Consider the following 57671-nt stretch of genomic DNA (forward strand, 5'->3'; position numbering starts at 1 on the left):
TATATTTAGAAAGAAAAAGGTGCTAGTGAGTAATTTTAGTGAGCAATCTCTATCTCACTTAAAATCCCTTCACCAACACCAAATATTATACAACCTTTAAAAATAGGGTCATTCAATTTTTCATACAGGCCATTTTTACTTTTCTCATAAAAACGCTCACCACTAGTCGTCTATGATGACTGACAGTGATGAGCGTTATGTGCTTATAATTAAATAAAGGCGGTTATTGTTGGTGAGGCATCCTGTGTAAGGGTATAAATATTGTTGGTACCATACACCCTCACAATAGCTTCTGGATCCTTATTTAAGTGTAATTCAATAATCTCTGCTTTTTCACCTGTTGATAGGGTCACTTGTTGATTTTTTAATGTTTCTTCCAACAGATAAAAGAATTGGTATAAGTATTGATCATCAAATTGATGATTGATCCGTTGACGCATCTCAATGATTGTGTCAAATAACGGTTTCTCTTTTTGATAATATCGTTCAGACATCATCGCATGGTAACTATCACTGATTCCAATCATTTTCGCGTACGAATGAATTTTAGCACGCTTCACGCCCATTGGATAACCAGAACCATCAAGCTTTTCATGGTGCTGAATAATCCCAAGTTTAGCTTGTCTTGATAACGAGGCACACTTTTCCACAAAGCGATAAGAATAGATCGGGTGTTTTTTTATTTGATCATATTCCGGTGGAACAAGTGGTTGTGGTTTCCTTAAAAGACGTTGGCTAATCTTGGACATCCCACTATCTGCTAAAAATCCAGCCAAACAGACTTGAATCCAGTCCGTATCATGACCTGACTGTTTCGCAAGCAGAGACGCAATCAGAGCCATTGCCACACTATGATGCGCTAAGTAGCGATCTTTTGTCACTTCTTTAAATAACAGTAAGACGTCGCGTTTATGTTCATCAATACGCTTGGCTAGTGGTATAATCGTTTCTCTAACTTTATGGATATCTAAGGGTACACCACTTTGCCAAAGTTGATACAGATTTTCGTATTGTTCAACAACGGTATGATAATGTTCCATAAATGGCGTAGATAATACCTTTTCATGTGTATCTTCCTCCGCTTCAAACGGTAGGGGAAAGTACGTCATGCCGTCTTCTAAATAGTCATCTACGTCAACTTCTTGAATCATAAACCGGTCTAGTACTTCTTGAATCAGCGGAGTTACCACTGTATTTTTTGGAATAATAGGCTGCAGGCCTTTACTATAGATGTCCTCAGTAATCACACAGTTTGTCACCAATTGTTTTGGATGGACACGCATATCGTCACCCCTTTTGTATAGAATAAGCGAAAGACCTTAGTCTTTCGCTTATTCATCATTGATTGATTGTTAGATTATTGTTCGTCATCTGATGCTTGTTCAGTTGATTCATCTGTTGAAGTGTCTTCAGAATCTGTTACTTCAGGATCTGTTGGGTCATTTTGAACACCAGTCATTTCTTCTAAAGCTTCATCTTCTTCTGTTTTTTCTACAACCGCAACGGTCGCAACGGTCTCATCATCACCTAAACGAATCAGTTTGACCCCTTGGGTGTTACGTCCCGTTTGTGAAATAGACTCAACCGGCATCCGGATTAAAATACCACTTTCAGTAATGATCATTAAGTCTTCATCGCCACGAACAGCTTTCACAGCGACGACATTACCTGTTTTATCCGTAATATTACAAGTAGACACACCTTTACCCCCACGGTTAATCATGCGGTATTCTGATTGTGGTGTTTGTTTACCGTAACCATTTTCCGTGACGTTTAAGACGTATTGGTCTTCGTCTAAAATCTCCATTGAAACGACATAATCCCCTTTGCGTAAGCTAATACCTTTTACGCCAGCTGCCGTACGTCCCATCGAACGAACCGCATCTTCTTTAAAGTGAATCAATGACCCGTTACGTGTCGCAATCACAATATTCTTTTCACCATCGGTTAAGCGAACAGAAATAAGCTCGTCTTCCTCACGTAAGTTTAAAGCAATCAGTCCACTGCGTCGAATATTCGCAAATTGCGATAACTCAGTACGTTTTGAAATCCCTTGTTTTGTCGTAAAGAATAAGTAATGGTCATCTGCGAATGCTTTGACTGAAATCACCGCATTGATCCACTCACCTGTTTCAATTTCTAATAGGTTAATGATTGGTAACCCTTTAGCCGTCCGACCGAACTCAGGAATTTCATACCCTTTCAGACGATAGACTTTCCCTTTATTACTGAAGAAGAGAATCGTATCATGCGTCGAGGTTGAAATTAAGTGTTCAACAAAGTCATCTTCGCTTGTCTCCATCCCTTGTACCCCGCGACCACCACGACGCTGAGTCCGGTAAGTTGAAGCAGGCAGGCGTTTAATATAACCTTTATGTGTCAAGGTAATTACGACGTCTTCCTCAGGGATTAAATCTTCATCTTCAAAGAAGTCAAATCCGCCAGAAGCAATCTCTGTCATACGTGTATCGTTATATTTAGCTTTAATTTCAAGTAGCTCTTCACGGATAATCTCCATCAATTTTGATTCATCGCTTAAAATAGCTTTCAGTTCTTTAATCAATGTTTGAAGTTCTTCGTATTCGCCTTCAATCTTGTCACGCTCTAATCCAGTTAAACGCTGGAGACGCATATCAAGAATCGCTTGCGCTTGTTTTTCAGACAGACTGAATTTTTCAATGAGGTTAGTACGTGCCTCGTCTGCTGTTTTCGACCCACGAATCAGCGCAATAATTTCATCAATGTGGTCAAGTGCAATCCGTAACCCTTCTAAGATGTGCGCTCTTGCTTCTGCTTTTTCTAATTCATATTCTGTCCGGCGACGAATAATAACTTTTTGGTGCTCTAAATAATATTCAAGCGCTTGTTTTAGTGTCAGCACTTTTGGTTGTCCGTCTACGAGTGCCAACATATTGATACCAAACGACGTCTGTAAGGATGTTTGTTTATATAAATTATTGAGCAACACGTTTGGGTTCGCATCGCGACGAAGTTCAATCACAACCCGCATACCGTTACGGTCAGACTCATCACGTAAATCGGTGATTCCTTCAATTTTTTTATCACGTGCCAGTTCAGCAATTTTCTCAACGAGTTTCGCTTTATTCACTTGATAAGGAAGCTCTGACACGAGTATTCGTGACTTGCCATTTGCTTGTTCCTCAATTTCAGCTTTAGCGCGAATCGTAATCGAGCCTTTTCCTGTTTCGTACGCTTTACGAATACCCGAGCGACCGAGAATCGTCGCACCGGTAGGAAAATCTGGTCCGTGAATGTAATCTTCCATCAACTCTTCAATCGAAATATCTGGATTATCGCTGACCGCTAAAATCGCATCAATCGTTTCACCTAACTGGTGCGGAGGAATATTTGTTGCCATCCCGACCGCAATACCAGAGGCACCATTGACAAGTAAGTTTGGAAAACGTGACGGTAACACAACTGGTTCACGTTCTGAACCGTCATAGTTATCGGCATAATCAATCGTATTTTTATTAATATCTCGCAGTAATTCCATTGAGATTTTTGACATCTTTGCTTCGGTATAACGCATCGCTGCCGCTGGGTCACCATCGACAGAACCGAAGTTACCATGACCATCTACAAGTGGGTAACGGTAGCTAAAATCTTGCGCCATTCTGACCATGGCTTCGTATACAGCTGAATCACCGTGTGGGTGATACTTACCGATGACATCACCGACAATACGCGCGGATTTTTTATAGGCTTTATCTGCGTGCATACCTAAATCATTCATCGCATAGAGAATACGGCGGTGTACCGGTTTTAATCCATCACGTACATCGGGTAAGGCACGTGAGACAATGACACTCATCGCGTAGTCTAAAAATGACGTACGCATTTCTTTACCAATATTTATTTCTTGAACCTGGGGACGCTTTTGATCCACCATTTAATTACCTCCTATCCAACTGAGGACACATTTTTATTGCTTTTTTTCGTCAAACTTTTTAAAACAAGTCTTATACGTCTAGGTTTTTCACGTAGACCGCATTTTCTTGAATAAAGTTACGACGCGGTTCGACTTTATCACCCATCAACATATCAAAGATTTGATCTGCCTCGATCGCATCATCAAGATTGACTTGAAGTAACGTACGATTATCAGGGTCCATCGTTGTCTCCCACAGTTGTGTTGCATTCATTTCACCAAGACCTTTGTAGCGTTGTAAACCTGGACGTGGCGCTTTAGGGATTTCTGCTAAAATGCGGTCAAGTTCTTTTTCGTTATACGCATAGTAGACCGCTTTTCCTTGTTGTATTTTATATAATGGTGGCTGAGCGATATAAATATAGCCATAGTCAATCAGTGGACGCATGTAGCGGTAGAAGAACGTCAGTAATAACGTTCTAATATGAGCCCCATCGACATCGGCATCGGTCATAATGACCACTTTATGGTACCGAGCTTTTGAAATATCAAAGTCTTCACCAATACCTGTCCCCATAGCTGTCACCATTGAACGAATTTCATTGTTTGATAGAATCCGGTCAAGACGTGCTTTTTCAACGTTTAGAATCTTCCCGCGAAGCGGTAAAATCGCTTGGAAGTGACGATCACGCCCTTGTTTAGCTGAACCACCGGCAGAGTCACCCTCTACGATGTACAGTTCACTTTTAGACGCATCACGACTTGAACAGTCCGCTAACTTACCAGGTAAGTTAGAGATTTCTAACGCGCCTTTACGACGGGTTAGTTCTCGGGCTTTTTTCGCAGCCATCCGGGCACGAGAAGCCATCAGTCCTTTATCAACAATGATTCTAGCTGTATTAGGATTTTCAAATAAGAAGCTTGAGAATAAGTCACTAAAAGTTGCGTCCGTGATGGTTCTCACTTCACTGTTACCTAATTTCGTTTTTGTTTGGCCTTCAAATTGTGGATCAGGGTGCTTAATCGATACAATCGCCGTTAACCCTTCACGCACATCATCCCCCGTTAAGTTCGGGTCACTATCTTTAAACATATTATTTTTCCGGGCATAATCATTGATGACCCGTGTCAAACCGGTTTTAAAGCCTGACTCATGCATCCCGCCTTCATATGTGTGGATGTTGTTGGCGAAGGAATAGATATTACTGGCGAAGCCATCGTTATACTGAATCGCGACTTCAACCGCAATACCTTGTTCTTCTTTTTCTGCATAGAATGGTTCGTGTAACACTTCTTTTGAACCATTTAAATATTCAACGTAGGATTTAATCCCACCTTCATAGTAAAATTCTTCATAGACAGACGTATCGCCTTCGACACGTTTATCTTCGATGGAGATCTTAAGTCCTTTATTTAAGAAGGCTAATTCCCGGAGACGTGTTTGTAGCGTTTCATAGCTATAAATCGTTGTTTCTTCAAATACTTCTTTATCGGGCATAAAGTGAATCTTTGTCCCGGTGATCTCGGTTTCACCAATCACTTCAAGTTCAGTCGTTAATTTCCCACGACTAAAGTCAAGGTAATAAATCTTACCATCACGGTGGACGAATACTTCAAGTGACGTTGATAAGGCGTTAACAACCGATGCCCCAACACCATGTAGGCCACCAGACACTTTATAACCGCCGCCACCAAATTTACCCCCAGCATGAAGGACCGTCATAATGACTTCTACCGCTGGACGATTAGATTTTTCGTGAATCCCAACTGGAATACCACGACCGTTATCAATGACGGTAATACTATTATCCTTTTCAATAATGACTTGAATATGATCACAGTGTCCCGCGAGGGCCTCATCGATACTGTTGTCGACAATTTCCCATACGAGGTGATGTAAGCCTTTTTCACCGGTTGAACCGATATACATACCTGGACGTTTTCTTACCGCTTCAAGACCTTCTAAAACCTGTATCTGACTTTCATCATAAGCTTGTTCGAAATTTTCTTCCATTGCCACTACGTTCACCTACATTTCTTTAATTTCATAGCACTTATCTGACGTTGACACGTCGTGTGTATTTCAAGGATTAGTACGATTCTTGTTGCGAGAGAATCGCTTTAATGCTGGTCCGCTTCTTGAGTGTTGGAATGGCGAGCGGACTATAATAGACTCCATCATTGGTAAAGATAATTGTCTTCACGACATCTTCATCATAGTCGAGTTCATCATCTTCTTGTTCAGCATAATCAATCATCTCTTCGTTAATCGAGGAGACTTCAATATCTTGTTGATTAATCATCACGATAATATCACTCGTTTGAATGACTTGATCATTCCCAATATGCATAAACATTACTCATCCCCTCTTTCTTCACGCACAATATCTCCATTCTCCACGTGGAAGATGGTTGCTGACTGCACTGTTTCATGTTCAATATCGTTTACACTGGTTGTCGTCACAAAGGTTTGAACTTTATCTTTAATCGTATTAAGCAAATGACTCTGTCTGTATCGGTCGAGCTCACTTAACACATCATCCAGTAGTAAGACGGGATACTCGCCGACTTCATTTTTAATCAACTCTATTTCTGCTAACTTTAAAGACAAGGCCGTCGTTCGTTGCTGGCCTTGTGAACCGTAAGTTTGTACGTTACGGTCGTTCACATAGAAAATGAGGTCATCACGATGTGGACCGTAGAGTGTCGTCCCTCGGTCAATCTCTTGTTGTCTATGTCGTTTAAAGGTTGCCTCATATTGCACTCTGATTTCATCAAGTGACGCTTGTTTATCGATATCAATCGAGGCATCATAATCAATCGTTAATATCTCTTTCTCTTGAGTGATGCCAGAATGAATCGGGCGTGCCCACGTTAATAATATCTCCAAAAACGACAAGCGCCGGAGTAAGATCTCACTCGCATGTGTGATCAGTTGCTCCGTTAGTACTTCAAGCATGGTTATATCAGTCGTCTTACGACGTTGAAGATCTTTTAATAAATAATTGCGTTGTTTTAATATCTTTTGGTATTGCCCAAGGTGATGCATATAAACGGGCTTAACTTGGCCTATCTCCATATCAATAAACCGACGACGTACTTGTGGACTACCTTTGACTAAATTTAAGTCTTCAGGTGCAAACATCACCACGTTTAAAGCACCGACATAATGACTCAGACGCTTTTGTTCTAGATGATTGAGTTTCGCTTTTTTACCTTTTGCTTGGAACTGCATTTCCATCGGAACATGATAATTCCGTTTAAAAACCGTACCCTCTATTTTAGCATAAGATTCATCCCACATCATAAGTTCTTTATCTTTTGATGTTCGATAAGATTTCGTGAACGCTAATACATAAATAGCCTCCATGAGATTCGTTTTACCTTGTGCATTCTGACCGATAATCACATTGACTTTAGGGTCAAAGCTCAATGTAAGGCTGGGATAGTTGCGATAATTGGTAAGTGTTATATTTTCAATATACATCCGAATTCCTAACTTTCATCATGTCATTTTACACGTTCTTTTTTATTACGGTATATGTACCGACCTCTGGTATCGAGATTGAATCTCCTGGGTAGAGTTTTTTTCCGCGACGTTGATCTTGTGTCTCATTCACAAAAACGGGGGACTCACTTAAAAAGAGTTTGACCATACCTCCTGATTCAACCACATTAGCCAATTTTAAAAACTGACCGAGTGTAATATAGTCTGTTCGAATTTCGATTTCTTCTGACGCCATTAAATGTTACCTCCCTTAACGTATTTAAGCCATAAACCGCTCACTATTTATTCTTCTTTCTATTTTACTAAAAAGTACGCTTGATGCAAATCCGTCTCTATTCGCTTTTATTTTGCTTATTATCTATTTTACCTTAAATCGGACCGAAAAGGGGGAAAAACACTTAAAAACATGAAAAAGAAGCGTGGAATCTTATTGTCACGCTTCTTTTTTGCTGATATTAAAATTATTATCCAATAAAGGATAGGTTATACATCGAATGTATTTTACGTACTGTCTTTATCCACATGTTAATAAGTGCGGACAGGGAGAATAAGTTGTAAAATATCGTGATTGTTTTCAGGATAGAGGACAAATGGACGCATCGCACCAGTAAAGTGCACCATCACATATTCTTCTTCTACAATCCGTAAAGCATCAATCATATATTTCGCACTAAAGGAAATTTTTAAGCTTTCCCCATTAATTTCTTCTGTTACGACTTCTTCTGTTACTTGACCAACTTCAGGTGTATTTGAGCTGATCTGCAAGAAGTTATCTTTTGTTTCTAATTTTACGACATTGTTTCTGTTTTCTTTCGCGAGTAACGATGCACGGTCAATCGCTTGTAGTAAAGTCTTAGTCTTTACTTTAACTGATGTTTTACTTTCTGCTGGAATTAACCGATTCGTTTCAGGATATTTACCATCGAGTAAGCGTGATAGGAAGTAAAGGTTTTTTGTCTGGAATAAAATTTGATTATCAGCCACGCTAATTGTGACGGCGTCGTCTGTATCATCAATGATTTTATTTAACTCCGCTAAACTCTTACCTGGAATAACAATATTATCAAATTGAATATGAACAAAGTCTGAATCGAGTTTGATTGAGCGAGAAGCGAGTCGGTGTGAGTCTGTCGCAACAAACGCCATCTCACCGTTATCAATCTTCATGTTGACGCCTGTTAAAATCGGACGTGTTTCTACAGTTGAGACCGCAAAGACGGTTTGTTTAATCATTTCTTTAAAAATATCATGTTTAACCTCAAAACTATTATCCGTATGTAGGACCGGGAGCTGAGGGTATTCCATCGCATCTTGACCGTTTAAGTGAAACTCAGATCCACCTGAGACAATCGTCATTTGATATTGATCATCAGTTGAAATTTCAACGGTTTTTAGTGGTAATTTACGAATGATTTCAGGAAAATATTTAGCTTGAACAACGATGCTGCCTGTTTCAATGTTTTCGACATGGACTAAACCATCTTCTTCTTTAGGTATAAATGATTCAATGGAAATATCTGAATCACTACCTGTTAATTTAATGCCTGTTGGTAGAGCTTCGATTTTAATCCCAGTTAAAATCGGGACAGCGACACGCGGTGAAACAGCTTTCATGACATGTTGTAAACTCTCTAATAGTAAGTCACGTTGTATAACGAATTTCATAACGAAAAATTCCTCCTAGTGGAAGTCTATATATTAATTATTATTATAAAAAAATAGTAGTAATAGTAATAGGGACTGTAGATATGTGGATAACTCAGTTAAACCCCTATTCTATTATAGTTATCCACGTGTGGACAGTTTGTTTATAACTTTGTTTTGTTATACACACTGTTCACAACGCTTTTCTTAAAAACTCTTTAACTTTTCTTTTAAGTCTTCAATATCTCGTTGAAGTAATTGATCAGCATCAATCATCTTAGAAATTTTCTCATGAGCATGAATGACGGTTGTGTGGTCACGACCACCAAATTCTTCACCGATTTTAGGTAATGAGAAATCAGTCAACTCTCGTGATAAATACATCGCAATTTGACGAGGAAAAGCAATCGATTTTGTTCGCTTTTTAGCAGCGAATTCAGCTAATTTTATTTGATAACGTTCACCAACAAGTTCTTTAATCTGTTGAATGGTGACGACTTTTGGTCGTGTATTTGGAATAATATCTTTAAGTGCTTCAGCTGCGAGTGACGGGTCAATGTCTTGATTCGTCAGTGATGAATAAGCGACCACACGGATTAAAGCCCCTTCAAGTTCACGAATGTTTGTATCGATTTGATTGGCAATATAAAGCATCACATCGTTAGAAATTTCTAAGCCTTCTGCTTTGGCTTTTTTACGCAAAATCGCAATGCGCGTTTCCAAGTCAGGTGGGGTGATATCAGTAATGAGTCCCCATTCAAAGCGTGAACGTAACCGATCTTCAAGTGTTGGAATTTCTTTTGGTGGTCGGTCACTTGAGATAATGATTTGTTTACTTTCTTCATGTAGCGTATTAAATGTATGGAAAAATTCCTCTTGCGTCTGTTCTTTACCTGCTAAAAATTGAATATCATCAATCAGTAATACGTCGACATTTCGGTACTTACTTCTAAAGTTTTCGGCTTTGTTGTCACGAATAGAATTAATAAATTCATTCGTGAACTTTTCAGATGAAAGATAAACGACTTTGGCATCTGGATTATGATCGAGGACGTAATGTCCAATCGCATGCATTAAGTGGGTTTTACCAAGACCAACCCCTCCGTAAATAAATAATGGGTTGTAAGCTTTTGCTGGTGCTTCAGCGACGGCAAGGGAGGCCGCATGCGCAAATCGGTTACCAGAACCAATAACGAATGTATCAAATGTATATTTATCATTCAACATCGTTTTTGGATGCTCCTGATTATCAGACGCGGTTTTTGGCTTTTTAATAGGTGCCTTCATTTGCTCCTCAATAGCTGCCTCATGTTCTGGAATCACAAACTTTGTGTTTAGTTTAGCGCCTGTTACTTCAAAAATAGCTTCTGATACAAGACTTGTATAACGGTTTTCAAGCCAGTCTCGTGCAAATTCATTAGGAGCTGACACAATTAATGTATCATCTGTTAGTTGATCAGCTTTTGTGTTTTTTAGCCACGTATCATAACTGGGCTTGCTGACTTTTTCTTTAATCGCCTCTAAGGTGTTATCCCAGAGCTCTTCAATATTCTCCATTTAAACGCTCCTTTCTTTCAGTAGTTTCCGCCAACCCTTATAAGTTAGCGGTTTTTAAGATTTAAAAATGTGGCTTTCAGTATAAAAAACCTCTCGCCATCTCATAAAAAGATCGAAAGGTTTTAGAAACAGGCCTGTGGATAATGAAAGACTTGTATCATGGTATATCAGACCAGTTGTTCGTTTTATACACATTTTTGTTGATAAGTTTATACAGGTGATGTGAATAAATGTCCACAGGTTATCCACTGACTGTGGATAATTATTTAGATAGTGATATATTTTTTTCAGTTAAACACAGTTATAATATCAAAAAACGAGCGATTTTGCAAGGTATTTCGATGGTTATCCACATAACGACAGACATGTGGGGATTTTTCATCCACAAGGTGTGAAAGTGTGCTTAACCTGTCGATAATTGTTGTGGATAATAAAAAAAGGAAAAAGCATGCTGGGGAAAGCATGTGGATAATGTTGAAAATAAGAGAAAGGAGTCCTTGTGGATAAATATGTGTCAATGACGTCTAGTAAGTAGAAAACGATAAGACAGTAGGTAATGAAAGCGTGCTAATAGAAGGTAATCAGTATCATGTTTGAGTGGATCAAAAACATTGGGGGGAAATATCATCATTGAAAATGTGGCCTACTGATCAAAGTAATTATCGAGTTTCAGTAAAGATTGACAGTGATGAAATGAAAAATATTATCCTTAGTATGGGACAAAAAAACCTCAATGCATCATATTATTTTGGATTTTTACTATGTTAGAGTCGCCTCTTAATTAAGAGGATTTTTTATTTTTTTTTAAAAATACGTGACAACCAGAAAAATTTAAGCTATTATAGTACATTGTAGAGTAAACACTAGGAATAATAATTGACAGGCATGTCTCGTATTATTTATAATATATAAGGCTGTCTAATAGATGAAAGTTAGAAATTCCTCAGGGAGGTGTAGTATAAATGAAACGCACATTTCAACCAAACAATCGTAAGCGTAAAAAAGTTCACGGCTTCCGTAAGCGTATGAGCACGAAAAATGGACGTCTTGTACTTAAGCGTCGTCGTAGCAAAGGTAGAAAAGTATTATCAGCATAGGCCACTGACTAACGACAGTGGTCTTTTTTTCACGTTAAGTGGAGAAAAGATATTGGGATGAGCGCTCTCGTGACTCTGTTAAACAGAAACATGAGTGAATCATCCCATTTTTAATAGATAGAAAATAAAGCGGTTAAATTCGATTTTTAGAATAAAGCACGTGCGTATGACTTAATAGATACACAAATGGTAAGTAGGTAGGGGGAGAAACAGATGAAGAAAGCATATCGACTGAAATCAAATGATGATTTTCAACAAGTATTTAAACGAGGGACGTCGTTTGCCAATCGTCAGCTCGTTCTCTATTACTTACCGAAACAAAATCAAACCCATTTCCGTATTGGGTTATCTGTCTCAAAAAAAGTCGGCAATGCCGTTGTGAGAAATCGCATCAAACGTTATCTAAGACAAGCGTTTCATGAGCTTGATCCTGAGATAAAACAAGCTTATGATTTTGTGATTATTGCGCGAGTGCCAACGAAAGATTTAGATTTTCATGAGATAAAGAAAAGTCTGACGCATGTGTTGTTTAAATCAAAACTTTTAAAACAAGGACAGAAAAATAAAGTTCAAGACTCATGATGGTTGATGAATTAAAATCAATAAAGATGATTAATGCCATAAGTAGATACTTTTCTATGTTTATGAGGAAGTTTGTTAAAAGGTAAGGCTTTTTCTAGTATTCCCGTAAAGATAATGATAAAATAACTTATGAGTTTCACATATATGGATAAATATATGTTAAGGAGGAAGATCATGCGTAAAAAGGTCTTATTGTTAGCGGCCTTAATTGGTTTAGTTTTATTATTGTCAGGGTGTGGAGATATTAACGCACCAATTACCGCAGAAAGTAATGGCATTTGGGATGAATACTTTGTGTATCCATTATCTTGGCTCATCACGTCAGCGGCAGATTTATTTGGAGGTAGTTTTGGTTGGGCCATCGTTGTTGTGACCCTTGTGATTCGTTCGGTTCTTGTTCCACTTAACGTGAAACAATTAAAGAGTTCAAAAGCGATGCAAGAGGTACAACCTGAGTTAAATAAAATAAAAGAAAAATACAGCTCAAAAGATGCACAGACACAACAAAAATTACAAGAAGAAACAATGAAGTTATTCAAAGAATACAATGTGAATCCAATGGCAGGGTGTTTACCGATGATTGTTCAAATGCCAATTTTAATTGGGTTATATCACGCAATTATGCGGACACCAGGATTACAAGATGGTAATTTCTTATGGTTTGAGTTATCAAACCCTGATCCATTTTATATTTTGCCGATTGTTGCAGCCGGTGCCACGTTCTTACAACAGAAGTTAACAATGGCCGGCACAAACATGACACAAAATGCAGGGAATCCACAAATGACGATGATGCTTTATATGATGCCGATCATGATTGGTGTCATGTCGATGTTCTTCCCAGCTGCCCTTGCGTTATACTGGGTTGTAGGTAACGTCTTTATGGTACTGCAAACGATCTTTATTCGTAAGCCATTCAAATTCCAGCAAACTTCGGGAGGAAATAACTAGTGAAACAGGTAACTGCTTCTGGACAAACAGTCAAAGATGCGGTCCAATCAGCGTTAGTGCAACTTAACACCACAGAGGACCACGTTGATATTGAAGTTATTGAAGAAGGTAAAAAAGGGATGTTAGGCTTGTTTGGATCAAAACGGGCGATTGTTAAAGTCACCGTTAAAGAAGATCCAGTTGAACAAGCGGCGATGTATTTAAAAGTGATGGCAGAAGCTTTCTCTAGTGATGTTGTCGTTTCAACGAAAGTCGATAATCATTCTGTCACATTTGAGTTATCAGGCGAGAAAATTGCGATGATTATTGGTAAACGCGGTCAAACGTTAAATGCTTTGCAGCATATTGTGCAAGTTATGTTAAATCGTCAATCAGAGACACGCTTCCGTGTGGTTGTTGATGCGGAAGATTATCGCTCACGACGTGCGGCAACCCTTGAACAATTAGCCCATCGTTTAGCTGATAAAGCATTAAAAACGAAAAAGCTCGTGACATTAGAACCGATGCCATCATATGAACGTAAAGTCATTCATAGTGCACTGCAACACCAATCAGGTGTTGAAACATTCTCAGATGGACAAGAACCTAACCGTCACGTTGTGATTAAACCATTGAAAAAGTAAGCGAAATAAAGTTAGAGATATAAAGATATAAAAAAGAAGCCGAAGTGGCTTCTTTTTTTGTTATTTTTGATTGATAGGCCTTTGACTTCTTGCATAGCTTTTGTATTATTGACCTAAAAACCGTGTTGTTGTCCCTTAAAAGGCGGCGCGTCTCCACGATTAAACTCGTCGACACTCGGTCCTTCTAATTTTTTTAATGTCTTTACTCCAACGACATAACTACCAATCAACATCACAATCGTCATTGGTAGGCCGAGTAATGTATTAAAGAAGAAGTAGTTTGAAAATTGATCCATAAAGTAGAAATAGCTTTGAACGACAAGCCGAAATAAGAAATAACTTCCCCAGATGATGGTTGCATAACGATAAGCTGGGGTGACATCTGAACGTTTATACCAATCAAGTGGCCAACCGCGGGTTAAATGACTGAGTAGTGCGGCAATCGGTCGATGAATCAACAGTGACCCGAAACAGATCAGCACAATCCCGCCGGTTGTAATTAAGTCAGGTAAATAAAAATTAATCGCTTCTCCTGATAATAAGCTAAGGCCAATAGATAGTATGACGCCAACAACGCCAACATACGCATACTTGCCTGGGTCTTGTTTCACTTTCCGGTAGATAATTAAACCAATTAAATAAATAAAGGTGACGAGACTAGCGATTTCTAATGATAACCATTGGTTAACAAGGAAGAATAAGACCGGTGGAATAAGAGCATCACTTGTTTTCTTTTCAAATACAAGCTGGAGTTGTTCCTGCCATTCTTTTAGCCGTATCATACGATTTTATCCTTGTGGCCGTGAAAGACTATATCCCAGTCCCCATTAGACTCATAAAGTGCCTTTAAGATATAAATACAGCCGGTGAAAAAGCCGAGAATCATCATCGCAACAACCCACAGGACGATGCTAATTTTTGATGATTCACGGTATACGATCCATAACGAAAAGAGTACAAATCCCACATATAAATCAATGAGTGACATGACCCCCCACGGGTTTTCAAATAAAGCTCCTCCATCAACAAAAAAGTCACCATGAATAAAGCCATTCAATAAACCAGCCGTCATGGCTAGTAGGCTTAACCACGTAATTATTTTTGCATAGCGCATATCAGAATCCTCCTCTAGTCAAATCTATACCTTCTGTATACCCCAAAAGCATATGACTTGCACGTCATTTTAAAAAAAGTCTCTCAACCATAGTAATAGTTGAGAGATAGTTGCTTACTTTGCGATTTCTTTTAGTGTGTCGGTCTGAAAGAGAGCTTTTAATTCAACGATATCTTCTCGTAAACCTTTCAGTGAAGCTATCTCTTGATCAAGAGATGTTTTCGTTGAGACTATATGAGTCGTTGCTTCTTCTGACTTATACGTCGCGTCATTCATTGCAGAGGTAATCTCTTCACTGGATGCTTGTACATTTGTTGCTTTATCAGCCACATTATTTATCGTTGTGACGGTTTTTTTAATGTGGTCGGTAAAGAAAGCAAAGTCTTCATTGATGCGTAATATCTTTTCAGACTCATCATCAATGGTACTCGCTTGTTGATCGGTTTGTTCAGTGAAGGCGGTCACGTTCGTTAAGATTTGTTGAACGGTATCATTGACACTTGATGTTGCGTCAACTGAACGTTCAGCCAGCTTTCTCACTTCATCTGCTACAATCGTAAAGCCTTTTCCATGTTCACCAGCACGTGCTGCTTCAATCGATGCGTTTAAGGCAAGTAAATTCGTTTGTTCGGCAATATCATTAATTAAGGTGACGATATCTTGAATACGTTCAATCTCTGTCGTTAAGCTATGAACGAGTGTCTTTGTTTCACTGGCTTCTGTCGCAATCTTTCGCATCGCTTTTGAAGAAGCCGTTACTTGTTTGGTCCCTGTTGTTGTTTTTGCTTCCATCGCATTAAAATCAGCCGTTAATTCAAGCAAAGTTTGAGTAATCTCGTTAAAATGTTGTTTCATTTCATCTGTTAAGGCGGTTGTTTCTTCAAATGTTGACAGTTGGTCTGTCGTTGTCTCAGATACTTGATCAAATGATTGTCCGAGTAATTCAATATCGGCTGTTAATGTATCAAGTTTACTGGCTAAATGTGTTGTCTTTGTTTCAATTTGTTCGATTTCCGTTTGTTTATTTTGTTCATTTTGATCGATTTCATGAAATAAATGATTTAAACGATCAGCTAGGCGACCAATCTCATTAAAGTTTTTCGAACGAATCCGAATATCACGTTCACCCTGTTCAAATTGATAAATTTTCTTCTCCATATGACGAATGGGGCGGATGATGTAATAGTTTAAAAAAACCGCAATAAGAATAGTGGCTAGAATGATGTTCATAAAGTTGGTTAAGAACGTTCCGACAATCCCTAAATTGATGCCAGTCATTTCAATTAAATAAAGCACGAAGCTCGATAGCGTCGCATTAATTAGTAAGACGGTAATGAGTATCAGTACCGCATGTGTTTTCACGCTTTTCCATAAGGCTATTTTTTTGTAAGACATAAGTGGTTCCTCCGGTATGTATAATTTTTGTACAAGCTTAATCCTGCCCGATTATAACACAAAAATCAAGTTATATAGCCTAAGGCATATAAAATCATTGATTGTTTAATCGTATAGTCATCGTAGAGGAAAGAATGAACTTTCTTTTAGCACTCTTTTTGATTTTTCACATCGAAATGTTGTGAACGTTACGATATAAGTCCCCTTAATCAAGTCAAGGTTTAGTATGATTAACATAAATGACTGTTACATTTTGTTTGGGCTGGGGTGAATGAAAGGAGTGAGTGGATGAAACATGCGCAGCAATTAACACATTTTTTTGTTTCTATTGGTGGTTTTCATGAAGGTTTTTTCGAATTAACGCTAGATTTTAATACAAGGGAATTATCATATAGTCATCAGCGAAAGATGGAAGAACCTTGTCTCAGTATACTAGAAGAAACGACAATCACAAAGCTGTTAGAGGACTTAGAACATCTTCGGATTAAGCTGTGGGACACTAACTATAATGCACCGAATGTATTAGATGGGACGAGTTGGGAAGTTATCTTAACGTTTGAGACATATAAACGTAAAAAAAATGGCCATCAAGAATTTCCTGAAGAGTGGACTGATTTTACTAAGTGCCTCATTGAATTAATCAATGATGACAGAATAACAACACTATAAAGATGCATCATTAGTCACCCGGCTAGTCGTATGTATCGGCAACCATTTAGCAAGATCAAGTGCATAATTTGGATGCGTGATGTATAATAATTCCGTAGTTAAATTTTCATTATATTTTGTGTTTTTCAGGTTATTAAGTGTCATAGGTCATAAATGATTTGTTAAATGGGGACTTTAGTATGATGCGTTTAAAAAACAAACATAACTATCTGTGGATAAGTATAGTGCTGACAGCACTGTATTTAGTGTGGAATCTGATGTTTAGTAATAGTGATAACATGAGAACGACTGGAGGAAATATTTTATCGCTTGTTAGTATGATGCTAGCGTTTATCTGGCTATGGCCGGCTGTTAAACTTCGCAGTGACGATCGAGGCTTATGGTGTTGGTTATTATTTGGAACCGGTAGCATATTACTTGCCGAAGTAATTTGGTTTACTTATGAAACAATCTTAGGACAAGCAGTGCCGTACCCCGGTTTACCAGATGTCTTTTACTTACTGCAACTGTTTGGGTATTTAATGGCAGTAGGCTATAAAGTCGTTCATCCGGAACGGAAGTATAGTTTTGTGAAGTTTATGTTGGATTTGTTAATTATTATGGTTGTGACCATCAGTCTTTCGTGGTATTACATCATTGAACCGCTCGTGATTGACGGGGACATGCGACTATTTGAAATTGTTGTCTCTGTCATCTATCCCGTTGGAGATTTGTTGCTTCTTTTTGGTTTAGTAATGATTTTTTATATGTCAGCTTATGTTTACGCCAATAAGGCGCTTCGTTTAATGTTGTTTGGTGTCGTGATTCAAATTATCGCTGACATCAGTTATCTAGTCATGACCATCCATTTTGACTATCAGTCTAACAATTGGATTGATCCTTTCTTTAGCTTGGCGGTGATGCTGATTGCGGCAAGTTTCTATTTTAGAGATGAGGAGGAAATGACGCGTGCTCATCATCCAGTTAAAAGACGCGCGCGTCACTATATCTTACCTTATGTTAATGTGTTTTTGCTTATTGTGTTGTTAGTGGTTGATGAACGACAAGATACCGTGTTATTAATTGGTGCGATCGTCACATTTATTCTTGTGATTGTTCGTCAAGTCTTTGTTATTTTAGAAAATCATTATCTCGTACAAGCATACGAGAAGAAAGCGTTGGACTTAGCTATTAGCGAACAACGGTATAAGTCTTTATTTGATTATCATCCTGATGCGGTATTCTCTATTGATTCAGACGGCTATTTTACGAGTGTTAATGACGTCACGTGCGAATGGTTTCAGCAACCTAAAGCCCGTTTAGTTGGACGATATAGTCTTGATGTTTTGTTGACGTCTGATCGGGAGCAGTTAATCACTGATCGCGATGCCTTTTATCAAGGTGAAACAAAGCAGTATCAAGTGACACTGGATGTAAGCGACAAACAAAGGGTGCTTCATCTAACCGTTATTCCTATTTTAGTTGAAGGTATTTTTACAGGGATGTTTGGTATTGGTAAAGACATTACCGCGGACGTATTAAAACAAAATCAAGTAAGGAAGCTCGCTTACTACGACAGCTTAACAGGTTTAAAAAATCGAACAGCTTTCCGTTATGATTTAACTAAACGAATCAAGGAAGACACGTATCCGTGTTATATTGGGTTTCTTGATTTAGATAATTTTAAAGCTATCAATGATTCACTCGGTCATCAGGTTGGTGATGCATTATTAATAGAAATTGCCACGCGTATAAAGACAACCATTAGAGCATGTGATAGTGACGCAGTCATTGCCAGACTTGGTGGCGATGAGTTTACCTTTATCATATCAGGACAGTCAGATCAGCTGATCGAGCACTTGCTTAAACAGATTGTGGCGCTTGTTGAAACGCCAGTCACATTTGGAGATACGACGATTTTCACATCACCTTCTATCGGTGTCAGTCATTATCCAAGTGATGCCACTTCACTTGAATTATTGATGAAACAGGCGGACGAAGCGATGTATCTAGTAAAAACAAACGGCAAATGTGGTTATCGGTTTTTCAATGATAAGCGTTGTGGATAACATCTCTAATATTTTTAAACTATCCCCTTGTGCACAACTTTAAAAGATACTTAATTCATATAGCCATATACTTATCCACAGTGGATAAGTATATGGCTATTCTTTTTTGTTTATTTATGATATTCTAATTAGTTAGTAATACGTGTTGACTAAGACATAATATAAGAGGTTTAAATAGATATAAGGGTAAGATAAAGAAAAAGTGAGGTGTTGTGAAATGATGGAATTAGATACAATTGCGGCGATTTCGACGCCACTCGGTGAGGGAGCGATTGCGATTGTGCGCTTAAGTGGGGATGAAGCTCTTACGATTGCGAATAAAATGTACCGCGGAAAAGATTTAACAACAGTCGATTCCCATACGATTCACTATGGCCGGATCGTCGAACCAGATACCGAGGAAATGATTGAAGAGGTTATGGTGAGTGTCATGCGAGAGCCAAAAACGTTCACCAGAGAAGATGTGGTTGAAATCAACTGTCACGGTGGCTTAGCCTCAGTGAACCGGTTATTAGAATTAGCGCTCTACCACGGAGCCAGACTCGCAGAGCCGGGTGAATTCACCAAGCGTGCCTTTCTTAATGGTCGGATTGATTTATCACAAGCAGAAGCGGTGATGGATTTAATTCGTGCCAAAACAGATAAAGCGATGCATGTGGCCGTTAGACAGCTTGATGGTAAGTTATCAAAATTAATTACCCGATTGCGCCAACAATTAATTGAAACAGTTGCCCATGTGGAAGTTAATATTGATTACCCAGAGTATGATGATGTAGAAGAAATGACGTTAAATTTATTAAAAGAACGAATTGCGCTCGTTTCTGACGAGATTATAAAATTGTTGGCAATGGCCAAACAAGGAAAGATTTTACGAGAAGGTATTTCCACGGCGATTATCGGTCGTCCAAACGTCGGAAAATCATCGCTAATGAATGCACTCGTGCAAGAAAATAAAGCCATTGTCACCGATATTCCGGGGACAACACGTGACATTATTGAAGAGTACGTCAATGTGCGCGGGGTACCACTTAAATTAGTTGATACGGCTGGTATTCGTGAAACAGAAGATTTAGTTGAAAAAATTGGTGTAGAGCGTTCACGCCAAGTATTAAATGAAGCGGATCTTATTTTGCTCGTTTTAAACAATAATGATGTCTTAACCGATGAGGACCGACAGTTATTAGAAATCGTGCGGGATATGGAAGTGATCGTTCTCATTAATAAAACCGATTTAGAGGCAACGCTTGACCATGATGAAGTGAAACGCCTTATTGATGGGAAACCAGTGGTGACGACATCACTTATTGAAGAAGCCGGTATTGATCAGTTAGAACAAGCGATTGCAGATACGTTCTTTACGGGTGGCATTGAATCAAGTGATTTGAGTTATGTGTCAAATGCTCGTCATATTCAGTTGTTGAATCAGGCAAAACAGAGTTTAAGCGAAGCCGATATGGCAATTGATAGCGAGATGCCACTTGATTTAATCCAAATTGATGTCACACGCGCATGGGAATTACTTGGTGAGATTATTGGGGATACGGTTCAAGATAGTTTAATTGATCAGTTGTTCTCACAATTCTGTTTAGGAAAGTAACAAAACAAAGGAGATAAAGATAAACATGTATAATGCAGGTCATTATGACGTTATTGTAGTTGGTGCTGGGCATGCGGGGGTTGAGGCCGCTCATGCGGCTGTTAAGCGCGGAGCCAAAACATTAATGTTGTCACTTAATTTAGATATGATTGCTTTTATGCCATGTAACCCATCGATTGGAGGACCCGCCAAAGGGGTGGTTGTCCGGGAAATTGATGCGTTAGGTGGGTTAATGGGAAAAGTGATTGATAAAACATATATTCAAATGCGCATGTTAAATACAGGTAAAGGACCTGCGGTGCGTGCGCTAAGAGCACAGGCGGATAAACCGCTATATATTCAAGAGATGAAATACCAATTAGAACAGTTAGATAATTTAACGATGCGACAAGCTATGGTAGAAGAATTGATTGTCGAAGACGGTGAAGTAAAAGGTGTTTTAACTGAGACAAAAGCAGCATATTACGCAAAATCGGTGATTATTACGACCGGTACGTTTATGCGCGGGAGAGTCATCATTGGAGATGTGTCGTATGAATCAGGTCCTAATAACCAACGTGCCTCAATCAAGCTGGCGGAAAACTTAGAATCACTCGGTTTTGATATTGTGCGGTTTAAAACTGGTACGCCACCGCGGGTTAATTCACGCTCGATTGATTATAGTAAAACAGAAATTCAACCGGGGGACGACAATCCACGTCATTTCTCTTATGAGACGACAGAAATGATTGTTGATCAAATACCTTGTTGGCTGACGTACACAACGGAAGAAACCCATGAAATTATCAACGAGAACTTGGGCTTATCAGCGATGTATTCTGGTATGATTAAAGGAACAGGACCACGCTACTGTCCATCGATTGAAGATAAAGTTGTTAGATTCCATGATAAACCACGTCATCAGATTTTCTTAGAGCCTGAAGGTCGTGACACAGAAGAAGTTTACGTCCAAGGATTCTCAACATCACTACCAGAATTTGTGCAACATAAAATGTTGCGTTCAATACCGGGCTTAGAAGAAGCAGAAATTATGCGTTCGGGTTATGCGATTGAGTATGATGCGGTTGTCCCAACCCAACTATGGCCAACTTTAGAAGTAAAAAGCATTTCTGGATTATATACGGCGGGTCAAATTAACGGGACATCAGGTTATGAAGAAGCGGCAGGTCAAGGATTAATGGCGGGTATTAACGCAGCGGCTCATGCTCTATCATTAGAGACGTTGATTTTAGACCGCTCACAAGCCTATATTGGCGTCTTAATTGATGACTTAGTCACTAAAGGGACAAATGAACCTTACCGGTTACTCACGTCACGTGCAGAATATCGTCTACTGTTGCGTCACGACAATGCTGATTTACGTTTGACTAAATTAGGTCATGACTTAGGCTTAATAAGCAACGAACGTTACGAATCATTTGAACAAAAACTTGCGGCAATTGAAGACGAGCAAAAACGCCTTAGTAAAATTGTCATCAAACCGAACGACGAGCTTAATGCTATTCTTCAAGAAATTGGTGAAACAGACTTAAAAGAACCGTTAAAAGCACTCGAATTAATGAAACGTCCAAAAGTTACCTATGATGTCATCGAGAGAATTCTTGAGGAAGACAGTTCTCTGGATATTGACGTGAAAGAACAAGTTGAAATTCAAGTGAAATATGAAGGCTATATTACAAAATCACGTCAACAGGTGGATCGGATGAAGAAGATGGAGAACAAAGTGATTCCTGAAGATATTGACTACAGCGCCATTAGTGGTTTAGCGACGGAAGCACGACAAAAACTTGAAAAAGTTCGTCCGTTGTCCGTTGGACAAGCGTCACGTATCTCAGGAGTTAATCCAGCCGATGTTTCGATTTTACTTGTCTATATCGAACAAGGTCAGATCAAACGTCTCTCTGAAGACGAGCGTTAAGTGAAATAACTGTCACATAAACAGGAAGAAAGGAACGTTTTATGACTATTACAGAGTTTGTTGAGCGATTAAAACAAGAAGGTATCAACTTGTCTGAACGTCAAATTGAACAATTTGATATATATTTTAAGACGCTCGTTGAATGGAACGAGAAAATTAATTTAACGGCAATTACAGAAGAAACAGAAGTGTATTTAAAGCATTTCTATGATTCAATTACGGCTAGTTTTTATGTTGATTTCACACAAGAATTAAATATTTGTGATGTGGGTGCGGGCGCAGGTTTCCCTAGTATTCCGTTAAAAATTTGTTTCCCACAGTTAAAAATAACGATTGTGGACTCACTTAAAAAGCGGATCACTTTCCTTAATCACTTAGCCGCAGTTTTAGAGCTAACAGAAGTGGCGTTTTATCATGATCGGGCAGAATTATTCGGTCGAAATAAACAATTTAGACATCAGTTTGATTTAGTGCTCGCAAGAGCCGTAGCAAAAACATCTGTTTTAAGTGAACTGTGCTTACCACTTGTAAAAACAGGGGGGCAGTTTATTGCGATGAAAGGCCCAAATGCTGAAGTAGAACTTAAAGAAGCTAAAAATGCGATTGAGTTACTCGGCGGGGAACTGGACAGTATTTTCACCTTTGATTTACCAGAAGATCAAGGTGAACGTAATATTGTGAGAATCGTTAAACGTCGTCAAACACCGAAGCAATATCCAAGAAAACCAGGAACACCAAACAAATCCCCATTAGCTTAATGGGGATTTTGTCATGACACGATAAGATATTCGATATTTTTTCAATGATTATCGCATATTTTTATCTGATTATATGATAGAATAGTAGAAGTATGGATAGCCTTAAGGATCCGAATAAAAGAAACAGAGAATGTTTCACGTGAAACATTCATTAAAAATAGTAGAATCGGTAAGACGGAAGAAAAGGTGGTGTATAGTATGTTACCTCCATTTGGTCGCATATTTGGTATGGGTGAAAAAGAGCAAACGAGGGAAGAAGAGGTCGACGCAATTGAAGAAACTATTGAGGAGACAATTAATCCGGATGAAGTGATGCAACTTCCACTAGCAGAAATTACTCCGAACCGTTATCAACCGCGCTCAATATTCAACGAAGAGAAAATTGCTGAATTGGCTCAAACCATTCATACTCATGGTATGATTCAGCCGATTGTCGTAAGACAAATCGATGATCATGAAAAACAATACGAAATTATTGCAGGTGAGCGCCGTTTTAGAGCGGTCAGTTCTTTAGAATGGGAAACAATCCCTGCGATCATTCGTGAGATGAATGACAAAGAAACCGCCTCTGTCGCTCTAATTGAAAACTTACAGCGAGAAGAGTTAACGGTCATTGAAGAAGCACAAGCCTATCAGCGCTTACTAGACTTACATCAGCTCACGCAAGAAGCACTTGCCCAGCGATTAGGTAAGAGTCAGTCGACGATTGCGAACAAGTTAAGGTTACTGAAGTTACCGGAAGCTGTTCATCAAGCGATTACGGATAAATTAATCACCGAACGACACGCTAGAGCATTGATCCGTTTAAAAGATGATGATCAAAAAGTGAAGTTACTGGCAGACATCATTGAAAAAGGTCTCAATGTTAAACAGACTGAAGAACGGATTAAAAATCAGCTTGAACCAAAAGAAAAACCTAAAAAGCCGCGATTTAAAGGGGTTAGTAAAGATGTGCGTATTGCGATGAATACGATTCGTCAATCACTGACCATGGTCTCGGATACAGGTGTTAATCTGGAAACAGATGAACAAGATTTAGATGACTATTATCAAATCACGATAAAAATACCAAAAAAACATTAATACCAGTGTTTCATTCACCTAGAAAACAGCAATCATGACTTCATGGTTGCTGTTTTTATCCTAAATTAGATTCTTAGACCATTTTAAGAAGAAAGGGAGGATAGAGCATGGCAACGTGTCAAAAGTGTCATACCCGTTGGAAATGTAGACATGTCTTTATTCGGACGTTTAAACTTACACCACATATAAAATGCCCATATTGTAAACATGAGCAGTGCTGGCATGAACGGACGTAAAAAAGAAATCGCAAGCTCTTATTATTAAGTTATTCACCAGCTCTACTAGGTGTCTTTGGTTTTATATCAGCAGAACAGGTATTGTTTTCGGTTATGATCCTAGGGATTATTACTATCTTAGTAAGTCCCTTATATTATGAAACATCATGTACACCGACCCGTGATATGAAGCTATGGATGAACAAAAAATCATAATTTTAGTATAAGCGGACCTCCTGACATAATAGGCGGTCTTTTTGCATGAATTAAAAGTTCAAATCACCTTTGGCAAGTGTTCATATTTACAAAAATCAAGAGATAATATTAATAAACACCGCTTCTAATGACAATTTTTATAAAAATTTTAGCTAAATATGTTTGAATCTGTTTTTTGGCGCTGTATAATTTTTAAAATAGTGATAGAATAGAAAAGAAGTTCTAAAATTAGAGGTGAGTGTTACCATGGGAAAAGTAATCGCCGTAGCCAATCAAAAAGGCGGCGTAGGGAAAACTACATCATCAGTGAATCTAAGCGCATGCTTAGCTTATTATGGCCACAAGACGCTCCTTGTCGATATTGACCCACAAGGTAACGCTACAAGTGGGCTAGGCGTTAATAAAGCCGACGTCGACCAGTGTATTTATGATGTGCTTGTCGAAGACTTAGAAGCAAAAGATGTTGTGATACCTACAAATGTAGAAAACTTAGATATTGTACCAGCTACGATTCAACTGGCGGGTGCTGAAATTGAGCTTGTACCAACAATTTCACGAGAACAAAGACTTAAAAAAGCGTTAGCTTCAGCTGTTCCAAACTATGACTATATTATTATTGATTGCCCACCATCACTTGGCTTGTTGACACTCAATGCGTTGACAGCATCAGATAGTGTGATTATCCCTGTACAGTGTGAATATTATGCACTTGAAGGACTGAGTCAATTACTAAATACTGTACGATTAGTTCAAAAGCATTTAAATAAATCGCTTCAAATTGAAGGTGTCCTATTAACAATGCTTGATGCACGAACGAATTTAGGTTTACAAGTCATTGAGGAAGTGAAAAAGTATTTCCAGGATAAAGTTTATCAAACAATCATTCCTCGGAATGTTCGTTTAGGAGAAGCACCAAGTCACGGACAGCCGATTATTACATATGATCCGAAGTCACGTGGTGCGGAAGTGTATCTTGAATTAGCGAAGGAAGTGATGTCAAATGGCTAGAGGACTAGGTAAAGGCATTAATGCGTTCTTTCCGGAATTAAATGAAAATGAAGATGTGCGAGAGGGACAAGTCGTTGAGGTAGAACTGACAAAGTGTCGCCCCAATCCATATCAACCACGTAAGACGTTTCAAGTTGAAGCTATTGAGGAACTTAAGCAATCGATTTTAACTTATGGTATTATTCAGCCATTGTTAGTGAGAGAATCTGTTAAAGGATTTGAAATTATTGCTGGTGAACGTCGTTACCGGGCGGCAAAAGAGGCAGGACTAGAGACGGTACCTGTTATTATTAAAGATATGGATGACCAACGAATGATGGAGCTTGCTTTGTTAGAGAATTTACAACGCGAGAACTTAACACCAATTGAAGAAGCACAGGCTTATGTGAACTTAATGAAGTCACATAATTTAACTCAAGAAGATTTAGCCCAAAAGTTAGGCAAGAGTCGTCCACACATTGCTAACTTGGTGAGGTTGTTACAACTTCCAGCGCAAGTAACGGCGATGATTAATAACGGTGAATTGTCTATGGGGCATGGTCGGGCGTTACTTGGATTAAAAGATAAAGACACGCTGGATAAAGTTATTAAAAAGATAACTTCGGAGAAGTTAAATGTCCGTCAGGTTGAGCAGTTAATTCAATCACTTAATGAAGTTAAAGAGACGAAGAAGAAGATCAAACCTAAAAAAGATATCTTTGTAGCAGAGCAAGAAAGATTATTACGTCAACGATTTGGAACAAGTGTTAAGATTAATCAAGGTAAGAAAAAAGGTAAGATTGAGATAGAATACTATAACAATAAGGATTTAGAGCGGATCATTGAGTTATTGAATGATTAAATGAGAATGTCTGGCTTACCAATGAGGTAAGCGAGGCATTTTCTTTACGATTGTTTCACGTGAAACAATCGTAAAGAAAATGAATGAAAAATAAAATAGCCGCCAATGTTTCACGTGAAACATTGGCATAGGAAGGTAGGTGGCTCATGGCTTTAACAGGTACACTTATTAATGGATTGACGATTATTGTAGGTACCGTTATTGGTTTGTTTCTACAGAATATTGAAGAAAAATATAAAGAAACAGCACTTAATGCGGTTGGTTTAGCGGTCATTTTAATTGGCTTTCAAATGGCTTTCGAGGTCAATCAGTTAATTATTGTGATTATAAGTTTAATGTTTGGAGGTATTTTAGGCGAAGTCTTTAAGTTAGAAGACCGCCTCAATCAATTCGGTGATCGTGTCGGACAACTTATCAGTAAAAAGTCTGTTGATCAGCGCATATCTCAAGGATTTATTACCGCAAGTTTGATCTTTGTGATTGGTGCTATGGGTATTGTCGGCGCACTCGACAGTGGCTTACGCTATGATCATAGTATTTTGTACACGAAATCAATTCTGGATGGTTTTACATCGATGATTTTAACGACAACATTAGGGATTGGCGTAGGGTTATCGGTATTCCCTGTGATCATTTATCAAGGCGCGATTGCGTTACTTGCCGTTGTTATTTATCGTTATGTACCAGAAACTTTCTTAGATTTATGGATTGTAGATGTGACAGCGACAGGTGGGCTGATGATTGCTGCGATCGGGTTTAATATGTTAGGGATGACAAAGATTCGTATTGCGAACTTGATACCTGCACTTCTTATTGTCACCGTCTTACTCATTGGCTATCAATTCATCAGTTAATCAATTAATATAGCTAGCCTAAACAACCAGTCTAATGGTAGAATGATAAAGGTGAAAAGGAGGCGTTGTTAGTGGCAAAACCAATCTATCATTTACATGACATTGTCGAAATGAAAAAACCACATCCTTGCGGAGAGAACCGCTGGGAAATCATTCGTTTGGGTATGGATATTCGAATTAAATGTACGGGTTGTGATCACAGCGTCATGATTCCACGGAAAAAGTTCGAATCAAAATTAAAAAAAGTATTAGTTTCTCACGCCCCAGAAGAAACGACACACTAAATGTTTCACGTGAAACATTTAGTGTGCATGGATCAAGCGTCGACTCTTATCATGATATTAACGAAGTTTATAACTGTTTTTAAAAAATAGACAAAATAGTCACTACATTTAATCTAAAAAACGAATCAAAACGCCTATATAGGCCTTTAAAACGCAAGTTTTATTCAGTTATCTAACTTGCGTTTTAAACATGCCCTCACTATAATGAGGACAGTAACGTTACTTGTAGTGGCAAACCCTTAAGGAGTGGAAAAGAAATATGGCATTAACAGCAGGTATTGTTGGGTTACCTAACGTGGGTAAATCAACATTATTTAACGCAATTACACAAGCAGGTGCAGAATCAGCAAACTATCCATTCTGTACAATCGATCCAAACGTTGGGATTGTAGAAGTACCCGACGAACGTTTAAACAAATTAACAGAGCTCGTGAAACCGAAAAAAACAGTTCCAACAGCCTTTGAATTCACAGATATCGCCGGGATTGTAAAAGGTGCGAGTAAAGGGGAAGGTCTAGGTAACCAATTCCTTTCACATATTCGTCAAGTCGATGCGATTTGTCACGTTGTGCGTTGTTTTGAAGATGAAAATATCACACACGTATCAGGTACTGTTGATCCTATCTCAGATATTGAGACAATTAACCTCGAATTAATCCTTGCGGATTTAGAAACGGTAACAAAACGTTTCCAACGCGTGGAAAAATTAGCGCGTCAAAAAGATAAGGATGCTTTAGTAGAATTTGATATCCTTACAAAGCTAAAAGACGCATTTGAAAACGAAAAACCTGCGCGGTCAGTAGAGTTTACTGATGAGCAACTAAAGACTGTTAAAGGACTCCATTTACTTACTCAAAAGCCTATCCTCTATGTGGCAAACGTAGGTGAAGATGAATTACTTGATGCGGATGAAAATCCGTATGTCAAACAAGTAAAAGCATTCGCGGCAACAGATGCTGCCGAAGTAATTATCATTAGTGCTAAAGTAGAATCAGAAATCGCCGAATTAGATGGCGAGGAAAAAGACATGTTCCTTGAAGAATTAGGTATTCCAGAGTCTGGTTTAGATCAATTGATTAAAGCGACTTATTCATTGCTTGGTCTGGCAACTTATTTCACTGCTGGTGAACAAGAAGTGCGTGCGTGGACGTTTGTGAAAGGTATTAAAGCGCCACAAGCGGCCGGTATTATCCATACGGACTTTGAACGTGGATTCATTCGTGCGGAAACAGTCTCTTACGATGATCTCGTTGATGCTGGTTCAATGGCTGTAGCGAAAGAACGCGGAAAAGTACGTTTGGAAGGTAAAGAATATATCGTAAAAGATGGCGACGTTATTCACTTCCGTTTTAACGTATAATTAAATAATTTAAGAGAAGTTTCGATAATCTCTTGAAAATACAATGGTTATTTGGTATAATACTTGATTGTGAGTAATGAAAAATTATTACTCCTTGCTCTTTAGCAAACTAAGGAGCCGTTAAGACCAAAAGGAGGTGTATACGGATGAGAAAGTATGAAATCATGTACATCATCCGCCCAAACATTGAGGACGAAGCTAAAAAAGCTGTAGTTGAGCGTTTCAACACAATCCTTGCTGACAACGGAGCGGAAGATGTGAAAGCTGAAGAAATGGGCAAGAAACGTCTTGCTTATGAAATCAACGATTTCCGTGATGGCTACTACGTACTTGTAAATTATACAGGTGAAGAAGCAGCTACAAAAGAATTTGATCGTCTAGCTAAGTTCTCTGACGATATTATTCGTCACATGGCTATTCGCTTAGAAGACTAATAAGGAGGGGTTCTCATGTTAAATCGTGTCGTACTTGTCGGCAGATTAACGAAGGATCCAGACTTACGCTATACTGCAAGTGGAGTAGCAGTTGCTAATTTCACTATTGCTGTAAATAGACCTTTTTCTAATCAACAAGGCGAGCGTGAAGCAGATTTTATTAACTGTGTTATTTGGAGAAAACCAGCTGAGAATTTAGCAAACTACATGGGTAAGGGTTCTCTTGTCGGTGTAGACGGTCGTATCCAAACGCGTTCATATGACAACCAAGAAGGAAAACGTGTGTATATTACAGAAGTTGTGGCTGATTCTGTACAGTTTTTAGAATCTAGAAATTCTAAAGGCGGTCAACCACAAGGTGGCGGACAAGGGTCTGGAGGTTATCAAGACAATCAGTACCAGAACCAACAGCAAGCGCCAAACAATAATCAATACAGTCAACCAACAGGTTCTCCTAACGACAATATGGAACCTATTGATATATCAGACGATGATTTACCATTCTAAATAAGTAAAGGGGGATTTCACATGGCACCTCGTCGCGGTGGACGTTCAAAACGTCGTAAGGTTTGTTATTTCACAGCAAACGGAATTACACACATCGATTACAAAGATGTTGAATTACTAAAGCGTTTTGTATCAGAGCGTGGTAAGATTCTTCCACGTCGTGTTACAGGCACTTCAGCTAAATACCAACGTAAATTGACAGCAGCTATCAAGCGCGCACGTCAAATGGCTTTATTACCATACGTTGCAGAATAATTGCTAACAATAAAACCTATGTTTTCTGTTCTCACTTATATAAGTGAGTAAGAAAACATAGGTTTTTTAATATTTATTTTGAAAAAGGGTAGGATAACTTGTAAAATAAGGATAAAATCTGACGTTGAAAAGCATATAGCTGATATGACTTAATCAAAGAGAGGGAAGAGAATATTGCAAAGACAATCAATACAGTCAAAAGTTTTGGTCGTCCACGGTGGACATTATTTGATTTAACTAGGAATTCAACGGAACTCTTAAAAGACTAAAGCATGGTGAAATCCCATCCGTAAGCGATTATTTTAATAGATGGAATGGGATATAAAATTGAGAAAAGACTTTGGCACCAAAGAAACGAAGATATTATTAAGGATGAAGTCATCGTTATGATGTCATATAATCAAGCGTTACCCTCTCGTAGTTATCGGGTAAATTTTTAGTTAACTATTTAAATGAAGCTCTTTTTATATGTTTGTTATACACAAATGATCTAGGTATTTAGATATTCAAAAGCTGTGTTAGATCTAGTAAATAGATATGCTAATAAATAAAAAAATCTATGAATGAAGTTATGAATGTTTGAAGATAGTAAAAAACCGGACACCCTCTTATGTGTGCCGGTTTTTTGTATTCATGTCTGTATGTCATTAATGATTTGTAACGACTTCTTTTTGTTTGCGATATATAATCCTTAACCGTGTTAAGAAACCAATGGCAGCACCTGTTAAACCAATTGAAATACCAACCCATAAACCAAATGGTCCTAAATCGGTAAAGCGAGCTAGTGAATAGCCAATAGGGATTCCTAATATCCAGTAAGAAACAAAAGCAATGAAAAATGGAACTTTCACATCTTTATATCCACGTAAAACACCTTGTAATCCTGCTTGAGCTCCATCAGATATCTGATATAGAATCGCCATTAAAAACAGGCTACTAGCAAAACTAATGACCTCAGGATCGGTAGAGTACCAACTGGCAATCCACTCACGATTGAAGAACATAAAAATAGCTGCTAATATGAGCACACCTAGACCACTTAAAACACCAATAAAACTATAGTGTTTGGCATTATCTAATCGGTTACCACCAACTGAGAAACCAACAACAATGGTTAACGCCATCGATAAACTGAGTGGAATCATAAAAATAAGCGATGTGAAACTAATGACAACTTGGTTTGCGGCAATAATTGTTGTTGAGAACATCGTGCCAATTAATAAAGTAACGACAGAAAAGATGCTGGCTTCAAAGAAGATAGATAAGCCAATCGGAATGCCAATAGCTAGTTGCTCCTTAAAAGATGTTAGGGAAGGTCTAACCCAAATAACAAAAATTTTAAAACGCCTAATGACTTCGATTTTAAACAGCATGAACGTACTAACGATAAGAATGATCCAGAAAGTTAACCCTGTGGCATATCCGGCTCCAATACCGCCGAGGGCAGGTAAGCCGAATTTACCGAAGATGAGACTGTAGTTAAAGAAAACGTTAAAAGGAACAGCAAGAATGGTGATAAACATCGTAATCCGGGTTAATCCTTGCCCGTCATAAAAGTTTCTTAGAACATTAGAGACAAATAACGGTATAATACCAAAAGCTAAACCACCTAAATAATTTTTAGCAATATGCTGCACGCTAGGATCTAAATCCATAATGTCTAGAATGGGTGATACTAAAAATAATCCCGCAACAATAATAACGACAGCAATCATAAAAGCAAGATAAATCCCTTGCATGACGGTATTATGAATCTTATGTTCTTCTTTACGACCTAAATGGTGAGCGATAATGGGCGTAACGGCTAACGTTATCCCGTTCATACCAGTAAAAATAGGCGCCCACACGCTTGCACCAATCGCCACACCAGCTAAGTCACTGGTGCCAACACGACCAGCCATGACCGTATCAACTAAATTCATCATCGATAAACTGATCTGTGTCACCATAATTGGCCACATAATTCTTAAAAACAAGTGAAACTTTTCTTTAAATGATTCTGCATGATACATAAAAATCCCCCTCAAAAAAACACAACGTCTATTTATCTCCGTTGGCTTTATTGATGATATGGGTTAACGAGAGTTAACCCATAAGAAAATCCCTCACAGGCGTGAGGGATTTGTCTGTCCGTTTAGATTATCCTATCAAAGAACGCGTAAAAAGACAATCTTTTCGTTACAAGCTTTTAATAATAGATAATACGTCATTCAAATGTTTTACTTCATATGTTGGTTGAATATCAGTTGCGGTCTGATTATGGTGATTGATCCAAATGTTTTTTATTCCTAACCGATTTGAACCTAAAATATCGGTGTTTAAATTGTCACCAATCATAATCGCGTCTTCTTTATTTGTGTCTGCTAGGGTGAGTGCGTGTTCAAAAATAGAGGGATCAGGTTTACCACGACCAAATTCACCAGAGATAACAATATGATCAAATCGTTCAGCAATCTCAGGTGTGATCTCTAATTTTAAACGTTGTAAGGAAGGGGCACCATTTGTCAGTAATAACAAGGTATAGTCTTCTCTTAAGGTATCAAGTACCTCGTAAGTTTCTTCATAAGTAAAGGGGTGTTTTTTACGCTCTGAAATAAATCGGTCACGTAATGTTTCGGCTAGTATCTTATCATCGATCCCAAGTGCGAGTAAACCTTCTCTCCAGGCGTCTAATTGATAACCTGGTATCGTTTGTTTCATACTTTGAAAAGCTTCACCAGGGTCATCAAAGGTCCCCCATAGACCTTCAAATGGATTAATCCCAATCATTTGGGTATGTTCATATGTTGGGTAAGTTTGATAGAGGCGCTTGGCAGCGTCTCTTACAGCTTCCTCTAAGGCTTTACTGTCAACACCTTTTACTGATTCACACGTCTGATCAAAGGCTGTTTGAATACTTTTCTTATCCCATAGTAGGGTGTCATCTAAATCAAAACAAATCGTCTTTAACATAATATTTCCCCCGTTTCCAGTCACTATTATCTTTGGTTTCTATTATAACAAGGAACAATCAAAACGACAGAGTTTTTTCGAAAAATTTTGATAATAAGATCTATATTCCTTTGATTTGTGCTTTCAACGCTGAGTCGTTATAATTATTTAAGCATGAAACGAGTCGTTCTATCCATGGAATCACTTAGGAAACTGTTTTAAGCGGCGGTTATTTGGTATACTTAGAGAGGTGCTTTTAATTAAAAATGACTGAACAGTAACTTTAAAAAGAACAGTCGTAAATCTATGAATATATTGAGGTGTATGTATGAAAGAACAAAACAACCAATGGATTAAGGATTTGGTGGTCTATGGGGCGCTATTTATCATATTACTTGTCGTCGCATCGATCTTACCAGCAGCTACCTTATTCATTGTCGCATTAATGCCAGTACCGTTAACTATTTTCACTTACAAGTATGGATATAAACGTGGATTATTAATGAGTGGCATCGTTTTAGTGAGCACATTGTTGTTTGCTTTTACGTTATTTTTAATTTCTTTACCATTAGCTGGTCTCTCGATTGTTGTGGGGATATTAGTAGGGGAAGCGATGCGCAAACAGAAACATCCATATGAAACGTTAGCACAAGGAACGCTAGGGTATATGGTCGGCTTTATTTTACTTGTCTTTGTGATTGAGAATGTGATGGGAATCAGTCTAATGACGGAATATCGTTTGATCATTCAAGAGTCGCTCATGCAGTCAGAACAATTGATGCAAGGGACAGGTATTGAAGTGACTGAGGAGATGCTACAATCAATCGAACAACAAATGTTGGTTATTTTAGATCTTTTACCGGCTATTCTACTCATTGGTTCCTTTGTTTTTGCATTAATCTTGCAGTGGATCAGTTATAAACTTGTGAACAAAATTAATCAAGAAACCTTCCGGTTTCCACCGTTTTATCGTTTGCAACTACCAAAAGCAACTATTTGGCTCTTTTTACTCGTGATAGTGATTGACTTTATTGATTTTGGTTCAGACGCTTTTATTACGATTGTGTTAATGAATATGTTAGTTGTCTTTGGTCTGTTATTCTCTCTTCAAGGACTATCATTTATGTTCTACTACTTACAGTATAAGAAGCAGTCAAAAGCATTAGGGATTGTTCTTTTAGTCATTGGCTTAGTGATTTTACCGGTAGGTCTGTACGTGACCCGAATCTTAGGTATAATTGATATAGGCTTTATGTTACGGAAACGCTTAAAATAATGACACAATCCTCAGATTAGTAGGAGTTGAAGACGATGCAAAAATGGTGGAGGAAACCAGAACTAAAAAGACACATTGTGATTAATTATGTGCTGTCCTTTTTACTTTTAGGGTTTACATGGTTTATCGCATGGCCACTTGGTTTACTTATGACCATTCTTTTAGGTCTTGCGTTGTACTATACCATTAAGCAAGAACATCAAATTACAGAAGAACAAGAAGAATATATCTCCACCCTCTCACACCGGGTGAAGAAGGTCGGAGAAGAAGCTTTGCTTGAGATGCCGATTGGTATTGTTCTCTATAGTGAGAACTACCAGATTGAATGGGCCAATCGCTTTATGAATGGTTTTAGTGATTCTGATACGCTTGTCGGTGAATCACTCGACGTGTTTGATCAGAAGTTACTACAAGCCATTAAAGAAGAAAAAGATCAAGTGACTATTGATGTCGAAGACAAAAGCTTTCAAGTAACGATTAGAAAAGAAGAACGGTTGCTTTATTTCTCTGACCGTACAAAACAAATCGATATTCAAACCCGCTATTCTAAAGAGAAAACAGTGTTGGGGATTATCTTTTTAGATAACTATGAAGAAATCACTTCGGGGATGGACGACACAGCAAAAAGTCATGTGAACTCTGATGTGACGTCATTGTTAAATGAGTGGTCGAATCGTTATGGTATTTATTTAAAGCGCATCTCACAGGAACGCTTCTTAGCCATCCTAAACAAAGAAATTCTTCAAGAGTTAGAACAGACGAAATTCGATGTCTTAGATGAAGTACGTGAACTCATTTCTGATAATAAAAATGTTCCGCTCACGTTAAGTTTTGGTGTAGGTTATGGTGACTTGTCTTTGCCACAGCTTGGTGAGTTAGCACAGTCTAGTTTAGACCTTGCCTTAGGGCGCGGTGGTGACCAAGTTGTATTAAAAGACCATGAAGGAAAGGTCCGTTTCTTTGGCGGAAAAACAAACCCGATGGAGAAACGGACGCGTGTAAGAGCCCGGGTGATCTCACATGCCTTACAAGACTTAGTGATCCAAAGTGAACAAGTGATGATTATGGGACATAAGAATCCGGATATGGATGCCATCGGTTCAGCGATTGGCGTCTTGAAAATGGCGATAAGTAATGATGTTGAAGCTTACGTGGTCCTTGATGAAGAAGAGTTCGATACAGGTGTCGATCGTTTGATGAGCGAGGTACAAGAAACGTCTCTAGCGGAACACTTTATTTCTCGCGAAGAAGCGTTAGAAATGGTCACAAAACAAACCTTACTTGTCGTTGTTGATACCCATAAACCAGCGCTTGTTCAAGAGGAAAAGCTGCTCAATAAGACTGAACATGTGGTCGTCATTGATCACCATCGCCGCGGCGAAGACTTTATCGATCAACCTATTTTAGTCTACATGGAGCCTTACGCCTCTTCAACGGCTGAATTGATTACAGAATTACTCGAGTATCAGCCAAAACGATTAAAACTGACAAGTCTAGAATCAACTGCTCTACTTGCGGGGATTATTGTCGATACGAAGAGCTTTACGTTAAGAACAGGCTCAAGAACTTTCGATGCGGCTTCTTACTTGCGTTCTAAAGGGGCAGATACCATTTTAGTGCAACGTTTCTTAGAGGAAGATTTAGATGTTTATATTAAGCGGGCGCACTTAATTGAACAAGCGATCATCCATCATGGACGCGTAGCTATTGCCCGGGCACAAAAAGGCGAGAGTTTTGGCCCCGTGGTGATTGCTCAAGCAGCGGATACGTTGCTGACGATGAGCGGTATTGAAGCTGCTTTTGTGATCTCAGAGCGGAGTGATGGACGGGTTGGTATAAGTGCCCGGTCATTAGGCGATGTGAACGTGCAACGCGTGATGGAACAAATGGAAGGTGGCGGACATTTAACGAATGCAGCCACCCAACTATCAGATACGTCGATTGAAGAAGCATATGGTCAGCTTCTTGAAATATTAGATGAATTATTCGAAGGAGGAAATGACGAATGAAAGTCATATTTACACAAGACGTGAAAGGTAAAGGCAAAAAAGGTGAAGTGAAAAATGTATCAGAGGGTTACGCACGTAACTATTTACTGAAAAATAACTTAGCGGTTGAAGCAACGGCTGGTAACTTAAAAGGTTTAGAAGCACAAAAGAATAAAGAAAAGCAAAAAGAACAAGAAGAAGTAAAAGAAGCCGAAAAATTAAGAGACGAGTTAAAGAAACTAGAAGTAACATTAAAAACAAAGGCGGGTGAAGGTGGGCGCTTATTTGGCTCCATCACAAGTAAACAAATTGCCGAAGAACTACACAAATCACATAAGATTAAAATTGATAAGCGTAAAATTGAGCTGGATCAACCGATTCGTTCCCTTGGCTACACCAATGTCCCCGTGAAACTGCATAACGATGTGACAGGTGAAATTAAAGTACACGTACTAGAACAATAAGGACTTAAAAAAGAGAGGAGTCATTCCTCTCTTTGTTTTTACCTAGTCATCCGAGTGGTGAAAACATACGTTAAGGGAGTGAATATGATGAGTGAAGAATATCTAGATACAAGAACCCCACCACATAGTACAGAAGCAGAACAAGCTGTTATCGGTGCCGTTTTTCTGGAACCAGAGGCGATGTCGACAGCATCAGAATTCCTTATTCCACAAGATTTCTATCGTCCAAGCCACCAGCGCATTTTCCAAGTAATGATGCAGCTGAATGACCGTGGTGAGCCGATTGATTTACTTACGGTGACGAATGCATTAAACAGCAGTAAACTGTTAGAAGAAGTAGGAGGCGTTAGCTATTTAACTGAACTTGCCGATGCTGTTCCAACAGCTGCGAATATTGGTTACTATACGAAAATTGTTGAAGAGAAGTCTGTCTTACGCCGGTTAATTAGAACCGCCACCGATATTGTGACCGAAAGCTTTAATCGTGAAGATGAATTAGAAGATGTCTTAAGTGAAGCTGAGAAGAACATTCTTGATGTGAGTAATCGTCAGAATGCGAATGCATTTAAAAACATTAAAGATGTCCTAATCGATGTCTATGATAACATTGAACAACTCCACGAAAAAAGTGGTGATGTTACCGGTATTCCAACAGGATTTAAAGACTTAGATCACATTACTTCAGGTTTCCAGCGGAACGATTTAATTATTGTGGCCGCCCGTCCTTCCGTTGGTAAGACGGCTTTTGCCTTAAATGTAGCACAAAATGTTGCCATAAAAACCGATGAAAATGTCGCTATTTTTAGTTTAGAGATGGGGGCGGATCAGCTCGTTAGTCGTATGTTATGTGCGGAAGGTAATATCGATGCTCAGCGCCTTAGAACAGGTAACTTAGAAGCAGAAGACTGGACGAAACTAACAATGGCCATGGGGAGCTTATCTAATGCCGGTATTTTCATTGATGACTCACCTGGTATACGTGTGAATGAAATTCGTTCAAAGTGTCGCCGTCTTAAACAAGAACATGGTCTTGGTATGATTTTGATTGACTACTTGCAGCTCATTCAAGGGAGCGGCGCAAGCGCAAAAGAAAATCGGCAACAAGAAGTATCAGAAATCTCTCGTTCCTTAAAAGGGTTAGCTCGTGAACTAGAAGTACCCGTTATTGCTTTATCTCAGTTATCACGTGGGGTTGAACAACGACAAGATAAACGGCCGATGATGTCCGATTTACGTGAATCAGGTTCCATTGAGCAGGATGCGGATATTGTTGGTTTCTTATACCGTGATGATTATTATGATAAGGAATCAGAAAAACAAAACATTATTGAAATCATTATCGCTAAGCAGCGTAACGGCCCGGTAGGGACCGTTGAACTTGCCTTTGTGAAGGAGTACAACAAGTTTGTTGACTTAGACCATAAATACTCGGCACAGGATATTCCCTCTGCCTAAAACAAGCCCGGCGCTTTCTTGATAGAAAGTGCCGGGCTTTTTTAGTTCATCCATAAACGACGATCACGCTTCTTAAGCTTGTTATGGTCACAGTAGAGTTATTATTTTTAGTCTTCTAATTAAATGTTGTCTTTTACGCACGATAGGTAAAGAGAGTCGTCATGATAACAATGAGTGAGCGTAAAGAAAAGACTCATGCTTGTTTAGACAAAAACAAGAACGGACAAGCTAGTCAATAGATGTTTATCTAAAATAAAGATAGTTTTAATCGAAAGACTATATCAATTATTTCTAATTTTATTCGTATTTTCATTGTTAAAAAGACATTTAATTGATAAAATGAACCTATATTAATTCAAAAAACGAACGTTATTAAAAGTGAATATAAAAAACAAACGGAAAGTATGAGGTGCGGTAAATGACATCAGTTGTAGTTGTAGGAACGCAGTGGGGCGATGAAGGTAAGGGGAAGATTACCGACTTTCTATCACAAGATGCCGAAGTAGTCGCGCGTTATCAAGGGGGAAATAACGCTGGGCACACGATTAAGTTTGATGACACGACGTATAAATTACACTTAATCCCTTCCGGGATTTTCTTTAAAGAAAAAATAAGTGTGTTAGGTAACGGAATGGTTATTGACCCTAAAGCTCTTGTTGAAGAATTGAGCTACCTACATGAACGTGATGTGGCGACGGACCAATTACGGATCAGTAACCGCGCCCATGTCATCTTACCCTATCACATTACGCAAGATATTTTAGAAGAAGAACAAAAAGGTGCGTTAAAGATTGGTACAACGAAAAAAGGGATCGGCCCATGTTATATGGACAAAGCTGCTCGGATTGGTATCCGGATGGCGGATTTATTAGATAAAGAAGTGTTTAAAGAAAAACTCACCCAAAACTTAGAAGCCAAAAATAGACTGTTCACTAAAATGTTTGATGCAGAGCCACTTAACTTTGATGATATTTTTGAAGCGTATTATAACTATGGGCAACAAGTGAAACAATATGTCGTCGATACGTCGGTTGTTTTAAATGATGCCATTGATCATGGTCGTCGGGTACTATTTGAAGGCGCACAAGGCGTCATGCTTGATATTGACCAAGGAACGTATCCCTTTGTGACATCATCTAATCCTGTTGCGGGCGGCGTCACAATTGGTTCTGGCGTCGGTCCGTCTAAAATTAATCGCGTGGTTGGCGTATCTAAAGCCTATACGACACGGGTAGGTGACGGTCCTTTCCCGACAGAACTCGATAACGAGATTGGCGAGAAGATTCGTGAAGTTGGAAAAGAGTACGGCACAACAACAGGTCGTCCGCGTCGTGTCGGCTGGTTTGACAGTGTTGTCGTGAGACATGCTCGCCGTGTGAGTGGCATTACTGATCTTTCACTTAACTCACTCGATGTGTTAACAGGCATTGAAGAACTTAAGATTTGTGTTGCTTACCGTTATCAAGGTGAACTTATTAAAGAGTTTCCAGCCAGCTTAAAGGCTCTTGCCGAATGTGAGCCTGTTTATGAAACACTTCCAGGGTGGACAGAAGATATTACCGGTGTACGATCACTTGATGATTTACCGGCGAATGCCCGTCATTACTTAGAGCGTATTGCACAGTTATCCGAGATTTCCTTATCAATTTTTTCAGTCGGACCAGACCGTACCCAAACGAATATCGTTCAAAACGTTTACCGTTTATAATCATTGGACGCAGATGACATACATTTGTCATAAAATCGTAAAATAACAATGAAGCCCATCTACCATTTGAGTAGATGGGCCTTTCAATATCTCGTCTCAGTATCAAGATAAAGCCGATTACTTATGCCTAGTCACTTCTTCTTACCAAAAAAACCGATGCTTAAACGTCGATTGGATAGAAGGAATAGTGGTGATTTCCGTTAAATGGCAGGTATGATACAGTTATGTTACATTATGATTAAAAGGGTTTCATTCTTAAATCTACCTATGGTAAGCTACAAGAGTCGAAAAAATTAGCCATTCCTTAATAGGAGGATTTAACTATGCTACCCGAATTAACAAAACATATAACAAAAAAGAATATATTGATTGCGCTCTTCACTACTTTTCTTATTACCCTGGTTGTTGGAGCTTTAAACATCCAACAAAACGTTGCTTACGCAAGTGGGGATGTTAAACTGAACACGATCTATCATGTGTACCTTGATGACGTACATATCGGTCCTGTGAACGATAAAGAAGCAGTGGAAACAGCGATTGAAACAGCGATCGAACAAGAAACAAAACAGCGTGAGGATGCCTATACGTTAGGTGTGAAACAAGACGTGACTTTTGTGAAAGAAACAGCGTTTCAATTGACTGACCAAACAGAATCAACCATTGAACAAGTCGAAGACGCTCTAGAGATTGATGTCGAGGCAACCGCTCTTCAATTTGATGGAGAAACAGTGGGTTACTTTAAAGACCAAGAAGCGATTGATACTTTACTATTTAACTATCAAAAACAATATGTCAGTGAAGATGTATTAAATGAATTATCAGCTGATGAGTCTGATGAAAAGCAAGTGGTACGTGATAACGTCGTGATTAAAGATGTTACGTTCTCTCGTCCTGTTGAAACGTCTACAAGTGTTGTTAGTGAAGACGACCTATTATCAGTAGATGAAGGCTTAAGATTGTTAGAAAAAGGCACACTAACAGATAAGATTCACACTGTACAAACAGGTGATACGCTGTTTAGTATCGTCAAGCAATACGATTTAACTCTTGATCAATTGCTTGATATTAATTCAGATTTAACAGAATCATCCGTTCTTCAATTAGATCAAGAAATCAACGTCACAGCCTATGCACCATTTGTTGATGTGGTTGTTAAACAAGAGAAACAAGTTGAAGAAGTGATTAAATTTGAAACAATCGTAGAAGAAACAGATGCGTTATATAAAGGTGAAACACGTACAATCACAGAAGGTAGCGATGGCGCTAAAGATGTGACATACGATATGGAGCTTGTAAACGGCAAAGTGACAACAAAAGAAGTCATTGAATCAACCGTAACAAAAGAAGTCGTCAATAAGACAATTGAAAAAGGAACTAAAGTCATTCCATCACGCGGTACGGGTGATTTTAGCTGGCCAGCTGTTGGTGGCTACTTATCAAGTTCTTACGGACCACGTTGGGGTTCATTCCATAAAGGGATTGACATTGCTCGCCCATCAAACCGCAACATCATCGCCAGTGATAATGGCGTCGTTGAGAAAATCAGTTATGATGCAGGTGGTTATGGTCATTACTTAGTGGTTAACCACAATAATGGTTATAAAACGCTCTATGCACACCTTTCAAACATTAGTGTGAACGTTGGTCAAACCGTACCAAAAGGTGCTGTCCTAGGTACAATGGGATCAACAGGTCGTTCGACCGGCATTCACTTACACTTTGAAGTATTAAAGAATGGGTCAAACATTAACCCAGCAACAGTACTTTACTAAATAATACACAAGGATGAAACCTCCATTACTTCGAGAAACAGTAATGGAGGTTTTTTATCGTCTTAGAGCAAGAATACACCTTTCACAAACATTCGTTAGAATATTGGTTGTATAATATTTAGTGGAAAGTTCAATGGTTAAATTAATGTAGAAGCAGACATCATAAGGAAATGAGAAAATCGACTTCTGCATTACAATGTAATACAATTAATATACAGCTAAGGGGTGAATATGATGCGCGTTATTAAAATAAGATTGAACGAACAAGAAGAGACATTCTTTCAAAGTTATGCAGAACTAATTCGTCAACCCTTGTCAACATTAATGAAACAAGCTCTAACAGAAAAAATTGAAGATTATTTAGATTTGGAAGCAGGATCGGAAGCTCTTAAAAATTTATCCGGTCAATCTGTCTCTCTTCAAGACATGATGAAGGCTGAAGATTTGTGAAGTATCATGTTGAGTTTGATAAACGTGCACAAAAAGAGTTTTATAGTTAGACAAGCCCATTCGAAAACAAATACTACTTTGATTAAATAAAAATATCGAGGGGTGTGAGAACCCACGTTGGACCGGGAAAGGCTTAACAGCTGATAAAAGCGGATTGTGGCGTTATCGAATAGGAAAGTATAGATTGATATGTGATATTCATGATGATCATGCCTTAGTTCTTGTGATCAAAGCAGGGAAACGAGAGTCAATTTATCGTTTTAGGGCGAGAAGACACCTTCCTCAAGTGCGTTAGCACTAGGTGGGTGATGAATCGCTGATTCGGAATATTTTTGAAGTGACAAACATATATTCTTCATGGTATAATTAAAGCGTTAACAATGATCGACACAAACAAAGAGAGGGTGGGCATCATGGGCCTGAAGGCTATTTTTTCAAATTGCTTATATAAGTATAAGATCGACCCTGATTTTGTTACGTCCATGGATCACACCCTCCGGGTGTTTAATCAAGCCAAACATTTTCGGTATCAAGCGGAGGTCCGTGAGCTTAGGGGCTCGAAAGAGAAAAGTTCCGTCTCCATCCATCAACGGTTAAAACAACGTTACGGCTTAAATGATTATTATGCGAACAGTGCTGTTCAACAAGGACGGGCGCTTCTATCCGCGCAAAAAGAATTAAAGACAATGTATATGCGTAATAAAAAAGAACAAATCAACGCAGTAAAAAGAAAAATAAAAGCGACAAAGGCGCGCTTGACGACCCTTCAAAAGATAAAAGGCTCTTTTGTCAAAGGAACGCCGATGTTCAATAAAACGTCACGTGAACAACAAAAAGGAGCCTTTTTTGTTGTGACATATAAGCATTCCACACGCTTATTTTACTGTGCTTATGATTTTGAACATCAATACCTTGATGTTGAAATCAAACACCTAAAGGCTCGTTTGGGTCAGTTGAACTTTAAGAAAGATCGATATGAAAAACAATTGATTGGATTGTCAAACAAAGTGGCGGGTGTGTGTTTCGGGAGTAAAAAACTCGCGCGCGGCCGGTTAACACAAAAGTCTTATCACGCTCATCCTGAGCGTTGGCAGAAAGATTGGGCAGCGGCGCGTTACGGTAAGATGACCATTTCAGGACGGAAAGACGCCAAATCAGGTAACTTTGTCTTTCATTATCACCCAGAGACACATACCCTTACCTTTAAGGCGATCGACCAATGCGTCATTCGTCTCGCTGACGTTGTTTTTCCTTATGGTCAAGATCATGTCAATCGTGCCATTCAGACACAAATGAACCTGAAAGATAAGAAAAAGTACGGGAAGCCTATTGGCTGGTCGCTTGAGGATCATGGTGACTACTATATCGTTAAATGCTTAATCGATGTGCCGGCTTCACCTTATTTGAATACCTCCACATCAACAGGTATGGTTGGTGTTGATTTGAATGTAAATCATATCGCTGTCGCTAATGTCAACGACATTGGTCAATGTGTGGATGCCTTCACGCTTCCGTTTAACTTAGAGGGTAAAACCAGTGGGCAGGTAACGAAAATCATAGAAGCGGAGGTTATTGCCCTGGTTGACTATGCTGTTAAACAGCATAAACCACTCGCCATTGAAAGATTGGATACGACACGGTCCAAAGTGTCGCGTCCCTATGGAAACAAAAAAGCGAATCGACGAATGAGTCAGTTTGCTTATCAAAAGATGATCCTAGCAATCAAGTCAAGAGCCGAAAAAATGGGGGTTGCTGTCTACGTTGTGAACCCTGCTTATACAAGTCAAATTGGTAAGATGAAATATATGAAGCGACTCGGTGTGTCCATTCACATGGCAGCCGCTTATGTCATTGCCCGTCGGGCAATGGGTTTTAAAGAAATACTCCCACCGATGTTGTATTCACTTGTTCCAGAGCAGAAACAAGGTCTACATCATTGGGCGCAATGGGCGTATATGATGCGTACCCTGTCTTTTGTCAGAACGCATGCGTTCTACCAGACAGAACGATTCGATCAAAGCAAGTTGTGTTCCTGGAATACACTATTTCCCCAGTATGCTTTAACAGATGTTGAGAAAATAGGTTTGCGAAGGTTGGAAAGTAGAAAAACCTATGCTTAGTTGAACGAGCATGGGTCCCCTTTAGGGTGTCCTTACGGAATCCCCTTCCTCAAACATTCGTGAGAATGTTAGGTGGGGGTAGTTCAATTAGTCTAGTTATTTTAAGATATGTAAGGGTCAGAAACGTTTAAGTTTTTGGTCCTTTTTTACTTTTTCGTACCAGTTTCATTGTAAATCAGAATAACTTAGATCACTGTTTTTTCAGGTTTACTACCTTTGATTTTATAGCGCTTCTACTAATTTTTAGGCGTTTCTTCAGCCGTAGTATCGTGTCTACAAAAGATTATGAAATCATTTGTGTACCTAATCATATAGCTTTTTTTAAGTCTGGAGACGCACAGTACCCGGTTTTTAAAACGGTTTAGTTTTTAATTTAGCGTGAAGTGAGGTAAAATGGTAGTAGCTGTGAATAATCGAAGGAGGATCACGTATGGCTTATAAAATATTAGTAGTAGATGATGAAAAACCAATCGCAGATATATTAAAATTCAACTTAGAAAAAGAAGGGTATGAGGTCGTGTGTGCACACGATGGCGATGAAGCGATCGCAAAAACACAAGCAGAAAACCCTGACCTTATTCTTTTAGATATTATGTTACCGAATAAAGATGGTAATGAAGTGTGCCGTGAGGTACGTAAAACGCACAATATGCCGATCATTATGTTGACGGCTAAGGATTCAGAAATCGATAAAGTTCTTGGGTTAGAACTAGGGGCAGATGACTATGTCACCAAACCATTTAGTAACCGAGAAGTGATTGCTCGTGTGAAAGCAAATCTACGTCGGCAACAACAACCGGTAGAAAGTCAGCAATCGAATGATATTGAAGTGGGACAACTCGTCATTCACCCCGATCTCTATAGTGTGACAAAGTCAGGCAAACAAGTAGATCTTACCCACCGTGAGTTTGAGCTGTTGCATTATTTATCACGTCATATCGGTCAAGTGATGACACGTGAACACTTACTAGAAACGGTATGGGGTTATGACTATTACGGAGATGTACGTACAGTAGACGTGACCGTAAGACGGTTACGAGAAAAAATTGAAGATACACCGAGTCACCCGATTTGGTTAATCACAAGACGCGGGGTCGGCTATTATTTAAGAAATCCTGAACAGGAGTAATGCTATGAAGAAAGTCAGTTTCTTTCAATCGATCCGCTGGAAAATTATCGCTATTATGATTTTACTGTTACTACTAGCGATCCAGGTCATCGGTGCCTATTTTGCTCAGCGACTAGAGACCGATTTAAAGCAAAGTTTTGAAGATTCGATTGAAGATCGTTTAGAAGTACTTAATTACAATGTTCGGGAAGCTTTTACGAAAGACCGGACAGAAACAGAAGATGGTTTGACTCTAGAACAAGAAATCGCAAGTGTATTAGCTTTTTATGGCCGTGATGATGACTACTCACGTCTTCAAGTCGTTGATCGTCAATTTCGAATTGTGGGAACAAACACCGAGGCGACCGATGTTGGTAAGCTAGTCTCTGGTGAAAGTCGGGTGCGCTCAGTGATTATGTCTGGAACCCCAATTCGCTCGATTGAACGTAATTCTCAAACAGGTGAACGTCATCTCGTACACATTATTCCAATTACGAGTAACGAAGAAGAATCACTTGGTGCGATTTACTTAGAAGCGTCGATGGAAGATGTCTATAGTCAACTACAAAGTATTAATCGGATTTTCTTAAATGGGACGTTAATTGCAATCGGTATCAGTGCTCTTGTTGGTATCCTCGTCGCTCAAGCTATTACCAAACCGATTACTGAAATGCGCGAACAAGCAAAAATTATGGCTGAAGGGGACTTCTCGCAAAAAGTAAACGTGTATGGTGTCGATGAGATTGGTCAACTAGCCGATACGTTTAATGAAATGAAAGAACGGATTAAAGTCGCTAACTTAATTACTGAAGAAGAAAGGCGAAAACTTAGTTCTATTCTATCCAATATGTCAGACGGTGTTATTGCTACCAATGAACAAGGTGAGATTACGTTAATGAATGAGCCAGCGATGGTGCTCTTAGGTCAAACGTTGGAACAATTAAAAGGCCAATCATTATTTGAAGTATTAAATATCGATGAATCAACGGTGGATATATTAGAAATGCAAGACTCTGGGTCCATTACGATTGATATGAGCGATGATGAACAGTTCTTTTTACTAAAAGCCAACTTCACGTTTGTATTAGATGAGTATGAGCGTTTTAGCGGGTTAATCACAGTAATAAGTGATGTGACTGAGGAAGAGAAAGTCGAAAAAGAACGTCGTGAGTTTGTCTCAAACGTTTCTCATGAGTTAAGAACGCCACTCACCACGATGCGCAGTTACTTAGAAGCATTAACTGACGGAGCATGGGAAAACAAAGACATTGCCCCACAGTTTTTAGAAGTCACCCAAAATGAAACAGAGCGGATGATACGCTTAGTGAATGATTTGCTCCAGTTATCTAAAATGGACCATAAAGAAATGGATATGTTGAAAGAGCGAGTCAATGTCATTCCGTTTTTCCATCATGTGCTCGACCGTTTTGAAATGAATAAGGATGAAACAGTCCGCATCGATCGAACGATTCCTAAAGATAGTATATTCTTATGGATGGATAAAGATAAAATTATTCAAGTCATTGATAATATTATGTCGAACGCCTTAAAGTATTCACCACCAGAAGGTGTGATTCGCTTTAAAGTGACAAAAGAAAGAAACCGAATCAAAGTGATGATTCAAGACCAAGGACCAGGGATTCCTCCTGATAAACTTGATAAAATCTTTGATCGTTTTTATCGTGCTGACCGGGCACGGTCACGTCAACTCGGTGGGACGGGACTCGGTCTTGCGATCGCAAGAGAGATTATTCAAAATCATCACGGGCAAATTTGGGCAGATTCGGAAGAAGGTAAAGGAACAAAAGTCTTCTTTACTTTGCCATTAATCGCACGAAAACGAGGGGTGTCATAATGCCTATCGAACATATTAAATCGTTTATCTTAATATTGCTGATCACGTCAAGTTTAGTCCTGACTTTTGCACTTTGGAGTGATCAACCTAATTATCAGATGCAGACAGAACAAGAAGACTTAATCGATGCTGAATTAGATGGTGGCGTTCGTCTTACACGTCCAGAAGTCATTAAACCGGTCGAGATGATTCGTCACGATGAACGACTAGATGAACCTGTTGGGTTAAAGTCAACAGAACGAATGACACGCTTTAATGAAGCGCTGGCGAATCTATCATTATATAATTTTTCTAAAATTACGATGAATGAGCTGTGGTATAAAGACGAACGTAATCGTTTTGAAATTGTTTATCAAACCGCCTTACCTAGTGGCGTCATTATGGACTTATTTAATGTGGATGCAGAGACCTATATACCGACAGGTGATTTTAATCGGATTGTCTTCTTAGAAGGCCATGATTTGTATCAAATCCTATTTGTGAACGATGCGGATGATGAAGTGATTGTGGCGAATGCGCAAAACTACACGCAAAATCTCGCGCTCTTTACGCAAGTATTTAACGCCGAAGAATCACCCAATCGTTACCTCACTTTCGAAGGCACGAGAGGATCACTGATTTATTTGCCAGAGACAGTCACAAAACAAACAAAATTGTTTGCTTATACAGAACTAAATCAAGAGGATTTTATTAATCTCTTGTTTAGTAAACCATCGATTGTACGCAGTGCTTATACGTATGGTGGAGATACGAACTATATCGACGGCACCAGAGAGATGATTGTTGATGGACGGGGGATCGAATTTACTGATCCAACGAACGAACCGCTCGATCAATCCGAACGCCTATCAAGTAATCAATTGTTTGAAGAAGTTCAAAGTTTTATTAATACACATTTAGGATTTACGTTTAAAGAGCCGTTTGGCTATCAATTAAGTGGGATTAATCAAACAGCAGCGACTAACGAAGTGACGTACACCTTAACGTATCAAGAGACCCCCATTTTCTATGACCGGGATCTCACCGAAATTATGGTGCGTTGGCACAATGATAGTATTTATCAATATTATCATCCGCTCATTATGATGTTAGACCAACGTGGGATTGGTCAAGATACGACGAATATTCCAAATGCTGAAGAAGTGATAGAGATTTTAAATGGTCCAAACTATCAAGGCACCGCCATTTATGACGTCGTATTAGGTTACCGACTGACAGAACAGTCAGACAGTCAGGGGCAAGTTTATGCGCTCACACCAACATGGTATGTCAAAGGTGTGTATGGCTACAGTCCACTCGTTCTTCCATTAGAAGAGACAAAAGGAGGGATGGCGCATGCAATGGGGTCAAATTAAATCGTTATTTATTATTTGTTTCCTTGTGCTCAATGTGTTTCTTGCGAAACAACTACTTGACCGAGGAGAAGAAACACTCTCAGCGTTACCGGAAGCGTCAAAAGAAGAAGAGCTAGAATTAAATATTTCAGGGCTTGAACAATTAGATCAAGAAAAGCATCAAGCCCCCTTACTGTATACCAATAGTTATAATTTCAATGAAGTAGAAAATATTGCAGCAGAACTGACGAATCAAGAGGTAGTCGTTGCGAATGATACGACCCTTTATGCCCGGATGAACGCACCTGTTCAGCTCCCACTTGACGACGATGAAGCCCTAACAACCGCACTCGCACAACATGTGTATCTAGGTGGTCGCTTTAATCAGTATCGCTACTTAGAAGAAGCAGGACTAGTCGTTTTCTTCCAGCGGATTAACTATCCGATCTTTTATAACACACAAGCGGTCCTATTTGTTAAAGTCAATGAGGCTGGTGAAATGACGCATTATATGATGCGTGCGCTGGATATTGTTGAAGAAGAACAAGAAGATAGTGAACAAACACTGATCACGGAGTATGACGCAGTCTACCGGTTATACCACAATTCTAATATGTTAAAGACAGGTGATGAAGTCACAGGCGTTAAACTTGGTTACCATAACCTTGTCTCACTTCCAAATGGAGAACAGTTACTTAATCCAACGTGGCAAGTCAGTGTGAATGATGCCGTTGATTATTTCATTAATGCGATTGAAGGACACGATTATCCGCAATATACAAACTTTATTACCGAAACACTCGATGACTTTGTCGAGCTGTTAAACCCAGCCTCATCACGCAAGTATACGTATTACACATTAGATGAGGACCGGGCAGAAGAAGACACGTTGTTGTCTTCGATTAGACAGCCGTTTGTCACATCTTATCATCAATTAACTGAGGTGGAATCTGAATGACTTTAAGCTTTTCTGTACTTGCCTCAGGTAGCTCAGGCAATGCATTTTATATTGGCACAGACAACGAACGCATTTTGGTCGATGCGGGTTTAAGTGGAAAAAAACTCGACCAACTCTTTCAATCGATTGATGTCGATCCAAAATCTTTGTCACGTATACTCGTGACCCATGAACATAGCGATCATATCAAAGGGCTTGGTATTTTTGCCCGGAAACATCAGCTGCCGATTTATGCGAATGAAAAAACATGGCAGGCGATGGATGGTAAGCTCGGCAAACTGCCAGTTGATCAAAAGTTTACTTTTGATATGGAGACAGTCCAATGTTTTAACGGCATTGATGTTGAATCATTTGCCGTTTCACACGATGCGGCTGACCCGATGTTTTACACGTTCCATCATAACGGTAAGAAAGTCTCGCTCGTGACCGATCTCGGTTACGTATCTGAACGGATTAAAAAAACAGTGGAAGCATCCGATGCGCTCATTTTTGAAGCAAATCACGATATTTCGATGTTACAAATGGGACGTTACCCATGGAGTGTGAAACGCCGTATTTTAGGTGACTATGGCCACGTCTCGAATGAAGACGCCGCTATTGCTTTAGAAGATATTATTTCAGATACCACGAAGCGTATCTACTTAGCCCACTTAAGTAAAGATAACAATATGAAAGACTTAGCGCGTATGGCCGTAGAACAACACTTAACTGAAAAAGATTTTCCGATTAATCACGGCCTCAAAATCTTTGATACCGATCCAAATGAACCAACAGCACTCTATCACTTAAACGATTAAAGGATGTGTGAAAGATGGTCTACTATGATGATGGGACACGTAAAAAATATTACCGCTATAAACGACGTGAACGAAAGTGGTTAGCTGTTTTAATCGCGTTTATCTTAGGTGCTTTTCTGTTTGCGGTCGTGTTAACGTATATCGCAAGCACAGGAATATTACCTTACACAATCGTGGATAAGGAAGATTTAAGACAGAACACACCGATTCAACAAATCCGTACGGAACAAATCACAGATTTAACGGACATGATTGAACACGCGACACCGACGGTCGTCGGTATTGAAAATGTTGGTGAGAACTTTTTAGGCCTCTTTCCCCAACAATCAGGCGGAACAGGATCGGGTGTCATCTATCGACTGTCGAGTGACAAGGCTTATATCGTGACAAACCATCATGTCGTAGAAGGCGCAACTGAAGTACGCGTCGTTCTTTATACTGGTGAGCGATTAGACGCACACATCCTTGGCACGGACCCTTATACAGACCTTGCGGTCGTTGAAGTTGAGAAAGGACCGATTGAGAAGGCCATTACTTTTGGTGACTCTGACCTCACGAAAGTTGGGGAAGATGTGATTGCGATAGGCAATCCTCTCGGCCTTGACTTATCTGGTTCAGTCACAAAAGGGATCATTAGTGGAAAAGAGCGAATGATTCCGATAGACTTAACGGGCAACAACCAAGCCGACTGGCAAGTCGAAGTGATGCAGACAGATGCCGCCATTAATCCAGGGAATAGTGGGGGCGCATTGTTAAACACTCAAGGAGATCTCATTGGCATTAACTCGATGAAAATTGCTGAATCAAGTGTCGAGGGCATTGGCTTTACGATTCCAATTAACGAAGCGATTCCGATCATTGAAGAGTTAGAATCAACCGGTCAAGTGAGACGAGCTTTTTTAGGGATTGAAGCCTACAGCTTAATGGAAGTGCCAAGAGACCGCTGGCAAGAGACGTTAAACTTACCTGAAGACGTGGAATCAGGCGTCGTACTCAATGCGGTTGTCCCAGGTTCACCAGCAGATGATGCTGGCTTACAAGCGCTTGATGTGATTGTTAAACTAGATGAAACACCAGTAGAGAACATGATTGATTTAAGAAAATATTTGTATCAAGAAAAAGTACCAGGTGAAACGATTCTGGTGACGTATTATCGCAATCAGACCATTCAAACGACAGAATTCGAGTTATCCACACAATCCGAATAAAGAGATGAGGATAAACCCGCTTGTTTACCTAAACTTTAGGTAAAAGAAGCGGGTTTTTGTGTATAAACAAAAAAGTTATTCACAGGGTGTGGATAGAATTGTGAGTAACTCGCTAGATATAGTTGAGAACAGAGATTCGAACACTAAATAAATGAACCGGTCGTAAATATTGTGTAAATAAATCTGATAATTCGGGGGAAAAACTGTGGGTTTCCTGTTGAAAAGCGGTGAATAATGAAAAAACGCGCATTCTGGGGATAGTTTTGTGGATAACTATTGGTCATAGAAAAAAATTATACATAGCGGTGACTTTTCCACATGATAGTCGTTCTTTGCTTAAGCGTCATAGTTCAGCATCCTGTGTAAAAAACGAACAATGGCATAAGGCGTTACTTTATGTATATAATGTTGTTAACAAGTGGAAAGTTAAGGAGGATGAATCTATGAAAAATAACGTTGAAAAAGCGGCGCTTATATTATTAGTTAGTCTGACAGTGGTTGGTTTTGTATTAATCTTTACCTCAGGACAGATTGGTGAGATGTTTGGCAATATTGCCTTGGATCAAAATGGTGGTGGAATGGCTACGATCGATTATGAGCGGGTGTATGCGACAACGACGACAAATGTCAGAACGGTAGGTAGTATTCTCGCATTAGTCGGGGGATTCGGATTACTTCTTAGTGGCTATACGTATTATCAGAGATTATAACCGTCTTAATTTAAAAAGAAACAAATAGAATCATCCTCCTAGCTAAACCAAATGAGCCAGAAGGATGATTCTTTGAAATATGCAAATACCTTAGTTATCTTTTAAAATCTCATTAATTTTTGCGAGTTCATCACTAGAGAAGTGTAAGTTATCCAGTGTTTTCACGTTCTCTTCAATTTGACTCACTTTACTTGCGCCGATTAGAGCACTTGAGACTGTCTCGTCACGTAGGACCCAAGCAAGGGCCATTTGAGCGAGAGATTGATCACGTAAACGTGCCAGTTCATTCAGTTCAATCACTTTGTTAATGACGTCTTCTTTAATATCTTTTTCATTTAAGAATGGGATATGGGCTTTGCTTGCGCGGGAATCTTTTGGCACACCTTTTAAGTACTTACTTGTGAGTAAGCCTTGAGCAAGTGGGACAAACGCAATCGCACCAGCGCCGTTTGATTTTAATACATCAAGTAGTGATTCTTCGACCCAGCGGTTTAACATTGAGTAAGACGCTTGGTGAATAATAAACGGTGTCTTTTGTTCTTTTAAAATTTTGACTGCTTGTTTCGTTTGTTCGGCATCATAGTTTGAAATCCCAACATAGAGCGCTTTTCCTTGTTTCACGATTAAGTCGAGTGCTTGCATCGTTTCTTCAAGAGGTGTGTCTGGGTCTGGACGGTGGTGATAGAAAATATCGACGTAATCTAAGTCCATTCGTTTAAGTGATTGATCAAGACTTGAAACAAGATATTTCTTTGATCCCCAGTCACCATAAGGACCGTCCCACATATGAAAACCGGCTTTAGATGAAATCACCAGTTCATCACGGAATCCGGCAAAATCTTTCTTTAAAATTCTACCGAAGTTTTCTTCCGCTGAACCAGCGGGAGGACCATAGTTATTGGCGAGATCAAAATGAGTAATTCCTAAATCAAAAGCACGGGTTAACATGGCCCGCTGGTTTTCGAATGAATCTGGTTCACCAAAGTTATTCCATAACCCTAATGAGATAGCTGGTAGTTTTAAACCGGAATTACCAACCCGGTTATACGTCATGTTGTCGTAACGTTTGTCACTTGGTTTGTACATATAAATAGCCTCCTAATATAATAAGAAAATGGTAAACTAAAAGAGAAAATAACTAAGAAACATAAAAATACTAAAGCAATCACGGAAAAAAGAGTCACAAATCAAAATGATGACGCTTACTTTAAGTGTGGAAGAAAAGCAAGCTAATTAATAGCCCACTTGTACGGCCGCATTGACGATATACATGAGATCATTTTTGTCTTGTTGTTCCTCGAGATAAATCCCACTCGTTGTTTGAAGTCCACCTGGGACAACGTCAACGGTAACAGTACCATAAGGAATCTCGGCTTTAATTTTGTCGATATCTACTTCACTTGTGTCTGTTGGGACACCTAAGACGACATTGACTTTCATGTTATGTAGCGATTGTTCAGGTAAGAAGTCTTTAATCCCTGGCATTGAGTTATAATGAATCGCATTCACAACCGCACGGACCGCTGCCTTGGTCACGTCTTGGCCATGCGTATCAATACCAACACCCGTCTCAACAAAAATCATTTTTTCCATCTCTACATCCTCCTCATCAACTTGATTGTTCCAGCTTTTATACCTAGTGTTAGTTTATCACAAATAAAAAAAGATAAACATGAAAACGCCTGCGGTCATGGTGTAGATAGATACGACTGCTGCCGTATTCATCTATCATTCCTGCGTTAACATAAAAGATGATAAAATCAAAATCGAATGAAGTGTACTTAGATTTAAATATTTCCCGGGAAATAGCATAAATTATTGACAAAAATCGCTTAAATTCAAGAAACGCCTCCGTGATTTACGTTATAATGGAAATAGACAACCAAAAGCGGCAAAGAGGCACACATAAAGAATGAACTTAAATAGAGACTATTTACCAACAAAGGATGTGACACGTTATGCTTTCTTTAGAACGAATGATGAAAGATCTTAATCAACTAGCTACTTTTACGAGTCAAAGCTCAGGCATTACCCGGTTAAGTTTCACAAAAGAAGAACGAGAGGCCAAAGATTATTTAATTAAACAAGCCCAAGCGCATCAATTAGGCACACGAGAAGATGCGATTGGTAATCTCTTTATCCAGTATCCGAGTGAAAATACCGAAGCGAAAACCTTACTGATTGGTTCACATATAGACTCGGTCGTAAATGGCGGGGAATATGACGGGACACTTGGTGTTGTCGTTGGACTAGAACTTTTACGCCATGCGAGTGAGACCCATTTAACCTTACCGTTTCACTTAGAAGTCGTGAGCTTTACTGATGAGGAAGGCGCCCGCTTTAAAACCGGTATGATAGGTAGCCGTGCTTTTGCGGGGACGTTTCATGAGGGCGAGTTAGCGTATGTTGATGATCAGTCAATCTCACTTGATGAAGTAAGAACAGCAGCAACAAATCAGCCACTTGACTTAACTGAGATAAAAGCTGATGTCGATAAGCTATTAGGTTATTTAGAAGTTCATATTGAACAAGGGAAAGTACTGGAACAATTAGACTTACCTGTTGGGATAGTCAGTGGGATTGTCGGTTTGAATTGGTATGACATTGAGATAACCGGTGAAGCAGGACATGCGGGAGCGACACCGATGCACGACCGGAAAGATCCTGTCATTGCCCAGTCAGCCTTTATATTAGCGCTACATAACGAAGTAAAGAACAACAGTCAGGCCGTTGTGACCTTCGGTCAAATCCATGTTGAACCCGGAAGCATTAATGTCATTCCAAATAAAGTAACATTCTCGATCGACTTACGTGATATTGAACAATCAGAGCTTGATCGACTCGATCAGCATATCCACGAACTAGCTAAAAACGTTGAAGCGGATTTCGGTGTCACTATCAACGTTAAAAAGTTAGATGAAGCAAAACCTGTGAAGATGTCAGAGGCGATGATGAGCCATCTAGAAACGGAGATTAAGGGCAATGATTATCCCGTCCACATACTTCCAAGTGGTGCTGGTCATGATGCGATGCATCTGGCAGAAATCACACCAACCGGTATGCTTTTCCTCCGGACACCGAACGGTGTCAGTCATCGCCCGGATGAAACAGTCATACCAGAAGATGTGTTAGTCGCAGCGGATGTTTTGCTAGATACAATCTTGGTGTTAAGAAACAAACACGAATAATTCAGGCACAAGAAAAAGAATAACACCACAAGAAAAAACTAATAAATATAAACAATGATCAAATGACAACTTAAAACCTAAGAGGTGACAGTATGCAGATTAGTGTAATCAGTGTAGGAAAGTTAAAAGAAAAATATTTAAAGCAAGGTATCGATGAATATAAAAAACGGTTAGGGGCTTATTGTACGCTTAACTTAATTGAAGTACCCGATGAAAAAGCACCAGAAAAGTTAAGTGATGCAGAAATGGAAGAGATCAAGAATAAAGAAGGCGAACGCATCTTACAGAAGATTAATCAAGATACGTACGTCATTACGTTAGAAATTAAAGGCAAGCAATTGACCTCAGAACAACTTGCCAAAGAAATGGATCAGTTAGCGATCCACGGTAAGAGCAAGATAGCGTTTGTGATCGGTGGTTCACTTGGACTGAGTAAAGATGTGATGCAGCGTAGTAACTTCGCCTTGTCGTTTTCAAAGATGACGTTACCACATCAGTTGATGCGGCTTGTGTTGCTTGAACAGGTGTACCGAGCATTCCGTATCAACAGAAATGAGCCATATCATAAATAATTTAGTGGATTCATTCAGTAACAGGTCAACACACTTATTCGTGATTAATCTATCCTTTGCTGTATTGCAACAGTGAGTTGCGCTTTTGTAAACCACGAACGGTGGCACAATATAGCCTGTTTTTCTATGATATACATAGAGATGAGCAAAACCTGAAATGCGTTGTAAAAACCAACAGACTATGTAACGGGTATCGTTCACTTTAGTTCTGTAACGAACTTTATAAAAACAGAGTTTTGCTCATAGCTATATAAACATAGGGGAGGAGGTGATGAGGATGACTTTTGGTGAAAAAATTCATCGGTTAAGAAAATTGAATGGATTATCCCAGGAACAATTGGCTGCTAAGTTAAACGTATCAAGACAAGCAATCTCAAAATGGGAGATGGGTGCCATTCCGGACATTGATAATGTCATCAAGATAAGTACATTTTTTGATTGTTCATTGGATTACCTGATGAACAATGATGTTGATGAAATGAACTTTAATAACATAAATAAAAAAGGTGTTCCTATTCAAAAGCATAAAATAATTTTTAGTACAAGTTGGATACTTAAAATTCTCGCAGCTTTGTCTATGTTTGCTTTATTAGTTATGTGGATGATCTCTATGATTGTAGAATTTCCAATAACAAGACAGGATATCACATCAGGTAATTTTTACACGGGATTTTCTGGATTCGTTGAGCATTATCACTTAACAGGATTTGTGTATAGTTGCATTGTGATATGGCTAGTAAGTATATCTGCCCTTGCGGTATGGCAATTATATATTCGTCCTAGCAAAGAAGGAATCAAAACAGGAAAAAGTTTTTTGTGCTACTACCTTATCCGCTTTGTGATGATTATAGCCGGAACAACTTTCTTTATTTATGGATTTTTGAATCCATGGAAGTTCTACTGGACGATACAATCCGGTTTCTTTGTAGGAGTCTATTTTGCTGCGATAGTAGCCCTCACCATTGCTGTTAATTATTATGATGTCAAAGAATGAATACGAAAATGAGTATTAATAAATACTAAGGAGAATTCGAATGAAAAAAACATTTTATTGTTAATAATTGTGTTAATTATATCTAATATTATGCCTATGTCTGCATTTGCTGCTGAGGATATGACAAAAGAAACTGGTATTGTCGTTTCAAATGATGATCGAAATCAGGTGATCACAATTACAGGAGAAGAAAACATAAAAGTTTATCAGGCATCTTTAGGAGAAACATACAATCCCAACTTGATTGCTGTTAAAAGAACTATCAACAATACTTACTCAAATAGAGAGACTGATATTACCCTGTTCTTTATATTCAGAGAATACTATGTTAAAAACAAAAGAGTTACTACTAGCACTGACTTTAGTGAAGTAT

53 protein-coding genes (1 of these 53 running past the window's edge) are annotated in these 57671 nt (G+C 39.0%); 38 read left to right on the forward strand and 15 right to left on the reverse strand.

The genetic code is table 11. The features are described from left to right. Nucleotides 1–209: 209 nt before the first annotated feature. The 8 genes from BM390_RS00005 to dnaA all read right to left on the reverse strand — a co-directional run bounded on the left by BM390_RS00005 (nt 210) and on the right by dnaA (nt 10601). On the reverse strand, nt 210–1283 hold the full coding sequence (locus BM390_RS00005; RefSeq protein WP_062322778.1) for an HD-GYP domain-containing protein: 1074 nt from the start codon (nt 1281–1283) through the stop codon (nt 210–212). A gap of 74 nt (nt 1284–1357) precedes the next feature. Continuing rightward, nucleotides 1358–3913 (reverse strand): DNA gyrase subunit A, encoded by a 2556-nt coding sequence (gene gyrA, locus BM390_RS00010; protein ID WP_062322780.1) that lies wholly within the window; start codon nt 3911–3913, stop codon nt 1358–1360. Nucleotides 3914–3983: 70 nt separating this feature from the next. Continuing rightward, nucleotides 3984–5906, reverse strand: coding sequence for a DNA topoisomerase (ATP-hydrolyzing) subunit B (gene gyrB, locus BM390_RS00015; protein WP_177220598.1), 1923 nt, complete (start codon nt 5904–5906; stop codon nt 3984–3986). 76 nt (nt 5907–5982) lie between these two features. After that, the gene (gene remB / locus BM390_RS00020) at nt 5983–6249 is read right to left on the reverse strand and encodes an extracellular matrix regulator RemB (protein ID WP_062322782.1); all 267 of its coding nucleotides are present in this window, start codon (nt 6247–6249) and stop codon (nt 5983–5985) included. Continuing rightward, the gene (recF, locus tag BM390_RS00025) at nt 6249–7379 is read right to left on the reverse strand and encodes a DNA replication/repair protein RecF (RefSeq protein WP_062322784.1); all 1131 of its coding nucleotides are present in this window, start codon (nt 7377–7379) and stop codon (nt 6249–6251) included. The genes remB and recF overlap by 1 nt, the downstream gene beginning before the upstream one ends. Before the next feature lie 28 nt (nt 7380–7407). Then, nucleotides 7408–7635 (reverse strand): S4 domain-containing protein YaaA, encoded by a 228-nt coding sequence (gene yaaA / locus BM390_RS00030; protein ID WP_062322787.1) that lies wholly within the window; start codon nt 7633–7635, stop codon nt 7408–7410. Nucleotides 7636–7925: 290 nt separating this feature from the next. Further along, nucleotides 7926–9065, reverse strand: coding sequence for a DNA polymerase III subunit beta (gene dnaN / locus BM390_RS00035; RefSeq protein ID WP_062322789.1), 1140 nt, complete (start codon nt 9063–9065; stop codon nt 7926–7928). A 186-nt stretch (nt 9066–9251) separates the two neighbouring features. Further along, nucleotides 9252–10601, reverse strand: a complete 1350-nt coding sequence (dnaA, locus tag BM390_RS00040) for a chromosomal replication initiator protein DnaA (RefSeq protein WP_089852670.1) — start codon at nt 10599–10601, stop codon at nt 9252–9254. A 962-nt stretch (nt 10602–11563) separates the two neighbouring features. Here dnaA and rpmH point away from each other — a divergent pair. The 4 genes from rpmH to jag all read left to right on the forward strand — a co-directional run bounded on the left by rpmH (nt 11564) and on the right by jag (nt 13854). Next, nucleotides 11564–11698 (forward strand): 50S ribosomal protein L34, encoded by a 135-nt coding sequence (gene rpmH / locus BM390_RS00045; protein WP_062322791.1) that lies wholly within the window; start codon nt 11564–11566, stop codon nt 11696–11698. Between the two features lie 213 nt (nt 11699–11911). Next, nucleotides 11912–12280, forward strand: coding sequence for a ribonuclease P protein component (gene rnpA / locus BM390_RS00050; RefSeq protein WP_089852671.1), 369 nt, complete (start codon nt 11912–11914; stop codon nt 12278–12280). Nucleotides 12281–12454: 174 nt separating this feature from the next. Further along, nucleotides 12455–13231 carry a YidC family membrane integrase SpoIIIJ gene (gene spoIIIJ / locus BM390_RS00055; protein ID WP_062322793.1) on the forward strand — a complete coding sequence of 259 codons (777 nt, stop codon included), beginning with the start codon at nt 12455–12457 and terminating at the stop codon, nt 13229–13231. Then, entirely contained in the window at nt 13231–13854 is a 624-nt protein-coding gene (gene jag, locus BM390_RS00060; RefSeq protein ID WP_089852672.1) for an RNA-binding cell elongation regulator Jag/EloR, read from the forward strand. The genes spoIIIJ and jag overlap by 1 nt, the downstream gene beginning before the upstream one ends. A gap of 113 nt (nt 13855–13967) precedes the next feature. On the opposite strand, the gene BM390_RS00065 is transcribed toward jag, so the two are convergent. The 3 genes from BM390_RS00065 to BM390_RS00075 all read right to left on the reverse strand — a co-directional run bounded on the left by BM390_RS00065 (nt 13968) and on the right by BM390_RS00075 (nt 16363). Further along, nucleotides 13968–14636 carry a DUF3159 domain-containing protein gene (locus BM390_RS00065; protein WP_062322795.1) on the reverse strand — a complete coding sequence of 223 codons (669 nt, stop codon included), beginning with the start codon at nt 14634–14636 and terminating at the stop codon, nt 13968–13970. Further along, the gene (locus tag BM390_RS00070; protein WP_062322797.1) at nt 14633–14968 is read right to left on the reverse strand and encodes a DUF1475 family protein; all 336 of its coding nucleotides are present in this window, start codon (nt 14966–14968) and stop codon (nt 14633–14635) included. Before BM390_RS00070 ends, BM390_RS00065 begins: the two co-directional genes overlap by 4 nt. 114 nt (nt 14969–15082) lie before the next feature. Continuing rightward, nucleotides 15083–16363, reverse strand: coding sequence for a methyl-accepting chemotaxis protein (locus BM390_RS00075; protein ID WP_062322799.1), 1281 nt, complete (start codon nt 16361–16363; stop codon nt 15083–15085). 288 nt (nt 16364–16651) lie between these two features. Here BM390_RS00075 and BM390_RS00080 point away from each other — a divergent pair, with 288 nt between their 5' ends. The 14 genes from BM390_RS00080 to rpsR all read left to right on the forward strand — a co-directional run bounded on the left by BM390_RS00080 (nt 16652) and on the right by rpsR (nt 30410). Further along, the gene (locus BM390_RS00080; RefSeq protein WP_062322802.1) at nt 16652–17032 is read left to right on the forward strand and encodes a hypothetical protein; all 381 of its coding nucleotides are present in this window, start codon (nt 16652–16654) and stop codon (nt 17030–17032) included. Between the two features lie 179 nt (nt 17033–17211). After that, nucleotides 17212–19080, forward strand: coding sequence for a diguanylate cyclase domain-containing protein (locus tag BM390_RS00085; RefSeq protein WP_062322804.1), 1869 nt, complete (start codon nt 17212–17214; stop codon nt 19078–19080). 220 nt (nt 19081–19300) lie between these two features. Then, nucleotides 19301–20677: a tRNA uridine-5-carboxymethylaminomethyl(34) synthesis GTPase MnmE gene (mnmE, locus tag BM390_RS00090; protein WP_089852673.1), complete on the forward strand. Its 1377-nt coding sequence runs from the start codon at nt 19301–19303 to the stop codon at nt 20675–20677. A 25-nt stretch (nt 20678–20702) separates the two neighbouring features. Continuing rightward, nucleotides 20703–22595: a tRNA uridine-5-carboxymethylaminomethyl(34) synthesis enzyme MnmG gene (gene mnmG, locus BM390_RS00095; RefSeq protein ID WP_089852674.1), complete on the forward strand. Its 1893-nt coding sequence runs from the start codon at nt 20703–20705 to the stop codon at nt 22593–22595. A gap of 41 nt (nt 22596–22636) precedes the next feature. Then, nucleotides 22637–23353, forward strand: coding sequence for a 16S rRNA (guanine(527)-N(7))-methyltransferase RsmG (gene rsmG / locus BM390_RS00100; protein ID WP_089852675.1), 717 nt, complete (start codon nt 22637–22639; stop codon nt 23351–23353). Between the two features lie 198 nt (nt 23354–23551). Continuing rightward, entirely contained in the window at nt 23552–24436 is an 885-nt protein-coding gene (noc, locus tag BM390_RS00105; protein ID WP_062322806.1) for a nucleoid occlusion protein, read from the forward strand. Nucleotides 24437–25113: 677 nt separating this feature from the next. Beyond that, the gene (locus BM390_RS00110; protein WP_062322809.1) at nt 25114–25875 is read left to right on the forward strand and encodes a ParA family protein; all 762 of its coding nucleotides are present in this window, start codon (nt 25114–25116) and stop codon (nt 25873–25875) included. After that, complete coding sequence (locus BM390_RS00115; RefSeq protein WP_062322810.1) at nt 25868–26716, forward strand: ParB/RepB/Spo0J family partition protein; 849 nt, start codon at nt 25868–25870, stop codon at nt 26714–26716. Before BM390_RS00110 ends, BM390_RS00115 begins: the two co-directional genes overlap by 8 nt. A gap of 146 nt (nt 26717–26862) precedes the next feature. Next, a complete protein-coding gene (locus BM390_RS00120; protein WP_062322812.1) occupies nt 26863–27570 on the forward strand; it encodes a DUF554 domain-containing protein in 708 nt (235 codons plus the stop codon). 71 nt (nt 27571–27641) lie between these two features. After that, a complete protein-coding gene (locus BM390_RS00125; protein ID WP_062322814.1) occupies nt 27642–27854 on the forward strand; it encodes a DUF951 domain-containing protein in 213 nt (70 codons plus the stop codon). Nucleotides 27855–28113: 259 nt separating this feature from the next. Continuing rightward, nucleotides 28114–29214: a redox-regulated ATPase YchF gene (gene ychF, locus BM390_RS00130; protein ID WP_062322816.1), complete on the forward strand. Its 1101-nt coding sequence runs from the start codon at nt 28114–28116 to the stop codon at nt 29212–29214. A 146-nt stretch (nt 29215–29360) separates the two neighbouring features. Continuing rightward, a complete protein-coding gene (gene rpsF / locus BM390_RS00135) occupies nt 29361–29648 on the forward strand; it encodes a 30S ribosomal protein S6 (RefSeq protein ID WP_062322818.1) in 288 nt (95 codons plus the stop codon). A 15-nt stretch (nt 29649–29663) separates the two neighbouring features. After that, entirely contained in the window at nt 29664–30155 is a 492-nt protein-coding gene (ssb, locus tag BM390_RS00140) for a single-stranded DNA-binding protein (RefSeq protein ID WP_062322821.1), read from the forward strand. A gap of 21 nt (nt 30156–30176) precedes the next feature. Continuing rightward, nucleotides 30177–30410 (forward strand): 30S ribosomal protein S18, encoded by a 234-nt coding sequence (gene rpsR, locus BM390_RS00145; RefSeq protein ID WP_062322823.1) that lies wholly within the window; start codon nt 30177–30179, stop codon nt 30408–30410. A 647-nt stretch (nt 30411–31057) separates the two neighbouring features. Here the strand turns inward: rpsR and BM390_RS00150 are convergent. Next, nucleotides 31058–32422 carry an MATE family efflux transporter gene (locus BM390_RS00150; protein ID WP_089852676.1) on the reverse strand — a complete coding sequence of 455 codons (1365 nt, stop codon included), beginning with the start codon at nt 32420–32422 and terminating at the stop codon, nt 31058–31060. A gap of 166 nt (nt 32423–32588) precedes the next feature. Next, entirely contained in the window at nt 32589–33362 is a 774-nt protein-coding gene (locus tag BM390_RS00155) for an HAD family hydrolase (protein WP_062322825.1), read from the reverse strand. Between the two features lie 307 nt (nt 33363–33669). Between BM390_RS00155 and BM390_RS00160 the strand changes: the two genes are divergently transcribed. From BM390_RS00160 to BM390_RS00235, 16 genes are all read left to right on the forward strand, one after another. Further along, nucleotides 33670–34617: a YybS family protein gene (locus BM390_RS00160; RefSeq protein ID WP_062322827.1), complete on the forward strand. Its 948-nt coding sequence runs from the start codon at nt 33670–33672 to the stop codon at nt 34615–34617. Between the two features lie 35 nt (nt 34618–34652). Then, nucleotides 34653–36626, forward strand: coding sequence for a DHH family phosphoesterase (locus BM390_RS00165; protein ID WP_062322829.1), 1974 nt, complete (start codon nt 34653–34655; stop codon nt 36624–36626). Beyond that, nucleotides 36623–37069 (forward strand): 50S ribosomal protein L9, encoded by a 447-nt coding sequence (rplI, locus tag BM390_RS00170; protein WP_062322831.1) that lies wholly within the window; start codon nt 36623–36625, stop codon nt 37067–37069. The genes BM390_RS00165 and rplI overlap by 4 nt, the downstream gene beginning before the upstream one ends. A gap of 87 nt (nt 37070–37156) precedes the next feature. Further along, entirely contained in the window at nt 37157–38524 is a 1368-nt protein-coding gene (gene dnaB, locus BM390_RS00175) for a replicative DNA helicase (protein ID WP_062322833.1), read from the forward strand. A 418-nt stretch (nt 38525–38942) separates the two neighbouring features. Next, nucleotides 38943–40232 carry an adenylosuccinate synthase gene (locus tag BM390_RS00180; RefSeq protein ID WP_089852677.1) on the forward strand — a complete coding sequence of 430 codons (1290 nt, stop codon included), beginning with the start codon at nt 38943–38945 and terminating at the stop codon, nt 40230–40232. 323 nt (nt 40233–40555) lie between these two features. Then, complete coding sequence (locus tag BM390_RS00185; protein WP_089852678.1) at nt 40556–42004, forward strand: peptidoglycan DD-metalloendopeptidase family protein; 1449 nt, start codon at nt 40556–40558, stop codon at nt 42002–42004. A 234-nt stretch (nt 42005–42238) separates the two neighbouring features. Continuing rightward, entirely contained in the window at nt 42239–42454 is a 216-nt protein-coding gene (gene relB, locus BM390_RS00190; protein WP_062322835.1) for a type II toxin-antitoxin system RelB family antitoxin, read from the forward strand. 94 nt (nt 42455–42548) lie between these two features. Continuing rightward, nucleotides 42549–42749 (forward strand): type II toxin-antitoxin system RelE family toxin, encoded by a 201-nt coding sequence (locus BM390_RS15820; RefSeq protein ID WP_369676079.1) that lies wholly within the window; start codon nt 42549–42551, stop codon nt 42747–42749. A 118-nt stretch (nt 42750–42867) separates the two neighbouring features. Further along, nucleotides 42868–44574, forward strand: coding sequence for an IS200/IS605 family accessory protein TnpB-related protein (locus BM390_RS00200; RefSeq protein ID WP_177220581.1), 1707 nt, complete (start codon nt 42868–42870; stop codon nt 44572–44574). 430 nt (nt 44575–45004) lie between these two features. Continuing rightward, complete coding sequence (yycF, locus tag BM390_RS00205; RefSeq protein ID WP_062323672.1) at nt 45005–45703, forward strand: response regulator YycF; 699 nt, start codon at nt 45005–45007, stop codon at nt 45701–45703. 4 nt (nt 45704–45707) lie between these two features. Beyond that, complete coding sequence (walK, locus tag BM390_RS00210) at nt 45708–47537, forward strand: cell wall metabolism sensor histidine kinase WalK (RefSeq protein ID WP_062323670.1); 1830 nt, start codon at nt 45708–45710, stop codon at nt 47535–47537. Beyond that, entirely contained in the window at nt 47537–48892 is a 1356-nt protein-coding gene (locus BM390_RS00215) for a YycH family regulatory protein (RefSeq protein ID WP_089852680.1), read from the forward strand. Before walK ends, BM390_RS00215 begins: the two co-directional genes overlap by 1 nt. After that, nucleotides 48873–49829 (forward strand): two-component system regulatory protein YycI, encoded by a 957-nt coding sequence (locus BM390_RS00220; RefSeq protein ID WP_062323667.1) that lies wholly within the window; start codon nt 48873–48875, stop codon nt 49827–49829. The genes BM390_RS00215 and BM390_RS00220 overlap by 20 nt, the downstream gene beginning before the upstream one ends. Then, complete coding sequence (locus tag BM390_RS00225; protein ID WP_062323665.1) at nt 49826–50626, forward strand: MBL fold metallo-hydrolase; 801 nt, start codon at nt 49826–49828, stop codon at nt 50624–50626. The genes BM390_RS00220 and BM390_RS00225 overlap by 4 nt, the downstream gene beginning before the upstream one ends. 14 nt (nt 50627–50640) lie before the next feature. Then, nucleotides 50641–51834 carry a S1C family serine protease gene (locus BM390_RS00230; RefSeq protein ID WP_089852681.1) on the forward strand — a complete coding sequence of 398 codons (1194 nt, stop codon included), beginning with the start codon at nt 50641–50643 and terminating at the stop codon, nt 51832–51834. Between the two features lie 443 nt (nt 51835–52277). Beyond that, nucleotides 52278–52544 (forward strand): hypothetical protein, encoded by a 267-nt coding sequence (locus BM390_RS00235; RefSeq protein ID WP_062323662.1) that lies wholly within the window; start codon nt 52278–52280, stop codon nt 52542–52544. Nucleotides 52545–52634: 90 nt separating this feature from the next. Here the strand turns inward: BM390_RS00235 and mgrA are convergent, their stop codons facing one another. Next, on the reverse strand, nt 52635–53630 hold the full coding sequence (gene mgrA / locus BM390_RS00240; RefSeq protein ID WP_062323660.1) for an L-glyceraldehyde 3-phosphate reductase: 996 nt from the start codon (nt 53628–53630) through the stop codon (nt 52635–52637). 147 nt (nt 53631–53777) lie between these two features. Next, nucleotides 53778–54137 (reverse strand): Lin0512 family protein, encoded by a 360-nt coding sequence (locus tag BM390_RS00245; RefSeq protein WP_062323658.1) that lies wholly within the window; start codon nt 54135–54137, stop codon nt 53778–53780. Between the two features lie 365 nt (nt 54138–54502). Here BM390_RS00245 and BM390_RS00250 point away from each other — a divergent pair, with 365 nt between their 5' ends. The 4 genes from BM390_RS00250 to BM390_RS00265 form a co-directional block, all read left to right on the forward strand. Next, the gene (locus tag BM390_RS00250) at nt 54503–55732 is read left to right on the forward strand and encodes a Zn-dependent hydrolase (protein ID WP_062323656.1); all 1230 of its coding nucleotides are present in this window, start codon (nt 54503–54505) and stop codon (nt 55730–55732) included. A 92-nt stretch (nt 55733–55824) separates the two neighbouring features. Continuing rightward, the gene (gene rlmH, locus BM390_RS00255) at nt 55825–56304 is read left to right on the forward strand and encodes a 23S rRNA (pseudouridine(1915)-N(3))-methyltransferase RlmH (protein ID WP_062323653.1); all 480 of its coding nucleotides are present in this window, start codon (nt 55825–55827) and stop codon (nt 56302–56304) included. 277 nt (nt 56305–56581) lie between these two features. Then, nucleotides 56582–57298, forward strand: coding sequence for a helix-turn-helix domain-containing protein (locus tag BM390_RS00260; protein WP_062323652.1), 717 nt, complete (start codon nt 56582–56584; stop codon nt 57296–57298). Nucleotides 57299–57418: 120 nt separating this feature from the next. Continuing rightward, nucleotides 57419–57671, forward strand: the 5' end (the start) of a protein-coding gene (locus BM390_RS00265; protein ID WP_177220582.1) for a hypothetical protein. Its footprint extends 314 nt past the window's final position; only the first 253 of its 567 coding nucleotides appear in the window; the start codon lies at nt 57419–57421; its stop codon lies off the right edge, out of view.

It is taken from the genome of Halolactibacillus miurensis (genome assembly GCF_900116255.1).
Classification (GTDB): Bacteria; Bacillota; Bacilli; order Bacillales; family Amphibacillaceae; genus Halolactibacillus; species Halolactibacillus miurensis.

Coding starts and splice junctions, on each gene's coding strand:
- BM390_RS00180 (WP_089852677.1), top strand. CDS start 38,943: ATGACATCAGTTGTAGTTGTAGGAACGCAGTGGGGCGATGAAGGTAAG.
- rplI (WP_062322831.1), top strand. CDS start 36,623: ATGAAAGTCATATTTACACAAGACGTGAAAGGTAAAGGCAAAAAAGGT.
- BM390_RS00115 (WP_062322810.1), top strand. CDS start 25,868: ATGGCTAGAGGACTAGGTAAAGGCATTAATGCGTTCTTTCCGGAATTA.
- mnmG (WP_089852674.1), top strand. CDS start 20,703: ATGTATAATGCAGGTCATTATGACGTTATTGTAGTTGGTGCTGGGCAT.
- BM390_RS00110 (WP_062322809.1), top strand. CDS start 25,114: ATGGGAAAAGTAATCGCCGTAGCCAATCAAAAAGGCGGCGTAGGGAAA.
- BM390_RS00220 (WP_062323667.1), top strand. CDS start 48,873: ATGCAATGGGGTCAAATTAAATCGTTATTTATTATTTGTTTCCTTGTG.
- remB (WP_062322782.1), bottom strand. CDS start 6,249: ATGTTTATGCATATTGGGAATGATCAAGTCATTCAAACGAGTGATATT.
- ssb (WP_062322821.1), top strand. CDS start 29,664: ATGTTAAATCGTGTCGTACTTGTCGGCAGATTAACGAAGGATCCAGAC.
- BM390_RS00260 (WP_062323652.1), top strand. CDS start 56,582: ATGACTTTTGGTGAAAAAATTCATCGGTTAAGAAAATTGAATGGATTA.
- yaaA (WP_062322787.1), bottom strand. CDS start 7,635: ATGGCGTCAGAAGAAATCGAAATTCGAACAGACTATATTACACTCGGT.
- dnaB (WP_062322833.1), top strand. CDS start 37,157: ATGAGTGAAGAATATCTAGATACAAGAACCCCACCACATAGTACAGAA.
- BM390_RS00160 (WP_062322827.1), top strand. CDS start 33,670: ATGAAAGAACAAAACAACCAATGGATTAAGGATTTGGTGGTCTATGGG.
- mnmE (WP_089852673.1), top strand. CDS start 19,301: ATGGAATTAGATACAATTGCGGCGATTTCGACGCCACTCGGTGAGGGA.
- BM390_RS00155 (WP_062322825.1), bottom strand. CDS start 33,362: ATGTTAAAGACGATTTGTTTTGATTTAGATGACACCCTACTATGGGAT.
- BM390_RS00075 (WP_062322799.1), bottom strand. CDS start 16,363: ATGTCTTACAAAAAAATAGCCTTATGGAAAAGCGTGAAAACACATGCG.
- yycF (WP_062323672.1), top strand. CDS start 45,005: ATGGCTTATAAAATATTAGTAGTAGATGATGAAAAACCAATCGCAGAT.
- BM390_RS00065 (WP_062322795.1), bottom strand. CDS start 14,636: ATGATACGGCTAAAAGAATGGCAGGAACAACTCCAGCTTGTATTTGAA.
- BM390_RS00080 (WP_062322802.1), top strand. CDS start 16,652: ATGAAACATGCGCAGCAATTAACACATTTTTTTGTTTCTATTGGTGGT.
- BM390_RS00005 (WP_062322778.1), bottom strand. CDS start 1,283: ATGCGTGTCCATCCAAAACAATTGGTGACAAACTGTGTGATTACTGAG.
- recF (WP_062322784.1), bottom strand. CDS start 7,379: ATGTATATTGAAAATATAACACTTACCAATTATCGCAACTATCCCAGC.
- noc (WP_062322806.1), top strand. CDS start 23,552: ATGTTACCTCCATTTGGTCGCATATTTGGTATGGGTGAAAAAGAGCAA.
- BM390_RS00225 (WP_062323665.1), top strand. CDS start 49,826: ATGACTTTAAGCTTTTCTGTACTTGCCTCAGGTAGCTCAGGCAATGCA.
- BM390_RS00200 (WP_177220581.1), top strand. CDS start 42,868: ATGGGCCTGAAGGCTATTTTTTCAAATTGCTTATATAAGTATAAGATC.
- walK (WP_062323670.1), top strand. CDS start 45,708: ATGAAGAAAGTCAGTTTCTTTCAATCGATCCGCTGGAAAATTATCGCT.
- rpsR (WP_062322823.1), top strand. CDS start 30,177: ATGGCACCTCGTCGCGGTGGACGTTCAAAACGTCGTAAGGTTTGTTAT.
- BM390_RS00185 (WP_089852678.1), top strand. CDS start 40,556: ATGCTACCCGAATTAACAAAACATATAACAAAAAAGAATATATTGATT.
- BM390_RS00245 (WP_062323658.1), bottom strand. CDS start 54,137: ATGGAAAAAATGATTTTTGTTGAGACGGGTGTTGGTATTGATACGCAT.
- rsmG (WP_089852675.1), top strand. CDS start 22,637: ATGACTATTACAGAGTTTGTTGAGCGATTAAAACAAGAAGGTATCAAC.
- rpmH (WP_062322791.1), top strand. CDS start 11,564: ATGAAACGCACATTTCAACCAAACAATCGTAAGCGTAAAAAAGTTCAC.
- BM390_RS00250 (WP_062323656.1), top strand. CDS start 54,503: ATGCTTTCTTTAGAACGAATGATGAAAGATCTTAATCAACTAGCTACT.
- gyrA (WP_062322780.1), bottom strand. CDS start 3,913: ATGGTGGATCAAAAGCGTCCCCAGGTTCAAGAAATAAATATTGGTAAA.
- dnaN (WP_062322789.1), bottom strand. CDS start 9,065: ATGAAATTCGTTATACAACGTGACTTACTATTAGAGAGTTTACAACAT.
- gyrB (WP_177220598.1), bottom strand. CDS start 5,906: ATGGAAGAAAATTTCGAACAAGCTTATGATGAAAGTCAGATACAGGTT.
- BM390_RS00070 (WP_062322797.1), bottom strand. CDS start 14,968: ATGCGCTATGCAAAAATAATTACGTGGTTAAGCCTACTAGCCATGACG.
- spoIIIJ (WP_062322793.1), top strand. CDS start 12,455: ATGCGTAAAAAGGTCTTATTGTTAGCGGCCTTAATTGGTTTAGTTTTA.
- relB (WP_062322835.1), top strand. CDS start 42,239: ATGCGCGTTATTAAAATAAGATTGAACGAACAAGAAGAGACATTCTTT.
- dnaA (WP_089852670.1), bottom strand. CDS start 10,601: ATGGAGAATATTGAAGAGCTCTGGGATAACACCTTAGAGGCGATTAAA.
- ychF (WP_062322816.1), top strand. CDS start 28,114: ATGGCATTAACAGCAGGTATTGTTGGGTTACCTAACGTGGGTAAATCA.
- mgrA (WP_062323660.1), bottom strand. CDS start 53,630: ATGTACAAACCAAGTGACAAACGTTACGACAACATGACGTATAACCGG.
- BM390_RS00150 (WP_089852676.1), bottom strand. CDS start 32,422: ATGTATCATGCAGAATCATTTAAAGAAAAGTTTCACTTGTTTTTAAGA.
- BM390_RS00165 (WP_062322829.1), top strand. CDS start 34,653: ATGCAAAAATGGTGGAGGAAACCAGAACTAAAAAGACACATTGTGATT.
- BM390_RS00235 (WP_062323662.1), top strand. CDS start 52,278: ATGAAAAATAACGTTGAAAAAGCGGCGCTTATATTATTAGTTAGTCTG.
- rlmH (WP_062323653.1), top strand. CDS start 55,825: ATGCAGATTAGTGTAATCAGTGTAGGAAAGTTAAAAGAAAAATATTTA.
- rnpA (WP_089852671.1), top strand. CDS start 11,912: ATGAAGAAAGCATATCGACTGAAATCAAATGATGATTTTCAACAAGTA.
- BM390_RS00120 (WP_062322812.1), top strand. CDS start 26,863: ATGGCTTTAACAGGTACACTTATTAATGGATTGACGATTATTGTAGGT.
- BM390_RS00230 (WP_089852681.1), top strand. CDS start 50,641: ATGGTCTACTATGATGATGGGACACGTAAAAAATATTACCGCTATAAA.
- BM390_RS00085 (WP_062322804.1), top strand. CDS start 17,212: ATGATGCGTTTAAAAAACAAACATAACTATCTGTGGATAAGTATAGTG.
- BM390_RS00215 (WP_089852680.1), top strand. CDS start 47,537: ATGCCTATCGAACATATTAAATCGTTTATCTTAATATTGCTGATCACG.
- rpsF (WP_062322818.1), top strand. CDS start 29,361: ATGAGAAAGTATGAAATCATGTACATCATCCGCCCAAACATTGAGGAC.